Source organism: Lentzea fradiae (assembly GCF_900100955.1).
Classification (GTDB): domain Bacteria; phylum Actinomycetota; class Actinomycetes; order Mycobacteriales; family Pseudonocardiaceae; genus Lentzea; species Lentzea fradiae.
Window position 1 is genome coordinate 1 of sequence record NZ_FNCC01000010.1, and the last position, 56824, is coordinate 56824.

55 protein-coding genes (1 of these 55 cut by a window edge) are annotated in these 56824 nt (G+C 70.4%); 33 read left to right on the top strand and 22 right to left on the bottom strand.

Going from position 1 to position 56824, the window contains the following annotated elements; translation table 11 throughout:
* Positions 1-332, top strand: a 332-nt coding sequence (locus BLT23_RS23450; RefSeq protein WP_143036011.1) for a transposase, incomplete at its 5' end; no start/stop codon positions are given.
* A 19-nt stretch (positions 333-351) separates the two neighbouring features.
* On the opposite strand, the gene BLT23_RS23455 is transcribed toward BLT23_RS23450, so the two are convergent.
* Genes BLT23_RS23455 through BLT23_RS23480 form a run of 6 tightly spaced genes read right to left on the bottom strand, consistent with a single transcriptional unit; the run spans position 352 to position 6115 of the window.
* A complete protein-coding gene (locus BLT23_RS23455; RefSeq protein ID WP_090052855.1) occupies positions 352-942 on the bottom strand; it encodes a hypothetical protein in 591 nt (196 codons plus the stop codon).
* A gap of 26 nt (positions 943-968) precedes the next feature.
* A complete protein-coding gene (locus BLT23_RS23460; protein ID WP_090052184.1) occupies positions 969-1913 on the bottom strand; it encodes an acyl-CoA dehydrogenase family protein in 945 nt (314 codons plus the stop codon).
* A complete protein-coding gene (locus BLT23_RS23465; protein ID WP_090052186.1) occupies positions 1910-2713 on the bottom strand; it encodes an acyl-CoA dehydrogenase family protein in 804 nt (267 codons plus the stop codon). Before BLT23_RS23465 ends, BLT23_RS23460 begins: the two co-directional genes overlap by 4 nt.
* Positions 2710-3801, bottom strand: coding sequence for an acyl-CoA dehydrogenase family protein (locus BLT23_RS23470; protein WP_090052188.1), 1092 nt, complete (start codon positions 3799-3801; stop codon positions 2710-2712). Before BLT23_RS23470 ends, BLT23_RS23465 begins: the two co-directional genes overlap by 4 nt.
* Complete coding sequence (locus BLT23_RS23475; RefSeq protein ID WP_090052190.1) at positions 3801-4631, bottom strand: enoyl-CoA hydratase; 831 nt, start codon at positions 4629-4631, stop codon at positions 3801-3803. Before BLT23_RS23475 ends, BLT23_RS23470 begins: the two co-directional genes overlap by 1 nt.
* Entirely contained in the window at positions 4628-6115 is a 1488-nt protein-coding gene (locus BLT23_RS23480; RefSeq protein ID WP_281248882.1) for a FadD3 family acyl-CoA ligase, read from the bottom strand. Before BLT23_RS23480 ends, BLT23_RS23475 begins: the two co-directional genes overlap by 4 nt.
* A gap of 43 nt (positions 6116-6158) precedes the next feature.
* Here BLT23_RS23480 and BLT23_RS23485 point away from each other — a divergent pair, with 43 nt between their 5' ends.
* The 4 genes from BLT23_RS23485 to BLT23_RS23500 are packed head-to-tail and all read left to right on the top strand — an operon-like array spanning position 6159 to position 9736.
* Positions 6159-7232: an acyl-CoA dehydrogenase family protein gene (locus BLT23_RS23485; RefSeq protein WP_090052194.1), complete on the top strand. Its 1074-nt coding sequence runs from the start codon at positions 6159-6161 to the stop codon at positions 7230-7232.
* A complete protein-coding gene (locus tag BLT23_RS23490) occupies positions 7229-7972 on the top strand; it encodes an SDR family oxidoreductase (protein ID WP_090052196.1) in 744 nt (247 codons plus the stop codon). The genes BLT23_RS23485 and BLT23_RS23490 overlap by 4 nt, the downstream gene beginning before the upstream one ends.
* A 14-nt stretch (positions 7973-7986) precedes the next feature.
* Positions 7987-8583 (top strand): TetR/AcrR family transcriptional regulator, encoded by a 597-nt coding sequence (locus tag BLT23_RS23495; protein ID WP_090052199.1) that lies wholly within the window; start codon positions 7987-7989, stop codon positions 8581-8583.
* A gap of 13 nt (positions 8584-8596) precedes the next feature.
* A complete protein-coding gene (locus BLT23_RS23500; RefSeq protein WP_090052201.1) occupies positions 8597-9736 on the top strand; it encodes an acetyl-CoA C-acetyltransferase in 1140 nt (379 codons plus the stop codon).
* On the opposite strand, the gene BLT23_RS23505 is transcribed toward BLT23_RS23500, so the two are convergent.
* From BLT23_RS23505 to BLT23_RS23520, 4 genes are read right to left on the bottom strand one after another with little or no spacing between them, the layout of a single operon-like run.
* Positions 9720-10769 carry an NAD(P)H-dependent flavin oxidoreductase gene (locus BLT23_RS23505; protein ID WP_090052203.1) on the bottom strand — a complete coding sequence of 350 codons (1050 nt, stop codon included), beginning with the start codon at positions 10767-10769 and terminating at the stop codon, positions 9720-9722. The genes BLT23_RS23500 and BLT23_RS23505 overlap by 17 nt on opposite strands.
* A complete protein-coding gene (locus BLT23_RS23510) occupies positions 10766-11479 on the bottom strand; it encodes a CoA-transferase subunit beta (RefSeq protein WP_090052205.1) in 714 nt (237 codons plus the stop codon). Before BLT23_RS23510 ends, BLT23_RS23505 begins: the two co-directional genes overlap by 4 nt.
* Positions 11476-12273, bottom strand: a complete 798-nt coding sequence (locus BLT23_RS23515) for a CoA transferase subunit A (protein WP_090052207.1) — start codon at positions 12271-12273, stop codon at positions 11476-11478. Before BLT23_RS23515 ends, BLT23_RS23510 begins: the two co-directional genes overlap by 4 nt.
* Complete coding sequence (locus tag BLT23_RS23520; RefSeq protein WP_090052209.1) at positions 12248-13015, bottom strand: enoyl-CoA hydratase family protein; 768 nt, start codon at positions 13013-13015, stop codon at positions 12248-12250. Before BLT23_RS23520 ends, BLT23_RS23515 begins: the two co-directional genes overlap by 26 nt.
* A 63-nt stretch (positions 13016-13078) precedes the next feature.
* Between BLT23_RS23520 and BLT23_RS23525 the strand changes: the two genes are divergently transcribed.
* Positions 13079-13840, top strand: coding sequence for an SDR family oxidoreductase (locus tag BLT23_RS23525; RefSeq protein WP_218133860.1), 762 nt, complete (start codon positions 13079-13081; stop codon positions 13838-13840).
* Positions 13837-14703, top strand: a complete 867-nt coding sequence (locus BLT23_RS23530; protein WP_090052211.1) for an SDR family oxidoreductase — start codon at positions 13837-13839, stop codon at positions 14701-14703. Before BLT23_RS23525 ends, BLT23_RS23530 begins: the two co-directional genes overlap by 4 nt.
* A 50-nt stretch (positions 14704-14753) precedes the next feature.
* Here the strand turns inward: BLT23_RS23530 and BLT23_RS23535 are convergent, their stop codons facing one another.
* Both BLT23_RS23535 and BLT23_RS23540 read right to left on the bottom strand, forming a co-directional pair.
* Complete coding sequence (locus BLT23_RS23535; protein ID WP_090052213.1) at positions 14754-15359, bottom strand: GNAT family N-acetyltransferase; 606 nt, start codon at positions 15357-15359, stop codon at positions 14754-14756.
* A 57-nt stretch (positions 15360-15416) separates the two neighbouring features.
* Positions 15417-16643 carry a cytochrome P450 gene (locus tag BLT23_RS23540; protein WP_090052215.1) on the bottom strand — a complete coding sequence of 409 codons (1227 nt, stop codon included), beginning with the start codon at positions 16641-16643 and terminating at the stop codon, positions 15417-15419.
* A 126-nt stretch (positions 16644-16769) separates the two neighbouring features.
* Between BLT23_RS23540 and BLT23_RS23545 the strand changes: the two genes are divergently transcribed.
* Positions 16770-17897, top strand: coding sequence for a steroid 3-ketoacyl-CoA thiolase (locus BLT23_RS23545; RefSeq protein WP_090052217.1), 1128 nt, complete (start codon positions 16770-16772; stop codon positions 17895-17897).
* Between the two features lie 144 nt (positions 17898-18041).
* Here BLT23_RS23545 and BLT23_RS23550 read toward each other — a convergent pair whose 3' ends face one another.
* From BLT23_RS23550 to BLT23_RS23570, 5 genes are read right to left on the bottom strand one after another with little or no spacing between them, the layout of a single operon-like run.
* Complete coding sequence (locus BLT23_RS23550; RefSeq protein WP_245744118.1) at positions 18042-18479, bottom strand: nuclear transport factor 2 family protein; 438 nt, start codon at positions 18477-18479, stop codon at positions 18042-18044.
* On the bottom strand, positions 18476-19336 hold the full coding sequence (locus BLT23_RS23555) for a TIGR03619 family F420-dependent LLM class oxidoreductase (protein WP_090052218.1): 861 nt from the start codon (positions 19334-19336) through the stop codon (positions 18476-18478). The genes BLT23_RS23550 and BLT23_RS23555 overlap by 4 nt, the downstream gene beginning before the upstream one ends.
* On the bottom strand, positions 19333-20475 hold the full coding sequence (locus BLT23_RS23560) for a thiolase domain-containing protein (RefSeq protein ID WP_090052219.1): 1143 nt from the start codon (positions 20473-20475) through the stop codon (positions 19333-19335). Before BLT23_RS23560 ends, BLT23_RS23555 begins: the two co-directional genes overlap by 4 nt.
* On the bottom strand, positions 20476-21531 hold the full coding sequence (locus BLT23_RS23565; RefSeq protein ID WP_090052221.1) for a thiolase domain-containing protein: 1056 nt from the start codon (positions 21529-21531) through the stop codon (positions 20476-20478).
* A 7-nt stretch (positions 21532-21538) separates the two neighbouring features.
* Complete coding sequence (locus BLT23_RS23570; RefSeq protein ID WP_090052223.1) at positions 21539-22492, bottom strand: OB-fold nucleic acid binding domain-containing protein; 954 nt, start codon at positions 22490-22492, stop codon at positions 21539-21541.
* Positions 22493-22537: 45 nt separating this feature from the next.
* Here BLT23_RS23570 and BLT23_RS23575 point away from each other — a divergent pair, with 45 nt between their 5' ends.
* The 12 genes from BLT23_RS23575 (at position 22538) to BLT23_RS23630 (ending at position 35179) form a co-directional block, all read left to right on the top strand.
* Positions 22538-23566: an LLM class F420-dependent oxidoreductase gene (locus tag BLT23_RS23575; RefSeq protein WP_090052224.1), complete on the top strand. Its 1029-nt coding sequence runs from the start codon at positions 22538-22540 to the stop codon at positions 23564-23566.
* 25 nt (positions 23567-23591) lie between these two features.
* Complete coding sequence (locus tag BLT23_RS23580; RefSeq protein WP_090052226.1) at positions 23592-25106, top strand: acyl-CoA synthetase; 1515 nt, start codon at positions 23592-23594, stop codon at positions 25104-25106.
* Complete coding sequence (locus tag BLT23_RS23585) at positions 25099-25542, top strand: pyridoxamine 5'-phosphate oxidase family protein (protein ID WP_090052229.1); 444 nt, start codon at positions 25099-25101, stop codon at positions 25540-25542. The genes BLT23_RS23580 and BLT23_RS23585 overlap by 8 nt, the downstream gene beginning before the upstream one ends.
* Entirely contained in the window at positions 25539-27242 is a 1704-nt protein-coding gene (kstD, locus tag BLT23_RS23590; RefSeq protein ID WP_090052231.1) for a 3-oxosteroid 1-dehydrogenase, read from the top strand. Before BLT23_RS23585 ends, kstD begins: the two co-directional genes overlap by 4 nt.
* Positions 27243-27571: 329 nt before the next feature.
* On the top strand, positions 27572-28279 hold the full coding sequence (locus tag BLT23_RS23595; protein WP_090052863.1) for a ThuA domain-containing protein: 708 nt from the start codon (positions 27572-27574) through the stop codon (positions 28277-28279).
* Positions 28252-29346 carry a Gfo/Idh/MocA family protein gene (locus BLT23_RS23600; RefSeq protein WP_090052233.1) on the top strand — a complete coding sequence of 365 codons (1095 nt, stop codon included), beginning with the start codon at positions 28252-28254 and terminating at the stop codon, positions 29344-29346. The genes BLT23_RS23595 and BLT23_RS23600 overlap by 28 nt, the downstream gene beginning before the upstream one ends.
* 366 nt (positions 29347-29712) lie before the next feature.
* Positions 29713-30966: an urea ABC transporter substrate-binding protein gene (gene urtA / locus BLT23_RS23605; RefSeq protein ID WP_090052865.1), complete on the top strand. Its 1254-nt coding sequence runs from the start codon at positions 29713-29715 to the stop codon at positions 30964-30966.
* Positions 30967-31038: 72 nt separating this feature from the next.
* Positions 31039-31923: an urea ABC transporter permease subunit UrtB gene (gene urtB, locus BLT23_RS23610; RefSeq protein WP_090052235.1), complete on the top strand. Its 885-nt coding sequence runs from the start codon at positions 31039-31041 to the stop codon at positions 31921-31923.
* A complete protein-coding gene (urtC, locus tag BLT23_RS23615) occupies positions 31920-33029 on the top strand; it encodes an urea ABC transporter permease subunit UrtC (protein WP_090052237.1) in 1110 nt (369 codons plus the stop codon). Before urtB ends, urtC begins: the two co-directional genes overlap by 4 nt.
* Positions 33029-33811 carry an urea ABC transporter ATP-binding protein UrtD gene (gene urtD, locus BLT23_RS23620; RefSeq protein ID WP_090052868.1) on the top strand — a complete coding sequence of 261 codons (783 nt, stop codon included), beginning with the start codon at positions 33029-33031 and terminating at the stop codon, positions 33809-33811. The genes urtC and urtD overlap by 1 nt, the downstream gene beginning before the upstream one ends.
* Positions 33812-34504: an urea ABC transporter ATP-binding subunit UrtE gene (gene urtE / locus BLT23_RS23625; RefSeq protein ID WP_090052238.1), complete on the top strand. Its 693-nt coding sequence runs from the start codon at positions 33812-33814 to the stop codon at positions 34502-34504.
* A 12-nt stretch (positions 34505-34516) separates the two neighbouring features.
* Entirely contained in the window at positions 34517-35179 is a 663-nt protein-coding gene (locus BLT23_RS23630; protein ID WP_090052241.1) for a GntR family transcriptional regulator, read from the top strand.
* Positions 35180-35200: 21 nt separating this feature from the next.
* Here BLT23_RS23630 and BLT23_RS23635 read toward each other — a convergent pair whose 3' ends face one another.
* Positions 35201-35992 carry a crotonase/enoyl-CoA hydratase family protein gene (locus BLT23_RS23635; protein WP_090052243.1) on the bottom strand — a complete coding sequence of 264 codons (792 nt, stop codon included), beginning with the start codon at positions 35990-35992 and terminating at the stop codon, positions 35201-35203.
* A 74-nt stretch (positions 35993-36066) separates the two neighbouring features.
* Between BLT23_RS23635 and BLT23_RS23640 the strand changes: the two genes are divergently transcribed.
* The 3 genes from BLT23_RS23640 to BLT23_RS23650 all read left to right on the top strand — a co-directional run bounded on the left by BLT23_RS23640 (position 36067) and on the right by BLT23_RS23650 (position 39940).
* Positions 36067-37653, top strand: a complete 1587-nt coding sequence (locus BLT23_RS23640; RefSeq protein WP_090052245.1) for an acyl-CoA synthetase — start codon at positions 36067-36069, stop codon at positions 37651-37653.
* The gene (locus BLT23_RS23645) at positions 37634-38722 is read left to right on the top strand and encodes an NAD(P)H-dependent flavin oxidoreductase (RefSeq protein ID WP_090052247.1); all 1089 of its coding nucleotides are present in this window, start codon (positions 37634-37636) and stop codon (positions 38720-38722) included. The genes BLT23_RS23640 and BLT23_RS23645 overlap by 20 nt, the downstream gene beginning before the upstream one ends.
* Before the next feature lie 261 nt (positions 38723-38983).
* A complete protein-coding gene (locus BLT23_RS23650) occupies positions 38984-39940 on the top strand; it encodes a hypothetical protein (RefSeq protein WP_176946893.1) in 957 nt (318 codons plus the stop codon).
* Here BLT23_RS23650 and BLT23_RS23655 read toward each other — a convergent pair whose 3' ends face one another.
* Together BLT23_RS23655 and BLT23_RS23660 are read right to left on the bottom strand one after the other, a co-directional pair.
* Positions 39941-40852, bottom strand: coding sequence for an acyl-CoA dehydrogenase family protein (locus BLT23_RS23655; RefSeq protein ID WP_090052871.1), 912 nt, complete (start codon positions 40850-40852; stop codon positions 39941-39943).
* 14 nt (positions 40853-40866) lie between these two features.
* Positions 40867-42027: an acyl-CoA dehydrogenase family protein gene (locus BLT23_RS23660; RefSeq protein ID WP_090052252.1), complete on the bottom strand. Its 1161-nt coding sequence runs from the start codon at positions 42025-42027 to the stop codon at positions 40867-40869.
* 45 nt (positions 42028-42072) lie between these two features.
* Here BLT23_RS23660 and BLT23_RS23665 point away from each other — a divergent pair, with 45 nt between their 5' ends.
* The 5 genes from BLT23_RS23665 (at position 42073) to BLT23_RS23685 (ending at position 46566) form a co-directional block, all read left to right on the top strand.
* Positions 42073-42264: a ferredoxin gene (locus BLT23_RS23665; protein WP_090052255.1), complete on the top strand. Its 192-nt coding sequence runs from the start codon at positions 42073-42075 to the stop codon at positions 42262-42264.
* 78 nt (positions 42265-42342) lie between these two features.
* Complete coding sequence (locus tag BLT23_RS23670; protein ID WP_090052257.1) at positions 42343-43428, top strand: Zn-dependent alcohol dehydrogenase; 1086 nt, start codon at positions 42343-42345, stop codon at positions 43426-43428.
* Positions 43429-43445: 17 nt separating this feature from the next.
* Positions 43446-44288, top strand: a complete 843-nt coding sequence (locus BLT23_RS23675; RefSeq protein WP_090052260.1) for a 3-oxoacyl-ACP reductase — start codon at positions 43446-43448, stop codon at positions 44286-44288.
* 22 nt (positions 44289-44310) lie between these two features.
* Complete coding sequence (locus tag BLT23_RS23680; RefSeq protein ID WP_090052262.1) at positions 44311-45816, top strand: aldehyde dehydrogenase family protein; 1506 nt, start codon at positions 44311-44313, stop codon at positions 45814-45816.
* Positions 45817-46566, top strand: coding sequence for a glucose 1-dehydrogenase (locus tag BLT23_RS23685; protein WP_090052263.1), 750 nt, complete (start codon positions 45817-45819; stop codon positions 46564-46566).
* 43 nt (positions 46567-46609) lie between these two features.
* Here BLT23_RS23685 and BLT23_RS23690 read toward each other — a convergent pair whose 3' ends face one another.
* The gene (locus tag BLT23_RS23690) at positions 46610-48868 is read right to left on the bottom strand and encodes an NHL repeat-containing protein (RefSeq protein ID WP_218133862.1); all 2259 of its coding nucleotides are present in this window, start codon (positions 48866-48868) and stop codon (positions 46610-46612) included.
* A 377-nt stretch (positions 48869-49245) separates the two neighbouring features.
* Here BLT23_RS23690 and BLT23_RS23695 point away from each other — a divergent pair, with 377 nt between their 5' ends.
* From BLT23_RS23695 to BLT23_RS23715, 5 genes are all read left to right on the top strand, one after another.
* Complete coding sequence (locus tag BLT23_RS23695) at positions 49246-50730, top strand: alpha/beta hydrolase (RefSeq protein ID WP_090052265.1); 1485 nt, start codon at positions 49246-49248, stop codon at positions 50728-50730.
* A gap of 108 nt (positions 50731-50838) precedes the next feature.
* A complete protein-coding gene (locus tag BLT23_RS23700; protein WP_090052267.1) occupies positions 50839-51933 on the top strand; it encodes an acyl-CoA dehydrogenase family protein in 1095 nt (364 codons plus the stop codon).
* The gene (locus BLT23_RS23705; RefSeq protein ID WP_090052269.1) at positions 51930-52841 is read left to right on the top strand and encodes an LLM class F420-dependent oxidoreductase; all 912 of its coding nucleotides are present in this window, start codon (positions 51930-51932) and stop codon (positions 52839-52841) included. The genes BLT23_RS23700 and BLT23_RS23705 overlap by 4 nt, the downstream gene beginning before the upstream one ends.
* 141 nt (positions 52842-52982) lie before the next feature.
* Positions 52983-53951, top strand: a complete 969-nt coding sequence (locus BLT23_RS23710) for an ATP-binding cassette domain-containing protein (RefSeq protein WP_090052270.1) — start codon at positions 52983-52985, stop codon at positions 53949-53951.
* Entirely contained in the window at positions 53948-54721 is a 774-nt protein-coding gene (locus tag BLT23_RS23715; RefSeq protein ID WP_090052272.1) for an ABC transporter permease, read from the top strand. The genes BLT23_RS23710 and BLT23_RS23715 overlap by 4 nt, the downstream gene beginning before the upstream one ends.
* Positions 54722-54749: 28 nt before the next feature.
* Here the strand turns inward: BLT23_RS23715 and BLT23_RS23720 are convergent, their stop codons facing one another.
* Positions 54750-56824, bottom strand: partial view of an AfsR/SARP family transcriptional regulator gene (locus tag BLT23_RS23720; protein WP_090052275.1) — the 3' portion only. It continues 958 nt past the right edge of the window; the window shows 2075 of its 3033 coding nt (coding positions 959-3033); the start codon falls outside the window, past its right edge; it ends in the stop codon at positions 54750-54752.

The window sequence follows — 56824 nt, forward strand, 5'->3', positions numbered from 1 at the left end:
CCTTTCCCGCCGGGGTGGTGGTGATCGGCGACAAGGGCTTCGCCGGACGCGAGTTCGAACGCGACATGACCGAGCTGGGCATCACGTTCGTGCGACCCGACCGCCGCGACGAGAAACGCCGCCACGGCAACCTGTCGATGATCCGGCAACGCATCGAATCGATCATCAACACCGCCAAACGACAACTCTCCCTCGAACAACACGGCGCACGCACCCCGCACGGCGTGCTCGCCCGCGTCGCCCAGCGCATGCTCGCCCTCGCCGCCGCGATCTGGCACAACTGGATCATCGACGCACCCGTCAAGCGCTCACTGATCGCCTACGACCACTGAAGATCCAGGAATCAATCATCTAGGGCCAGATCTGCGGGGCGACGGTGACGGCCGCGGCCTGGTAGGGCGGCAGCCGCTTGCCCTCGACCACGACCTCCAGCGGCCACTTCTCCTTCAACACGACCCACAAGCGCCCGGACAACCCGGCGAAGGCGCCCAGCAGATTGGCGTTCTCGGACGTCTGCAGCACGTAGACCCACTTCGCCCCGTCGGGAGCGCCGTCCAGCGGCTCACGCCAGGCACGGCGCAGCCGGCGGCCTCCGTGGCGCGCGGCGTCGGCGGACAGCACCACGTCCGCCTTGGACGGGTCGGGCGCGTTCGCCGGGGCGTCGGCGCTGAAGCGGTACGCCACCGGGGGAACCTCGGCGATGCTCGGCACCGCGGCCAGATCAGGACTGTCCGGGTCGTCCAGAGTGGACGCGATGAGGGCGCGCTCCTCCTCCGTGATGCCGATGTTCTCGTAGGCCATGGACAGCAGCAGAGTCGCCTCGGCCTGCGCGGGTTCGCCACCGAAGTAGTCCTCGCGCACCAAGCGCAGCGTGTCGTCCTCCAGCCGGCCCGCGAGCCGCGCACACAGGTCGGTGACCGCGGCGTAGGTCTTCACATCCATCGGGTTCAGCATAGGTGCCACGCCGATCACCTGGGGATGAGCCGCCCGAGCCGGTCCAGGTGCTCGCGCGGGCTGCCGAACAGCTGGCCGCTGCCGTGCGCCCGCTTGAGGTAGAGGTGCGCGTCGTGCTCCCAGGTGATCGCGATCCCGCCGTGCAACTGGACCATCTCCGCCGCGACCTTGAAGAACGCCTCCGAGCAGTACACCTTCGCCACGGCAGCGGACACCTCGTCCACCACAGCCCCAGCGGCGGACCGAGCGGTCTCCACGAGCACGTGCAGGTCGGCCATGCGGTGCTTCAGCGCCTGGAACGACCCGATGGGCTTCCCGAACTGCACCCGAGTCTTCGTGTACTCAACGGTCAGTTCCAGCGCTCGCGCCGCAGCCCCCACCTGTTCGGCGCACAGTGCGGCGATGGCGACGTCACGCACCCCCGCGGACCACGGCCCCAAGTACGTCCGAGAGGCATCCTCCAGGCGAACAGCCGCGAGGCGACGGGTCGGGTCCATCGTCGGCACGTGCTCCCGAGTCACCTCAGCCGGATCGACCTCGTACAACCCGTCCCCATCGGCAACCAGGAGGATCTCGGCCTGGTCCCCGTCCACGACGAAACGAGCGGCGTCCTCGTGCCACGGCCAGATGACCGTGGCCACGGCGCCGGAAGCGATTCGAGGCAACAGCCGCTCACAAGCCGACACGTTGCCGCTCGCCAGCAGAGCCTCGACCGCGATGACCCCGGACAGCAACGGCGACGGCGTGAGGCCCAGTTCGCCCAGCACCACACGGGTGTCGGCCTGGGTGGCGCCGGACCCGCCATACCGTTCGGGGATCGGGAGGACGCCCATCTCGCACAGCCGCGCCCACAGGTCCTTGTCGTACCCGTGCGGCGTCTCGATGGCCGCACGGACGTCGGAGTGCTTGTCGAGCAGAGCCCGCACGGCGTCCCGCAGGGCGAGCTGTTCCGGTGTCACAACGCCTCCAACACGCGCGAGCGGTGCATCGACGGGCTGCCCCACGCCGTGCGCAGGGCTCTGGTCTGCAACAGGAAGCGGCCGAGCCCGTGTTCGGCGGTGTAGCCGATCGCGCCGTGGACCTGTAACGCCGTGCGGGCGGCCTGCCAGGCGGCGTCGGAGGCGGCTACCTTCGCGGCCGAGACGTCCCGTGACGACAGGGTCACCGCCGCGCCGAACACGAGCGGGCGGGCGAGCTCCAGTCCAATGAGGACGTTCGCCAGGTGGTGCTTGACCGCCTGGAAGCCGCCGATCGGCCTGCCGAACTGGGTACGGGACCGCGCGTGGGCTGTGGTCAGTTCCAGCATCGCCCTGCCCAAGCCGAGTAACTGGGCCGAGCAGGTCAGGACGCCGAGGTCGAACGCGCGTGCGGCCGGGACGCCGGTGGCGACGACCGGTCCGGCGGCGAGCTTCACCAGGCGTCGAGCGGGGTCGACGGACTCGATCGACGCGACAGGAGCGGCCTCGCGGAGGGTGTCGTCCTCGACCAGGTAGTACCGGTCGGCCTCGACAGCGTGCGGGACGTGCGGCGGGAAGGCGACCGAACCCGGACCGGCCCCGAGGACGGGCAGCACCGCCAGCGACTCGGCCAGCGGGCCGGGGACGGCGTGGTGGCCCAGTTCCTCGAACAGCACGACGAGGTCCACCGGGTCGGTGACCTCGTCCACGCCGAGCGCGGTCAGGTCGGTCCTCCCCGCCGCGAGGAACTCGTGCAGGACGGCGGCGAGGTCGGTCTGCTCCGGCGAGAGCGTGAACATCATCGTGGCAGCCCCAGGATCCGCTCGGCGATCACGTTGCGCTGGATCTCGTTGGTGCCGGCGTAGATCGGTCCGGACAGGGAGAACAGCCATCCGTCCCGCCAGCCCGGCGCGGCCTCGCCGAGCAGGTCGAGCGCGGTCTCGTGGATCGCCACGTCCAGCTCCGACCAGAACACCTTGGTGATGCTGGCGGCGGGGCCCGAGGGAGGCTGGGACAGCGCCGCGAACGTGTGCAGCCGGTACGCCTGCGCGCCGATCCACGCGTCCACGACCCGGTCGCGCAACGCCGGGTCGGGGTTCTTGCGGTACAGCTCCACCAGCCGTGCCGCGGCGGCGGTGAAGCGGCCGGGGCTGCGCAGCGTCAGGCCGCGTTCGTTGCCCGCCGTGCTCATCGCCACCCGCCAGCCGTCGCCGGACTCGCCCACGACGTCCTCGTCCGGCACGAACACGTCGTCCAGGAAGATCTCGGCGAACCCCGGTTCGCCGTCGAGCTGGGCGATCGGGCGCACGGTCACGCCGGGTGCCCGCAGGTCGAAGAGCAGGTAGGTCAGGCCGCGGTGCCGTTCGCCGGGGCCGGTGCGGAACAGGCCGAACGCCCGGTCCGCGAACGCGGCCCGCGAGCTCCAGGTCTTCTGGCCCCGCAGCAGCCAGCCGCCGTCGCACCGGGTGGCGGTGCTGCGCACCGAGGCGAGGTCGGACCCTGCCTCCGGTTCCGACCAGGCTTGCGCCCACACCACGTTCGCACGAGCCATCGACGGCAGGATGCGGTCGCGTTGCTCGTCCGTGCCGTGCGCGAACAACGTCGGTGCCAGCAGGAAGATGCCGTTCTGCGAGACACGGCCGGGTGCACTCGCTGCGTGGTACTCCTCCTCGAACACCAGCCACTGCAACAGCGACGCCTCGCGTCCACCGAACTCGGCGGGCCACGAGACCACCGAGAGCCGCGCGGAGGCGAGCAGGCGTTCCCATTCGCGGTGTTCCTCGAACCCGGCGGCGGTGTCCATAGAGGACAGTGGCCGCACGTGTGCGGCGAGCCACTCGCGCACCTCGGCCTGGAACGCGAGCGTCTCCGCGTCCAACGAGAGGTCCATCAGCCGGACGCCTTCTTCATCGACCGGGCGTCCATGCCTGCCAGCGCGTCGGTGCCCACCTCGGCGTTGTGCGCGTGCGCGAAGTGGTGCAGCCCGAACACCGAGTCCATCCCAGCCCGCATCCCCATCAGGTCCTCCGACTGGTTGACCGCCTTCTTCGCGAGGGCGAGCCCGAACCGCGGCATCCCGCTGATCCGCGCGGCCAGTGCGAACGTGGCCTCCTCCAGCTCCGGCCGCGGCACGACCCGCGAGACCATTCCCCACTCGTAGGCGCGCTGCGCGGAGAACCGGTCGCCGGTGAACAGCACCTCCTTGGCGGCACGGGGACCGAGCACCCACGGGTGCGCGAAGTACTCGACCCCCGGAATCCCCATGCGCACCACGGGATCGGCGAAGAACGCGTCGTCGGACGCCACGACCAGGTCGCACACCCACGCCAGCATCAGCCCGCCCGCGACGCACGCGCCCTGCACCATCGCGATGGTCGGCTTCGGGATCTCCCGCCACCGCCGGCACATGCCGAGGTAGACCTCCATCTCACGGGCGAACCGCAGGTCACCGCCGTCGCGGCCGACGTGGTCCCACCACATCACCGCCTTGCGCTCGAACGAGGTGTCCACGTCACGGCCCGGCGAGCCGATGTCGTGCCCGGCGGAGAAGTGGTCGCCCGCCCCGGCCAGCACGATCACCTTGACCTCGTCGTCGTCGACGGCACGGGTGAAAGCCTCGTCCAACGCGTAGGTCATCGCCGAGTTCTGCGCGTTGCGGTACTCGGGCCGGTTCATGGTGACGACGGCGACCGCGTCCCGCCGCTCGTACGAGACAGTCACGCGTTCTCCTTGCGCAGTTGGGTTTTCAGGACTTTGCCCATCGCGTTGCGGGGGAGTGCGGGGTGGAACTCGACCGCGCGCGGCACCTTGTAGTTCGCGAGCCGTTCCCGGCAGAACGCGATCACGTCGTCGGCGGACAGCGTCGAACCCGGTGACGTCACGACGTGCGCCACGCCGACCTCGCCGAGCCGTGCGTCCGCCATCCCGACGACGGCCGCCTCCGCGACTCCCGGCAGCCGGGCCAGTGCCTGCTCGACCTCGGCCGGGTAGACGTTGAACCCGCCGCAGATGTACATGTCCTTGAGCCGGTCGGTGATCGAGAGGTAGCCGCGCTCGTCCACGGTGCCGACGTCGCCGGTGTGCAGCCAGCCGGCGGAGTCGATGGCCGCGGCGGTCGCCTCCTGGTCGTCGAGGTAGCCGAGCATGACGTTGGGACCGCGCAACAACACCTCGCCTCGTTCGCCCAGCCGCAGCTCGAACCCGGCCAACGGCCGCCCGCACGTGTGCGCGACCGTTTCCGGGGAGTCGCCTGGACGGCACATGGTGGCCACGACGGCCTCGGTCAGCCCGTAGGCCGTGAGCACGGTCAGCGACAGCTCCGCTTGCAGCCGTTCGACCAGCACGACCGGCACGACCGCGGCCCCGGTGACCACCAGCCGCAGACTCGACAGGTCGAACGAGTCTCGATCGGGATGGTCCAGCAACGCCTGGAAGATCGTCGGCGGCCCGGGTAGCACGGTGATCCGCTCGCGTTCGATCATCCGCATCATCTCGACTACGTCGAACACCGGCTGCGGCACGATCGTCGCCCCGGTCAGCAGGCAGGCCAGAATCCCGGCCTTGTAACCAAAGGTGTGGAAGAAGGGGTTGACGATCAGGTAGCGGTCCGCGGACGTCAGCCCGGCGCAGGAAGCCCACGCCTCGGCCACCCCGAGCGACTGCCGGTGGGCGCTCATCGCCCCCTTGCTGCGCCCGGTCGTGCCCGACGTGTACATGACGTCGCAGAGCTGTTCTTCTTCCAGCACAGGAAGATCGGCTTCGGCGGCATCCCACTCGACGGGTAATCGCACCACGGCGGGCAGTTCGGGCGACAACGCGCGCAGCTCCGCCTCCCGGTCCCGTCCGAGGAACTCGCCCTCCACGACCAGGACCCGTGCGGCACTGCGTCTCAGCACGTCGAGCGTTTCCGTCGCGGTGAACCGGGTGTTGATCGGCACGAGCGCGGCCCCGGCGTGCAGGGCCCCGAGCGCCGCGACCACCCAACGCGCGGAGTTCGGCGCGCACAATGCCACCCGGTCGCCCGGTCGCACGCCCATCCCGGTGAGAGCGCGTGCCGCCACGTGCACGGCCTGCCGGAGTTCGGTCCAGCCGAGCCGGACCTGTCCGTCCACCACCGCTTCGGCGTCGATGTACGAAGCAGCCGCGCGGTCGAGCGCGGCGGAAACCGTTTGCCTGCTTGGAACCTCGGCTGCAGAACCCTCCACGGAGCCCTCCAAAGCAAGTGCTTGGTAGGTTAGAGTATGGCGCATGGAGTCCTTCCGGCGCGAGGTGCGGGAATGGTTGTCCGCCAACCTCGTCGGCGAGTTCGCGGAGCTGCGCGGCAAGGGTGGTCCCGGCCGCGAGCACGAGGCGTTCGAGGGACGGCTGCGCTGGCACCGGCACCTCGCGCGGAGCGGGTGGACGTGCCTGGGCTGGCCCGGTGAGCGCAGCGTGGAGGAGCAGGTGGTCTTCCACGAGGAGTACGCGGAGGCTGACGCCCCGGCGAAGGTGGACATCGTGGGGGAGGGGCTGCTCGGCCCCACGCTCATCGCGTTCGGCACGCCGGAGCAGAAGGAACGGTTCCTGCCGAAGATCCGCACGCTCGACGAGCTGTGGTGCCAGGGCTACTCGGAACCGGGCGCGGGATCGGACCTCGCCTCCGTGCAGACGAAGGCACGCCTGGAGGACGGCCGGTGGGTGATCGACGGCCAGAAGATCTGGACGTCGAACGCGCACTACTCGGACTGGATCTTCGTGCTCTGCCGCACCGAGCCCGGTTCCCGGCGCCACCACGGCCTGTCCTACCTGCTCGTGCCGCTGCGCCAGCCCGGGATCGAGGTGCGGCCGATCCGCCAGCTCACCGGCACGTCCGAGTTCAACGAGGTGTTCTTCGACGGCGCCGTCACGGCGGAGGAGAACGTGGTCGGCAAGCCCGGCGAGGGCTGGAAGATCGCGATGGCCACGCTCGGCTTCGAACGCGGCACCGCCATGCTGGGCCACCAGGTCGGCTTCCGCCGCCAGCTCGACGCGGTCATGGCCCGCGCCCCGCACGACGAACGGCTCACCAGGGCGTGGCTCGAACTGCACGTCATGCGTTCACACACGCTGCGCACCCTCGGCGACGAACCGGGCCCGGAGGCGTCCGTGCTGAAGCTGTTCTGGGCGGGCTGGCACCGCAGGCTCGGCGAGCTCGCGCTCGACTCGCTCGGACCGGCGTCGATGGCCGACGAGAACCAGTGGCAGCGCCTGTTCCTGTTCAGCCGCGCCGAGACGATCTACGGCGGCTCCGACGAGATCCAGCGCGAGATCATCGCCCACCGCGTCCTCGGGCTGCCCCGATGACCGGCCACGACCTGCTCAGGGACAAGGTCGTCGTCGTGACGGCCGCGGCGGGCACCGGCATCGGGTCCGCGACAGCGAAGCGGTGCCTCGAGGAGGGCGCGACGGTCGTCATCAGCGACTGGCACGAACGCCGTCTCAAGGAGACCCACGAGTCGCTCGGCACCGCCTACGCCGTCCCGTGCGACGTCACGAACGAACAGCAGGTGCAGGCCCTCGTCGACGAGACGGTGGAGCGGTTCGGCCGGATCGACGTGATGGTCAACAACGCGGGCCTCGGCGGCGAGAAGTCGGTCCTCGACATGGGCGACGACGAGTGGTCCCGCGTCCTGGACGTCACGCTGAACGGCACCTTCCGCTGCACCCGCGCCGCGTTACGCCGAATGGTCGTCCAACGAAGCGGTGTCGTCGTTAACAACTCCAGTGTGATCGGCTGGCGTGCGCAGAAGGGTCAAGCTCATTACGCCGCAGCGAAAGCGGGCGTCATGGCGCTCACCCGCTGCGCGGCGATGGACGTCGCGGAGCACGGCATCCGGGTGAACGCGGTCGCGCCGAGCTTGGCCGCGCACCCGTTCCTGGCCAAGGTCACCAGTGAGGAGTTGCTGACCGAGCTGGCGTCCCGCGAGGCTTTCGGGCGCGCCGCCGAGCCGTGGGAGGTCGCGAATGTGATCGTGTTCCTCGCCAGCGACTACTCGTCCTACCTGACGGGCGAGGTCGTCTCGGTGAGCAGTCAGCACCCGTGAGGAAGGAACGACCGATGAGCACCCGGAGGGCCGAGCTGCTGGAGCTGGCCGCGACGATGTTCGCCGAACGCGGCTACGGCCAGACCACGGTCAGGGACATCGCGGACGCGGCGGGCATCCTGTCCGGCAGCCTCTACCACCACTTCGACTCGAAGGAGTCGATGGTGGACGAGATCCTGCGGACGTTCCTGGACGAGCTGTTCGCGAGGTACCGGGAGATCGTGGACGCAGGGCTCGGGCCTAGGCAGACGCTGAAGGCGCTGGTCGTGGCGTCGTTCGAGGCGATCGACACCCGGCACGCCGCGGTCGCGATCTACCAGAACGAGGCGAAGCACCTGACCGGCCTGCCGCGGTTCTCCTACATCGACGACCGCAGCGTGGAGTTCCGCAAGCTGTGGACGGTGCTGCTGGAGGAGGGCATGAGCGCGGGCGTGTTCCGCGCCGACCTCGACGTGGACGTGGCGTACCGGTTCATCCGCGACACGGTGTGGGTGGCGGTGCGCTGGTACCGCCCGGACGGCGGCCTGTCCGCGGAAGAGGTCGCCGGCCAGTACCTCGCCATCCTGCTCGACGGCATCGCCACGGGCCGCCGGAAGAGCTCCAAGACGTAGAAGGAGGGCACACGTGGCCGAGGCGTACATCATCGAGGCTGTGCGGACCCCGGCGGGCAGGCGCGGTGGCGGGCTCAGCCACGTGCACCCCGCCGATCTCGGCGCGCACGTGATCACCGCGCTGCTCAACCGGGTCGACGTCGACCCGACCGACGTGGACGACGTGATCTTCGGGTGCGTGGACACCGTCGGCCCGCAGGCGGGAGACATCGCGAGGACGTCGTGGCTCGCTGCCGGGTTCCCCGAGCAGGTGCCGGGCGTGACGGTCGACCGCCAGTGCGGGTCGAGCCAGCAGGCGCTGCACTTCGCGGCGCAGGCGGTGATGAGCGGCACGGCCGACGTGGTCGTGGCGGGTGGCGTGCAGAACATGTCCCGGGTGCCGATCGGGTCGGCGATGACAGCGGGGCCGGGTGGTCCGTTCGAGGGCTGCGAGGGCTGGCAGCACCGCTACGGCGCCGAGGAGGTCTCGCAGTTCCGCGCGGCCGACCTGATCGCCGTGCGGTGGGACCTGTCGCGCCGCGACATGGAGGAGTTCGCGCTCCAGAGCCACCTGCGGGCGATCACCGCGATCAAGGAGGGCCGGTTCGACCGCGAGATCGCGCCGGTCGACGGCGTCGCGGCCGACGAGTGTCCCCGCACGGACACCAGCGCCGAGAAGATGGCGAAGCTGCCGCCGTTGCGGCCGGGCGGCAGGACGACCGCCGCGTTGTCCTCGCAGATCTCCGACGGCGCCTCGGCGGTGCTGGTCGTGTCGGAACGGGTCGTGCGCGAGCACCGGCTGACCCCGCGGGCGCGCGTGCACCACCTGTCTGCCCGCGGTTCGGACCCGATCTACATGCTGACCGCGCCGATCCGTGCCACCCGCTACGCGCTCGACCGCGCGGGAATGTCCATCTCGAACATCGACCTGTTCGAGATCAACGAGGCGTTCGCGTCGGTGGCGCTGGCGTGGGCCAAGGAGCTGGACGTCGACCTGGGCCGGGTGAACGTCAACGGGGGAGCGCTCGCCCTCGGGCACCCGATCGGCGCGACCGGCACCAAGCTGCTCACCACGTTGCTGCACGAGCTGGAGCGGACGGGCGGCCGGTACGGGTTGCAGACGATGTGCGAGGGCGGCGGCCAGGCGAACGTGACGATCATCGAACGTCTCTGAGACGGTCGATCGCGGCCTCGGCGTCCTCGACGATCCCGCCGATCAGGTCCGCGCACGACGGCAGGTCGCCGAGCAGCCCGGCGACCTGCCCGGACGCGAGCACGCCCGCGTCGGTCCTGCCCTCGACCAGCCCGGCCCGCAGCAGCATCGGCGTGTTGGCGGCCATGACGACCTGCGCCCAGGTGAGGTCCCTGCCGTGCTTCATGGCCAGGCCGTCGCGGACCATCGTGCGCCAGCTCAGGCCGGTGTGCCGCTGGAACCTGGCCGCGTTCACGACCGCCCTGACCAGCCCGCTGACCCGTCCCGACCGCTCCAGGCGCTCGACGAGATCGGACCGCAGCACCCGGTGCGGCAGGCCGTCCACGCGCGTGGTGACGACCGTGCCGTTCAGGTCTCGTCGCAGGTAAGCCTGCTTCACCGCGTCCGGGACCGTGCTCTCCCGCGTGAGCAGGAACCGCGTGCCCATCGCGATCCCGGCCGCCCCGTACGCCAGCGCGGCGGCGAGACCCCGTCCGTCGAAGAAGCCGCCGGCCGCGACCACCGGGATGTCGACGGCGTCCAGCACGCTCGGCAGCAACAACGTCGTGGCGACACCGCCCGTGTGGCCGCCGCCCTCGCCGCCCTGGACGATCACCGCGTGGGCGCCCCACTTCGCGACCTTCTCCGCGTGCCGGGCCGCTCCGACCGACGGGATCACGACGACACCCGCATCGCTCAGCTTGGCGATCATGTCCGGTTTCGGGGCCAGCGCGAACGACGCCACCTTCACCCGTTCCCGGATCAGCAGGTCGATCCGCTCCGGGGCGTCGTGCGCGTCGGCCCGCAGGTTCACGCCGAACGGCGCGGACGTGCGGTTCTTCGTCTCCTTGATGGCCGCTTCGAGCTCGGCGTAGGACATCGTGGCCGACGCCAGCACGCCGAGCCCGCCCGCCTCGGCCGTCGCGGACACCAGCCGCGGCCCGGCGACCCAGCCCATCCCGGTCTGCACGACCGGGTGCCGGACGCCCACCAGGTCGGTCAGCGCCGTCCTCACCGCGGGACTTCCCCGTCCCGCTTGGCGTCCGGGTCGAGCCTGGTCCGGATCAGCTCCAGCTCCTCGTCCGTCGGCAGCCGGGTCTCGCCGACGTCCGTGGCCACCAGCGGGAACGACGTCTGCTTCCGCACCTCGTCGACCGAGACGCCGGGGTGCACGGACACGATCCGCATGGAGTGGTCGGGTGTGGCGAAGTCGAGCACGGCGAGGTTCGTGACGACGCGGTGGACGTCGTGGAACGGCCCGGTCGCGCGGTCGTAGCCGACACCGGAGACCACGTCGACCGCCTCGACCAGCACGCGCGGGCTGTGCCGCGGCACCCAGTAGCTGGTGCGGTGGTTGATGGTGTTGCCGGGGGCGCCGCGGAACCCGAGCAGCTGCCGGGTGGGCCGGGCGTGGTCGCCGATCGCGGAGATGTTCTGGTTGCCGAACCGGTCGACCTGGTTCGCGCCCATCACGACGTGCCGGCGGCCGTGCGCGACGACGTCGAACACCTTCCGGTACGGCAGCCATCCCTCCACAGTGGACTCCGGGGTGAGCAGGAACGCCTCGCCGTCGCTGAGCAGCAGGCCGGGTTCGGTGGTGAGCCTGGCCAGCTTCGCGCCGAGCGACGGGATGAGCCCCATCGGGCTGGCGAGGGTCTCCCCGGCCCCGGCGAACAGGTCGGCGCAGGCGGTCACGCACACCTCGGCCCGCGTGATGTCGCTCATCCCAGCAACCTCTCGTAGAACTCCGGCCACTTCTCCAGGTCGGTGGCCGCCGCGGCGTACTCGCGTTGCAGGGCCTCGTCGCGGCCGTAGTCGGGCACGCAGCTCGTGAACCCGGCCCCACCCGGCGCCTCCACCACGCCGTCGACCATCATCCGGTTGAGCAGCAACGTCTGCGGCGGTCCCTCGAACGTCTCCACGACGCGCTCGCACGACACGTACCGCCGGTCCGCCGCCAGGCAGAACAGGTCGTCGAAGTACGGGTCGGGGCCGAGGTACTGGGCGTTGCCGTGCTTGTCCGCCCGGTTGAGGTGGACCAGCGCGACGTCGAGCTTCAGGGCCGGCATGGCGACCAGCTCCTCGCCGTCGTCATACGGCGACCGCACGGTCCTGATCTCCGGCGCGTACGTCAGCACGTCCGACCCGAGCCCCGCCCTGATCGGCAGGAACGGCAACCGGTGCCCGGCCGCGCGCAGCCCCGTCTGGAACATGCCCTCGTCCAGCTCCAGCACCTCGACGGCGCCGGTCTCGCGGGCTCGCCTGAACCACGGGTCGTACGGGATCGAGTCGAGCGAGACGAACCCGTAGACGAGCTTGCGCACCTTGCCCGCCGCGCACAGCAACCCGACGTCCGGCCCGCCGTACGTGACGACGGTGAGGTCCTCGACCCGGGTCTTGAGCAGTGCCTTGACCAGCGCCATCGGCTTGCGCCGCGACCCCCAGCCGCCGATGCCGACGGTCATGCCGTCCTTGATCCCGCCGACGGCCTCGTCAGCCGTCATTCGCTTGTCGCGCATGGTCTCCGTCCAGGAATGCCTGCCGGGCGTGGTCGGACACCCCGGTGAGGTTCAGCTCGAAGGTGAAGCCCTGCTCGAAGCGGTAGCTCCGGTGCACGCGCTGCGGGTCGATGCCGTTGATGGCCTCCTTGGCCGCGCGGATCACCGCCGGGTCTTTCGTCGCGATCTCCTTCGCGATGACCCGCGCCGCGTCGTCGAGCCGCGCTCGCGGCACCACCTCGATGACGCTGCCGTGGTGGTGCAACGTCTGCGCGCTGACGTTGCGGGCCGTGTAGTACAGCGTCCGCATCAGGTGCTGCGGCACGAGCCGCGCCAAGTGCGTGGCCGCCCCGAGCGCCCCGCGGTCCACCTCCGGCAGCCCGAACGTGGCGTCGTCGGAGGCGACGATGATGTCCGCGTTGCCGACCAGCCCGACCCCGCCGCCCAGGCAGAACCCGTGCACCGCCACGATCACCGGCACCGCGCAGTCGTACACGGCCGCGAAAGCCCTGGCGCATCCCCGGTTCGCGGCGATCAGCGCGTCGTACCCGGTGGAGCGCTGGATCTCCTTGAGGTCGACCCCCGCGCAGAACCCGCGGTTCTCGGCCCGCAGGACCACCACCCGCGAGCGCGGGTCCTCACCCGCGCCCGTCGTCGCCTCGGCCAGCTCGAACCAGCCGCGCGACGGGATCGCGTTGACCGGCGGGTAGTCGACGGTGATCTCGACGATGCCGTTTTCGGTGTGGCTGCTGGAGATTCCCATCGCGCCGCCTTCCGAACCAAGCGATTGCTTGGTAATTTAGCAGCGCCGGAGCGACCGGGGTAGGTGCTGGTGGAACTGGACCTCGACGGAGCAGTGGTCCTGGTGACGGGCGGCGTGCGGGGTGTCGGTCTGGGCATCACCCGCGCGTTCCTCGCCGCCGGGGCGGTGGTGGTGACGTGCGCCCGGCGCCCGGCCGAGGTGCCCGGCGCCACCTTCTTGCCTTGCGACGTCCGCGAAGCGGACCAGGTCTCCGCTGTGATGTCCGACGTCGTCTCCCGGTTCGGCCGCCTCGACGTCGTCGTGAACAACGCGGGCGGAGCCCCGTTCGCGCTGGCCGACCGGGCTTCGCCGCGGTTTCACTCGAAGATCGTGGAGCTCAACCTGCTGGCACCGTTGCTGGTGGCGCAGGCGGCGTTCGAGGTGATGCGCGACTCCGGCGGGTCGATCGTGAACGTGAGCAGCGTGTCCGGCCGCCGCCCCTCACCGGGCACCGCCGCCTATGGTGCCGCCAAGGCCGGGCTGGAGAGCCTGACCTCGTCCCTGGCCGTGGAATGGGCGCCCTCCGTGCGGGTCAACGCCCTGGCCGTGGGGATGGTGCGGACCGAGCAGTCGCACCTGCACTACGGGTCCGAGGCCGGGATCGAGGCCGTCGCACGCACCGTTCCCCTGGGGCGGCTCGCCACTCCGGACGAAGTCGGTGCCTGTGCCGTGTTTCTCGCCTCCCCGCTGGCGTCTTATGTCACCGGCGCGACGTTGCTCGTGCATGGCGGGGGAGAGGTGCCCGCGTTCCTGGCCGCTTCCGATGCCGATGGGGGATCGTCGTGACGTTGTTGTGCGAGGACCGGGTTGTCGTCATCACCGGTGCCGGCCGCGGCATCGGCCGAGCACACGCCCTGGCGTTCGCCGCCGCCGGTGCTCGGGTGGTGGTGAACGACGTGTCTTCCGAGGCCGCTGCCGAGGTTGCCGCTCTGATCGGGTCCCGTGCCGTGGTTTCCGATGACGACGTTTCGACTTGGGCTGGTGCTTCGGCGGTCGTGTCGGCCGCGGTTGACTCTTTCGGGCGGCTCGACGTCTTGGTCAACAACGCTGGGATCGTGCGGGACCGGATGATCGTCAGCGGTGGCGAGGAGGAGTGGGACGAGGTGGTGCGGGTGCACCTCAAGGGCCACTTCGCTCCGCTCCACCATGCTGCTGCTTATTGGCGTGGGGTGGTCAAGGCCGGCGGCCGTGTTTCCGGACGGGTCATCAACACTTCTTCCGGGGCTGGGTTGTTCGGGAGTGTCGGGCAGGCTTCCTACTCGGCTGCCAAGGCCGGGATCGCGTCGTTGACGTTGGTGGCGGCGGCTGAGCTGGGGAGGTACGGGGTGACTGTCAACGCCATCGCGCCTGCCGCTCGGACTCGGATGACCTCGTCCGCTTTCGCTTCGATGATGGCGTTGCCGGAGTCCGGTTTCGACGCCATGGCGCCGGAGAACGTGTCGCCGTTGGTGGTGTGGTTGGGGAGTGCGGAGGCTTCGGACGTCACTGGGCGGATGTTCGAGGTTGATGGGGGGAGGGTTTGTGTTGTGCATGGGTGGCGGCGAGGGGATGAGGTGGACAAGGGGGAACGGTGGGAAGTGGGGGAGTTGGGGGAGGTGGTTCGGCGGTTGGTGGCTACTGATCGGGGGGTGCCGGTGTACGGGGCTTAGGTGAAGGGCTTGCCGGGGTCGGACGAGCCCAGACCGACCGGGTCTGCGGTTCAACCACGGCCGGGCCTGGGGCGCCCCGGGAAATCCCCGCGTGCTTTCGGCGCCTGCGAGTGGTGCCAGTCTCGCTTCAGGAGGCCGAAGACCCAGGAGTCGGACACCTCGCCGTTCACGATGCAGTCCTCTCGCAGGGTGCCTTCCCTCACGAAGCCGAGCTTCTGCAGGACGTTGGCCGATGCCAGGTTGCGGGTGTCGGTCTCTGCCTGCACCCGGTTGAGATCCAGGGTGTCGAACGCCCACTGCAGCAGGGCGTGTGCTGCCTCCGTCGCGTAGCCGTGGCCCCACATCGGCTCGTCCAGGACGTAGCCCAGTGACGCGCTGCGGTAGTCCGGGTTCCACCTGGTCACGCCCAGCCAGCCGGCGAAGGTGCCGTCTGCTGCTCGCTCGATCACCACTCGTGCCCCGGTGCCGTCGTCCTCGATCATCTTGGACGTGGTTATGAGGCGCTCGGCCAGAGAACGGTCGGTCCACGGCGGGGAGTCCCAGTAGCGCATCACGGTGATGTCGCTGTGCAGGGCGAAGAGAGCGTCCGCGTCCTCGTCGGTGAAGGGACGCAGACGCAGGCGGGCGGTGTGGAGCAGCGGGGTGGTCAAGGACATGTGCCGATCCTGCGTCCTCGCCGCCGGGACGGCACCCGAATATTTTGGTGTGCCCGATCAGGTGTACTGGACGCGGAACTCCTTGATGCCGTTCAGCCAGCCTGAGCGGAGGCGGCGGGGCTCGGCTGTCTGTCTGATGTTCGGCATGGTGTCGGCGATCGCGTTGAAGATCAGGTCGATCTCCAGGCGGGCCAGGTTCGCGCCGATGCAGAAGTGGGCGCCGCTGCCGCCGAAGCCCAGGTGCGGGTTGGGGTCTCTGGTGATGTCGAAGACTTCCGGGGCGGTGAAGACCTCCTCGTCGAAGTTCGCCGACGAGTAGAACATGCCCACTCGCTGGCCCTTCTTGATCTCCACGCCGCTCAGTTCCGTGTCGGCCATCGCCGTGCGCTGGAAGGAGACGACCGGGGTGGCCCAGCGGACGATCTCGTCCGCTGTCGTGGGTGGGCGGTCGGACTTGAAGAGGTCCCACTGGTCCGGGTGGTCGAAGAACGCCTTCATGCCGTGGGTGATGGCGTTGCGGGTGGTCTCGTTGCCGGCGACGGCCAGGAGGAGGACGAAGAAGCCGAACTCCTCCGACGCCAGGCCCGCGCCGTCCACATCGGCCTGGACCAGTTTGGTGACGATGTCGTGGCGGGGGCACTTGCGGCGGTCTTCCGCCATCGTCCAGGAGTAGCCCAGCAGTTCGGTGGCGGCGACGAGGGGTTCGATCTCGAACTCCGGGTCGTCGTAGGCGATCATCTGGTTGGACCAGTCGAAGATCTTGCGGCGGTCGTCCTGGGGGATGCCGATCAGTTCGGCGATCGCCTGCAGCGGGAGCTCGCAGGCCACGTCGGACACGAAGTCGCCGCTGCCCTTGGCCAGTGCCTCGGTCACGATCTTCTCGGCTCGGGCGGTCAGGGCCTCGCGCAGGGCGTTGACCGCTCTCGGGGTGAAGCCGCGGGAGACGATGCCGCGTTGCTTCGTGTGGGTGGGCGGGTCCATGTTGAGCAGGAGGAGGCGCTGCATGTCGATGTTGTCGCGCGGCATGTCGTCCTTGAAGCGGATGATCGCCGTGTTCTCGCGACTGGAGAACAGCTCGCTGTTGCGCGAGACCTCCTTGACGTCGTGGTGCCTGGTCACGACCCAGTAGCCCTCGTCGTCGAAGCCGCCCTGGCCCGGTGGTTTGGGGTTCCACCAGATCGGCGCGGTCCTGCGCAGCTCCGCGAACTCCTCGTGCGGCAGGCGGCTCGCGTACATGTCGGGGTCGGTGAAGTCGAAGCCTTCCGGGATGCGCGGCTTGCCCACAGGCACCTCCTAGGTGGAACGCGTTCTATCTGATTCAAACACGCTTGCGCCTTGTGCTGAAGCCCTGGTGCGGACAATCTGGTCAGACGCAGGAACATGTTCTACCTTCGAGTGAAGGAGGCTCGCGTGGGCAGTCCGGTGATCGTGGGAGCGGTGCGCACGCCCATCGGCAAGCGCGGGGGCCGGCTGTCCGGCCTGCACGCGGCCGAACTCCTCGGCGCGGCGCAGCGGGGCCTGCTCGACCGCACGGGCGTGGACCCGGCGGCCGTCGAGCAGGCCATCGGCGGCACCGTCACCCAGGCGGGTGAACAGTCGAACAACATCACCAGGACCTCCTGGCTGCACGCCGGTCTGCCGCAGACCACCGGCTGCACAACCGTCGACGCCCAGTGTGGCTCAGCCCAGCAGTCGGCGCACCTGATCGCGGGCCTGATCGCGACCGGCGCGATCACCTGCGGCGTCGCGTGCGGCGTGGAGGCGATGAGCCGAGTCCCGCTGCGCAGCAACATCGGCGACACGGGCACCCCTCGCCCCGACTCGTGGACGATCGACCTGCCCAACCAGTTCGTCGCGGCCGAACGGGTAGCGGCACGCCGAGGCATCGGCCGCGAGGAGGTGGACCGCTTCGGCGTCCAGTCGCAGAACCGCGCCCGCGCCGCCTGGGCAGCAGGCCACTTCGCCGGCGAGGTCGTACCGGTCAAGGTGGGCGAGGACCTGGTGGACACCGACCAGGGCCTGCGCGAAACCTCCCTGGAGGCCCTGGCCTCCCTCAAGCCGGTCGTCCCGGACGGCGTGCACACCGCGGGAACGTCGTCCCAGATCTCCGACGGCGCCTCGGCGGTCCTCATCGTCGACGAGGACTTCGCCCGAGCCCACGGCCTCCGCCCACGAGCCAGGATCGTGACGCAGTGCCTGGTCGGCTCAGACCCGTACTACCACCTGGACGGCCCGGTGGACGCCACCACCCGCCTGCTGGACCGCAGCGGCATGAAAATGGCCGACATCGACCTCTTCGAGGTCAACGAGGCGTTCGCCTCGGTCGTCCTGTCCTGGGCAACGGTCCACCGCCCGAACTGGGACCGCGTCAACGTGAACGGCGGCGCCATCGCCCTGGGCCACCCGGTGGGCAGCACCGGAACCCGCCTGCTCACCACCGCCCTGCACGAACTGGAACGCCGAGACGGCACCACAGCCCTGATCACGATGTGCGCGGGCGGCGCGATGGCCACCGGCACCATCATCGAACGCCTCTGAGCGCCGCGTCGAGGTAGGGCGGTCGCTGCCGGGTACGCGCCAGATCCGGCGAAGCGAGCCGTCCTCCCTTGCGCGGCTGCTGTGCGGCAAAACCCCAATCGCGATCGTCACGCAGCGGCGATGCGGTCAGCCCTGAGCTACCCATCAAGGCGTGCGCAACGTCCCCAACGCCCTCTCCGTCTCCCAGAACGCCCGGACGGACCGGACAAGCCCGTCCTCCCCGACGTTGTAAACAAACACCCCCTCGGTGTCGACCTGAGCCCCACCAGGCAAAACAGCAGTGATAACCCCAACGTTCGCACACTCGGACCCGGCGGCGAACGAGTCGTGGATGACGAACGAGAACCGCTCGACAGGCCCGATGGCCATGTCCCAAAAAGCAGAAATGGCCTCGACCCCCCGATGCCCCTTCCCCTCGGCATCGAACATCGAGGGCCCGACAGGGTCCTCCACCACGGCATCAGGCGAGAACAGAGCCAGCCACTCGGCCTTGGCCCCCCGGCACACGGCGTCCATCGACTTCCACGACGCCACCCTGGCAGGCGTCTCCGTCCGGGAAGCCTTCCACTCCACAGCCGTCACGAGAACTCTCCGATCACCTCGTCGGCGAAGCGCCGAAGCGCGTCCTTCTTGGCTTCCAGCCCACCGTCGAACCCGACCCCGTAGAACAGCCAAGGCACCACGATCGTGTCGGTGACCCCGATCTCGGCCAGCTGCCGGTACCCGTCCACCCCGAACCGGTCGATGCACACAGCCTGGATCTCGAACGGCCGCTCGAAGGCCCCCAGGTCCTTCAACGTCGAGATGACCGACCGGAGATCGGCGAACTTGATCATGGCCGAGGTCCACCCGTCCCCGACCCTGGCGGCACGCTTCAAAGCTGCGGGCGAGTGCCCGCCGACGTAGAACGGCACGGGAGCGGTGGGTGCCGGCGACATCTGCAACCGGTCGAAAGAAAAGTAGTCGCCGTGGTACTCGACCATCCCGCCGCCGAGCACGAGCTTCAACACGTCGATCATCTCGTCCACGCGAGGCCCGCGGTTCTTGAACGGCACGCCGCACCACTCGAACTCCTCGGGCGACCAGCCGAGGCCGACGCCGAAGCCGAAGCGGTTGCCGGTCATGTGTGCGACGGAGCCGACCTGGCGGGCCAGCAGCAGAGGGTTGCGGGAGCCCAGTTTCAGGACCTGCGTGTAGAAGCGGATGCGAGACGTGACGGCGCCCATCGCGGCGGCGGCGACGAACGGGTCCACCCACGGGGTTTCGGCGTTCCACATGCGGGAGCCGTCCGGGGTGTAGGGGTAGTCCGCCGACACCTTCTCCGAGAAGAAGAGAGAGTCCGGCAGCGCGATCGAGGAGTAGCCGCACTCCTCGGCGCACCGGGCCAGTTCGGTCAGCTGGTCGAGAGGGCTCATGGCGATGCCCACGGTGAACTTCACGGCTTCTCCGATCCGACGACCCACATGGCGAAGAACTGCGAGCCACCGCCGTAGGCGTGGCCCAGCGCGACCCGCGCACCGTCGACCTGGTGGTCTCCGGCGGTGCCCATGACCTGCATGGCGGCCTCCGCGAACCGCAGCAGGCCGGAGGCGCCGATCGGGTTGGACGACAGGACGCCGCCGCTCGGGTTGACCGGCAGGCGACCGCCGATCTCGGTCTCGCCCGCCTCGGTGAGCTTCCAGCCCTGGCCCGTCTCCGCGAACCCCAGGTTCTCCAGCCACATCGGTTCGAACCACGAGAACGGCACGTAGATCTCCGCGGTGTCCACTTCGGACAACGGGTCGGTGATGCCGGCCTGCCGCCACAACGCCCGTGCGGCGTCGCGGCCCGCCTGCGGGTTGACCTGGTCGCGTCCGGCGAACGTGGTGGGCTCGGTGCGCATCGCGGTGGCGCGGATCCAGGCTGCCTGGCCCGAGGTCGGCTCCGCCGAGATGACGACCGCGCAGGCGCCGTCCGAGGACGGGCACGTCTCGTCGTAGCGGATGGGGTCCCACAGCATCGTGGACGCCCGCACCGACTCGACGGTGATGTCCGGTTGTTTGAGGTGTGCGTACGGGTTCAAAGAGCCGTTGCGGCGGTCCTTGGCGGCCACCATCGCGCCGATGTGCTCTGGTGCGCCCGCGCGGCGGATGTAGGCGCGGACGTGCGGGGCGAAGTAGCCACCGGCACCGGCGTGTACCGGCATGGTGAACGGCGTCGGCACGGACAGCGCCCACATCGCGTTCGACTCCGACTGCTTCTCGAACGCCACGGCCAGCACGCGGTCGTGCACGCCGGACTGGACGAGCGACGCGGCCACGTTGCCGGTGCTGCCGCCGACCGAACCGGCGGTGTGCACGCGCAGCAACGGTTTTCCGGTGGCGCCCAACGCGTCCGCCAGGAACAGCTCGGGCATCATCACGCCCTCGAACAGGTCCGGTGCCTTGCCGACCACCACGGCGTCGATGTCCGGCCAGTCGACGCCCGCGTCCGCCATCGCGCGGTCGATCGCCTCACGGCACAGGCCCGCCATCGACACGTCGAGGCGCTTCGCGGCGTGGTGCGTCTGGCCGGTGCCGACCACTGCTGCCGGTCGCATCTACTCCCGCCCTTCCATCACGCAGACGAGGTTCTGTTGGAGCAGCGGCCCGCTGGTGGCGTGGCCGAGCACGCGGGAGGCCGACCCGTCGTGGATCCGGCGCGCCGCCTCGCCGATCCGGGCGAGGCCCGCCGAGAACATCGGGTTGCCCGCCAGGACGCCGCCGGACGGGTTCACCGCCACGTCGTCGCCGAGCCCGAGCGCCTGGCGCAGCAGGATCTCCTGGTGAGTGAACGGCGCGTGCAGCTCCGCCACCTCGACATCTTCCGCTCCGGCCGCCTTGCCCGCGGCGACGGCCGAGGGGGACGTGGTCAGGTCGCGGCCTCCCAGCGACGGCGAGTCGACCCGGTGCTCGAACCCGGTGATCCACGCGGGACGTTCGCACAGCTCCCGCGCCCGGTCTCCGGCCGCCAGCACGATCGTGGCCGCGCCGTCGGTGATCGGCGCGCAGTCGTGGCGGCGCAACGGGTTCACGAAGTACTCGTCCGCGAGAAGCTCGTCGACCTCGGGAGAACCCGACAGCTGCGCCAGCGGGTTCGACAGTGCCGCCGCACGGCTGCGCGCGGCCACGGATGCCATCGCGCGCTCGTCCCACAGCCCGGCCTCGATGCCCATCCGGGCCTGGATGCCCGCGAGACCGACCGAGTCCGGCCACAACGGCGTCACGACGTACGGGTCGAGCTGCATCGCCAGCACCCGGCGCAGCTGACCGGCCGACGACTTGCCGAAGCCGTAGACCAAGGCGGTGTCGGCCTCGCCGCACAGCAGCTTCACCCACGCCTCGTACAGCGCCCACGCGGCGTCCATCTCGACGTGCGACTCCGCGATGGGCGGGAACGCGCCGATCGCGTCCACCGCGGAGACGAACGAGAACGCGCGCCCGGCCAGGTAGTCCGAGGAGCCCGAGCACCAGAACCCGATGTCGGACTTGGTGAGCCCGAGCCCGCCGAGCACCTCGTGGAAGATCGGCACCAGCATCTCGACGCCGTTGGTGGTGCCGTCTGTCTCGCGCACGCAGGGCGTCTGCGCGAAACCGACTACCGCAACCTCACGCATGCCCGCCTCACAGGTGCCGGGAGTAGGAGTCGAACGGCGCGTCCGGCTCGCCGGAGGGCCGGAAGTGGTCGATGTTCTGCATCGTCGGACCCCACTCCTCGCGCGGCTTCCACACCGCCTCGACGCGCATGCCCATCCGCACGTCCTCGGGCGCTATGCCGAGCAGCAGGTGCAGGAACGGGATGTCCGCGCCGTCGAGCAGCACGTAGGCCGAGACGTACGGCGGCGGGATGCGCTGGCCGAGGAACGGCACGTTCACGATGCAGAACGTCGTCACCGTGCCGCGGTCGGACAGCTCGACCTGGTCGGTCGTCGGCACGCCATCGGTGGGGCAGGCCGGCCGCGGTGGGAAGTAGACCTTCTCGCACGCCGGGCAGCGTTGGGCGATGAGGCGGCCTTCCATCAGTCCGCGCAGGAACGGGTCCTCCGTCGGTGACGCGGAGTGCGTGTAGTGCAGGTTCACCGGGGTGACGACCATCGTGACGTCGTTGTCCGGGGAGGCGTCGGTGGGAGGGTCGGCCGGTTCGTCGGAGAGCTCGAAGTACTCGATGTCGGTGATCGCTCCGACGCGTGCGGCACGCCAGCGTGCTCGCACGCGTGCGCCCGTCGTGATGGCGTCCGGCGAGCCCGCGTCGACGGCGTGCAGCAGCGCAGTGTCGGCGCCGTCGAGCTGGATCAGCGCCCATGCGAACGGCCGGTCGAGCGGCTGCCCTTCCAACGGGTCGGGGATCCAGGACCAGCCGCGCACGACGCCCGTCGAGGCCACGCCGACGAACTCGGAGAGCGGTTCCGCCGTCACGGGGTCGTACTCGAGCGGCGGCACGTGCACCCGGCCGTCGGCACCTCGGATCCCGGTCACCCGGCGGTGGCGGAGATCGGTGAGGAACCGGCCCAGCGTCGGGCCGGTCGAGCGCGTGTAGTCGAAGCCGACGTCCAGCGGAGCACTCAGCGGCCTGGTCACAGATCAAAGTGAAACAGGTTCTCGAAATGGTGGCAAGATGAGTGCATGAAGCTCGGTCTGCAGCTCGGTTACTGGGGCGCCCGGCCGCCCTCGGACGCCGCCGGACTCGTGGCGGCGGCGGAGGAGTGCGGCTTCGACGCGGTGTTCGCGGCGGAGGCGTGGGGGTCGGACGCCTTCACCCCGTTGGCGTGGTGGGGATCCGGCACCGAACGGGTGCGGCTCGGCACGTCGGTCGTGCAGATGTCGGCCCGCACGCCGGCGGCCTGCGCGATGCACGCGCTGACGCTGGACCACCTGTCCGGCGGCCGGTTCGTGCTGGGGCTGGGCGTCTCCGGCCCGCAGGTCGTGGAGGGCTGGTACGGCCGCCCGTTCGCCAAACCTCTGGCCAGGACCAGGGAGTACGTGTCGATCCTGCGGCAGGTGCTGGCCCGTGAGGCGCCGGTGCGCAACGACGGCCCGCACTATCCGTTGCCCTACCGGGGACCCGGTGCGCTGGGGCTGGGCAAGCCGCTCAAGCCGATCACCCACCCGCTGCGCGCCGACCTGCCCATCTGGCTGGGCGCGGAGGGCCCGAAGAACGTCGCGCTGACGTCGGAGATCGCCGACGGGTGGCTCGCGATCTACTACGCGCCGCGCCTCGCCGGGATGTACGAGGAGTGGCTCGGCGAAGGCTTCGCCAAGTCGGGCCGGAGCAGGGAGAACTTCGAGGTCGCCGCCACCTGCCAGGTTGTCGTGACGGACGATCCGGTGGCGGTCAGGGCGATGCTGAAGCCGTTCGTCGCGCTGTACATCGGCGGGATGGGCGCGCCGGGGATGAACTTCCACGCCGAGGTGTTCACGCGCATGGGGTACGGCGAGGCGGTCGAGGACATCGGCGCGCTGTTCCGGGCGGGGCGCAAGGACGAGGCCGCACAGGTGGTTCCGGACGAGCTGGTCGCCGAGATCAGCATCGTCGGCACGGCGGAGCACGTGCGCGAGGAGGTCCGCCGGTGGGAACAGGCAGGCGTCACGATGCTGCTCGTCGGCTGCCGGGACGTTGCCTCGATCAAGGCGGTCTCCGAGGCTTGTCTCTAGGTGAAACGCGTTCTACTTTGAGGGTGTGGTCACCGGACTTTGGAACATCGCGGCCGACCGGCCCGGCACCGTCGCGCTCGTCGGCCCGAACGGTCGTGAGGTCTCCTACGGCGAGCTGGCGGAGGCCGCCGACCGGTACGGGCGCGGGTTCCAGGAACTGGGGCTGACACCCGGCGACAGCATCGTGCTGATGCTGCCCAACAGCTTCGAGCTGGTGGCCGTGTACTTCGCCGCGTACCAGACCGGGCTCTACGTCGTGATGGCCAACTGGCACCTGACCGGCGCCGAGGTCGGCTACCTCGTGCAGGACAGCGGCGCGAAGGCGTTCGTGGCGCACGAACGGTTCGCCGAGGCGGCGGTCGAGGCGTCCGCGGGCCTTCCGGAGAGCGCGCGGTTCGCGGTCGGCGAAATCGACGGGTTCGTCCCGCTCGCGCAGCTCGGCGAGGGGCAGCGAGGCAGGCCCGACGTGCGCACGACCGGGTCACCGATGCTCTACACGTCCGGCACCACCGGCCGGCCCAAGGGCGTGCGCAGGCCGTTGACCGGCGCCGATCCCGACGTCGTGCCCGGCTCGGCGCCGTGGTTCTTCGGCATCTTCGGGCTCCGGCCGCACGACGGGCACGTGCACCTGTGCGGCTCGCCGCTCTACCACACGGCGGTGCTGAACTTCGTGGTGATCTCCATCCAGCTCGGGCACACCGCCGTGCTGATGGACCACTGGGCGCCCGAGGAGATGTTGAGGCTGATCGAGCGGTACAAGGTCACCCACAGCCACATGGTGCCGACCCAGTTCCACCGCCTGCTCGCGCTGCCCGACGACGTGAAAGCCAAGTACGACATGGGTTCGCTGCGCGCGATGATCCACGGCGCCGCGCCTTGCCCGATCGAGGTCAAGCGCCGGATGCTCGACTGGTGGGGGCCGGTCGTGATCGAGTACTACGCGGCGACGGAGGGCGGCGGCACCGCGATCACCGCGCAGGAGTGGTTGCGCAAACCGGGCTCCGTCGGGCTGCCGTGGCCGACGTCCGAGATCAAGGTCCTGGGAGAGGACGGCACCGAGCTCCCGGCGGGGGAACGGGGCCTCGTCTACATGCGGATGGGCGACGCGACCTTCGAGTACCACAAGGACGCCGAGAAGACCCGCGCCGCACGGGTGGGCAAGCTCTTCACGTTGCAGGACATCGGGTACCTCGACGAGGACGGCTACCTGTTCCTGTGCGACCGCAAGAACGACATGATCATCTCCGGTGGGGTGAACATCTACCCGGCGGAGATCGAGGGTGAGCTGGTGTGCCACCCCAAGGTGGCGGACGTGGCGGTGTTCGGCGTCCCGCACCCGGACTGGGGCGAGGAGATCAAGGCCGTCGTGCAGCCGGCGGACGGCGTCGAGCCGGACGACGCGCTGACCGAGGAGCTGCTGGAGTTCGCCCGCACGCGCCTCGCGAAGTTCAAGCTGCCGCGCACGATCTCGTACCTGCCCGAGCTGCCGCGCGACCCGAACGGCAAGCTGTACAAGCGGAAGCTCCGCGACCATGCGTGATCTCATCCGGATGACCGGCACCGAGGTCGAGGCGTTCCTGAACGAGCAGAAGACGTTGGTCGTCGCGACCATCGGGCGCGCCGGACTCCCGCACCTCGCGCCGATGTGGTTCGCGTTCCTGCACGGCGACATCGTGTTCTGCACCGACCGCAAGTCGCAGAAAGTCGTGAACCTGCGCCGCGACCCGCGTTGCAGCGTGCTGGCGGAAGCGGGGGAGACCTACGGCGAGCTGCGCGGCGTGCACATGGAGGGCGTCGGCGAGTTCACCGACCTGGGGCCGGTCGTGGACGCCGTGGTGGCCCGCAACTTCGGCGAGGTGGGCGACGACGAGACCGCCCGCGAGGCGTTGCGCAAAGCCATGTCGCGGCGCGTCGCGGTGCTCTTCCGTCCGACGAGAACGGCCAGCTGGGACCACCGCAAGGGAGCGATCTCATGACGTTGAACCGCCGCCAGGTGCTGGCCGGAGCCGGTCTGGCGCTGGCCTCCGGACTCGTCAAGCCCGGTGCCGCGACCGCCGCGGAAGAGTTCGACGTCGTCGTGGTCGGCTCGGGCGCGGCCGGCATGACCGCGGCACTGACGGCGGCGAGCCGCGGCCTGAGCTGCGTGGTCATCGAGAAGGCGCCGACGTACGGCGGTTCCACCGCCCGGTCGGGAGCGGGCATCTGGATCCCCAACAACGAGGTCATCCTCGCCGCGGGCGTGCCGGACACCCCCGCCAAGGCCGCGCAGTACCTCGCGGCCGTCGTCGGCGACGTCCCGATCGCGCGGCAGCAGGCGTACCTGACGCACGGCCCGCGGATGATCTCGTTCGTCGTGCGCGCCAGCCCGCTGCGGTTCCGGCACATGGACGGCTACAGCGACTACTACCCGGAGCTGCCCGGTGGCATCGCGCGGGGCCGGTCGATCGAGCCGGACGTGCTCGACGGACGGGTGCTCGGCGACGAGCTCGCCCACCTGAACGCGCCGTACCTGGCCGTGCCGCCGGGGATGGTCATCTTCGGCGCGGACTACAAGTGGCTCAACCTGGCCCTGGTCAACGTGAAGGGCGCCGCCACCGCGGCGGCGGCACTGGCCCGCGGCACGGCGGCGGCGCTGGCCGGGCAGAAACCCCTCACGATGGGCCAGGCGCTCGCGGGAGGACTGCGGGCGGGGCTGATGCGGGCGGGGGTGCCGGTCCGGCTGAACACCGCGCTCGAGGACCTGGTCGTGGAGAACGGCGCCGTGCGCGGAGTCGTGACGTCACGTGGTGTCCTCTACGCCCGGCGCGGCGTGATCATGGGCTCCGGCGGCTTCGAGCACAACGCGGCCATGCGCGCCCAGTACCAACGGCAGCCTATCGGTACACAGTGGACGGTCGGCGCGAAGGAGAACACCGGCGACGGCCACCGCGCGGGCGAACGGGCCGGAGCGGCGTTCGACCTGATGGACGACGCCTGGTGGGGCCCGGTGATCCCCACGCCCGGATCGCCGTACTTCTGCCTCGCCGAACGCACCCTCCCAGGTGGACTGATCGTGAACGCGGCCGGCCGCCGTTTCGTCAACGAGGCCGCACCGTACAGCGACGTCGTGCACGTGATGTACGACAAGAACCCGGCCGACCCGTGCATCCCCGCGTGGCTCATCGTCGACCAGAACTACCGCAACCGCTACCTGTTCGCGGACATCGCCCCGGCACTGCCGCTGCCCGACGGCTGGTACCAGTCCGGTGCGGTGGTGCGGAACTGGTCGCTCGACGGCCTGGCGTCCGCGATCGGCGTGCCCGCCGCCGCGCTGAAGGCGACCGTCAGCCGGTTCAACGGGCAGGCGATCACGGGCAGCGACGCGGACTTCCGCCGCGGTGACTCCGCGTACGACCACTACTACACCGACCCGGCCGTCATTCCGAACTCGTGCCTGGCACCGTTGTGGTTGCCGCCGTTCTACGCGTTCAAGATCATGCCGGGTGACCTGGGCACCAAGGGCGGCCTGGTGACCGACGCCCGTGCGCGCGTGCTGCGGCCGGACGGTTCGGTGATCCCGGGGCTGTACGCGGCGGGCAACGTCAGCTCGGCCGTGATGGGCCGCAGCTACGCCGGGGCGGGGTCGACGATCGGTCCCGCCATGACGTTCGGGTACATCGCGGGCAACGACGTCTGAGCCCTGCGCCGGGCGCGCCCGACCGGCCACCTCCACCCGCCAGCGTGTCACCCGACCGGCGCCCTCAACGCCTCCACGTGACATTGCTTTGGTACGCGGGGGCCCCGCGTACCGTACGCGGAAACGTGGGGCCCCCGCGTACCCGGCGGGAAACACGAAAGAGAGTCGTGTGTTGGTGGGGTGTTTACGGAGAGCAGTCGGGACGCTGTGCGTCAGCGTGACCCGCGGACGCCCGTGCCGGGACCGTCGTTCCCGCACTTGACCGGCGGCGAACCGCGCGGCAGTGTGCTGATCAGTTGTGCCGGGACCAAAGGCGGTCGGGGGTGGGCGTGGAACGGCGGAGGGCGCTGGTGGTCCGCGGTGGCTGGGAAGGCCACCGGCCGGTGGAGGCCACCGAGATGTTCCTCCCCTTCCTGGAGGACAGCGGCTACGCCGTACGGGTCGAGGAGTCGACCGAGGTGTACGCCGACGCCGACGAGATGGCACGGACCGACCTGGTAGTGCAGTGCGTGACGATGTCTGAGATCACCGCCGAGGAACTGGCCGGGCTGATCGCGGCGGTCGAGGCCGGTACCGGTTTCACCGGCTGGCACGGCGGCATCGCCGACTCGTTCCGCGCGTCGTCGGACTACCTGCACCTGGTGGGCGGCCAGTTCGCCACGCATCCCGGCAAGGAACCGTGCGAGCGCCAGGGCGGGCAGGAGGACAACTACCTGCCCTACACGGTGAACATCACCGCGCTGGGCCGGGAGCATCCGATCACCGCAGGCGTCGAGGACTTCGACCTCGTCACCGAGCAGTACTGGGTGCTGCACGACGACCTGGTCGACGTGCTGGCCACCACCACGCATCCGGTCAGGCCGTGGCATCCGTGGCACCGGCCGGTGACCTCCCCGGCGATCTGGACCCGCCAGTGGGGCGCGGGAAGGATCGTGGTGACGACGCCGGGACACGGTCTCGACGTGCTGGAGCACCCCAGTGTCCGCACGATCATCACGAGGGGGATGACGTGGGCGACCCGCACCGTGTCGGAGTAGTGGGCGTCGGGTTCATCTCCCGCGCCTACCTGGACACGCTTTCCGGTCAGACCGCTGTGCGCGTCACGGCGGTCGCCGACCTCGATGCGAACCGAGCGGCGGAGGCGGCCGCACGGATACCGGGTGCCGCCGCGGTGAGCGTCGAGAGCCTGCTCGGCGGGGCGGACGTCGACACGGTGCTGAACCTGACCGTCCCCGCGGCCCACGCCGAGATCACGCGCCGCGCGCTCGACGCGGGCAAGAACGTCTACGTCGAGAAGCCGCTCGCCGTCACGTTCCCGGAAGGGCGGGAGGTCCTCGACCGGGCCGCCGCTGCCGGTGTCGTGGTCGGGTGCGCACCGGACACCGTTCTGGGCACCGGCACGCAGACCGCGCGGGCGGCGATCGACGGCGGGCTCATCGGACGCCCGTTGTCGGCGATCGCGACGATGATCACGCCGGGGCACGAGCGCTGGCACCCCCACCCCGACTTCTACTACGTCGCGGGCGGTGGCCCGCTGTTCGACATGGGGCCGTACTACCTCACCGCGCTGATCCACCTCCTCGGCCCGGTGCGCGCGGTGGTCGGCACGGCCAGCCGCCTGCGCTCCGAACGCGTCATCGGATCCGGACCGCGTTCGGGCGAACGGATTCCGGTCGAGGTCGACACGCACGTCTCCGGCGTGCTCGAACACGCCAACGGCGCGCTTTCGACCATCACGACCAGTTTCGACGGGGTGACCACCACCGCGGCGCCGATCGAGGTGCACGGCGAGACGGGCACGCTCGCCGTCCCCGACCCGAACCACTTCGACGGCGAGACACGCATCTTCCCGCTCGACGGCGACGAATGGCGCACCCTTCCCACCAGCGCGGGGTACACGGGCGCGGGCCGCGGGGTCGGCCTCCTCGACCTCGTCACGGCGGAAGGGCGGTCCCCGCGCGCCAGTGGCGAACTGGCGCTGCACGTCCTGGAAACGATGACCGCGGTGCTCCGTTCGGTGGACGAGGGCCGGCGGATCGAACTGACGACGACCGTGGAGCGGCCGGTGCCGGTACCCCTGTCTCCGTGGACGAGTGCTACCTGAACCGTTCAGGCGTATCCGTTCTCGGGCAACAAGAGCATCGATGACCAAGACTGTCTGAAGTGGACTGAAGTGGTGCGCGCGCCGTGACCTGGTGTTCCGATCGCGGAGTCCGGCGAACCGGGTGCTTCCGTCCGGGGGAACCGCCGCGGGACCTCGCCCGCCACCGCCGCGAAGCCATGTTTCCCTGACATCACAAGAACTTGAGCCTACCGGCGGGTTCGGCTACGGCGCCGTAACCGCGCGCCGGAACCGCCGCAACATCGCGAACCTAGCGTGGCGACCCTGGATACAGACCTGTATCCAGCAGCTCAGAGGCGGCTTCGACGAGCTCCGCGCTGCCTCGGCCTTCGCGAAAGGCTCATGCGGATGAACATCTCATCAGCACGGCGGCTGGTCGCCGTGGCGACGGCGTCGGCGATGGTGTTACTCAGTGGCTGCGGTGCTCGTGTGTCCGACGACACCGCGACCGCCGGGGAGGGGACGTCCTGTGTCGACACCTCGGGATCGTCGGTCAAGATCGGTTTCCTCAACTCCCGCTCCGGCACCATGGCCATCAGCGAGAACACCGTCTACAACTCGTTGAAGCTGGCCGCGGACCAGATCAACGCCGCGGGAGGCGTCGAGGGCAAGCAGCTCACCATCGTCGCCGAGGACGGCGCGTCGGAACCCACGGTGTTCGCGGAGAAGGCCGAGAAGCTGATCCGCGGTGACTGCGTGGCGGCGGTGTTCGGCGGCTGGACCTCCTCGTCGCGCAAGGCGATGCTGCCGGTCTTCGAGTCCAACAACGCCCTGCTGTTCTACCCGGTGCAGTACGAGGGCCTGGAGTCGTCGAAGAACATCTTCTACACCGGTGCCACGACCAACCAGCAGATCGTCCCGGCGCTCGACTACCTGAAGGAGAAGGGCGCGAAGAGCCTGTTCCTGGTGGGCAGCGACTACGTGTTCCCGCAGACCGCCAACAAGATCATCAAGGCGTACGCGAAGGCGAACGGGATCGAGGTCAAGGGCGAGGAGTACGCCCCGCTGGGCCACACCGACTTCTCCACGATCGTCTCGAAGGTCAAGGCCGCCGGTGCCGACGCCGTGTTCAACACCCTGAACGGCGACTCGAACGTGGCGTTCTTCAAGGAGTACAAGAACGCGGGCCTCACGGCCGAGGCGATGCCGGTGCTGTCGGTGTCGATCGCCGAGGAGGAGGTCGGCGGCATCGGCATCGGCAACATCGTGGGCCAGCCGGTGGCCTGGAACTACTACCAGACCATCGACAGCCCGCAGAACAAGAAGTTCGTCGCCGACTTCAAGACGGCCTACGGGGACGCGAAGGTCACCTCCGACCCGATGGAGGCCGCCTACACCTCGCTGTACCTGTGGAAGGGCATGGTCGAGAAGGCGAAGTCGTTCGCGGTGGCGGACATCCAGAAGGCCGCGGGCGGGGTCAGCTTCGAGGCCCCGGAGGGCACGGTCACGGTCAACGGCGACAACCACCACATCGCCAAGACCGCGCTGATCGGCAAGATCGCCCAGGACGGGCTGATCTACACCGACTGGACCTCCGGCAAGCCGATCGAGCCGGACCCGTTCCTCAAGTCCTACCCCTGGGCCGCCGGGCTGTCCGGCTGAGCATCCGCGCGGAACCGCCGGCCGGGCGCCACCCGGCCGGCGGCCTGCCGCTCCGACTCACGGAGGCGTGTCGTGGAAATCCTGCTGAGCCAGCTGTTCAACGGTCTGTCGGGCGGGTCGATCCTCCTGCTGGCCGCACTCGGTCTCGCTTTGACGTTCGGCCAGATGGGCGTCATCAACATGGCGCACGGCGAGTTCATCATGGCCGGTGCCTACACCGCGTACGTCGTGCAGAACCTGCTCGGTGACGCCGGACTCTCGCTGCTCGTGTCGCTCCCGGCTGCCTTCGTGGTGGGCGGGCTGCTCGGGATCGCCCTGGAGGCGTTGCTCCTGAGGAGGATGTACCACCGTCCGCTCGACACACTGCTCGTCACCTTCGGCGTCTCCCTTGTACTGCAACAGCTCGCGCGTGACGTGTTCGGAACGGCCGGGGTCGACGTCGCCGCGCCCGCCTGGCTGTCCGGTCCCGTGGTGGTCTTCGGGACGGCCTTCCCGAAGACCCGGTTGTTCATCCTCGCGCTCGCCCTCGTGGCGGTGGCCGTACTCGCCTCGCTGCTCGCGTTCACTCCGCTGGGCCGCCGGATTCGCGCGACGGTGCAGAACCGGTCCCTGGCGGAGAGCTCGGGCATCTCCAGCAGGAGGACCGACCGCGTCACGTTCTTCGTCGGCTCCGGCCTCGCCGGTGTCGCCGGGGTGGCGCTCACGCTGATGGGGTCGATCTCGTCGAACCTGGGCACCGCCTACATCGTGGACGCGTTCCTCGTGGTCGTGGTCGGCGGGATCGGGCAGATCAAGGGCGCGGTGATCGCGGCGTTCGTGCTCGGCGTGGCCCAGTCGTGGATCGAGTACTCCACCACCGCCTCGATCGCCAAGGTCGTCGTGCTGGCGATCGTCGTCGCGTTCCTCCAGCTCCGCCCCCAGGGCATCTTCGTCGTACGGACCCGGAGTCTCGTATGAACCTGAAGTCGTTTCTCACCGGTAGATGGGCGGTCGTGGGCGGGTTCGTCCTCGCCGCGGTCCTGTTGCTCGTCGTGGCCCCCGCGCTGCTCACGCCGTTCCGGCTCGGGCTGCTGGGCAAGTACCTCTGCTTCGCGATGGTCGCCGTCGGCATCGGCCTGGCCTGGGGCCGCGGCGGGATGCTCGTGCTCGGCCAGGGCGTGTTCTTCGGGCTGGGCGCCTACATCATGGCGATGCACCTCAAGCTCGCCGACGCCCCGGCGAGCACCGGGGTGCCCGACTTCATGGCGTTGATCTCCTCGGACGGCGTGCCGTTCTGGTGGGAGCCGTTCCGCTCCGGCGCGGTCACCCTCGTCGCGATCGTGGTGGTCCCCGCCCTGGCGGCCGTGCTGCTGGGCCTCGCCACGTTCCGGCGGCGGGTCCGCGGCGCGTACTTCGCCATCCTGTCGCAGGCGCTCGCCGCCGCGTTCGCGATCCTGCTGATCGGCAACCCGCGCAGCACGGGAGGGTCCACCGGTCTCAACAACTTCAAGGGGTTCTTCGGCTTCTCGCTGCGCGATCCGGCGAACCGGCTGACCCTGTACGTCATCGCGGTCGTCGCTCTCCTCGCGATGGTCGCCGTCGCCCGCCAGCTGATGGTGAGCAGGTACGGCGAACTGCTCGTGGCGTGCCGTGACGCAGAGGAACGCGTGCGGTTCCTCGGCTACGACCCGGCGGCGATCAAGACCTTCGCCTACGCCGTCGCCGCCGTGATGGCGGGGGTGGCCGGGGCGTTGTTCGTGCCGATCGTGGGCATCATCTCGCCGAACGACGTCGGCATCGTGCCGTCGATCGGGCTGCTGATCGGCGTCGCGATCGGCGGGCGCACGACGTTGCTCGGGCCGGTGCTCGGCGCGATCGCCGTCGCGTGGGCGGAGACGTCGCTGTCGGAGCGGTTCCCGTCCGGCTGGACCTACGCCCAGGGGCTGCTGTTCATGCTCGTCGTCGCGTTCCTGCCGGGCGGCCTCGCGTCGCTGGGCCCGGTGCTGCGCGGCTGGCGCGACCGGCTCCGCCCCGCCGTGCCCGCCGAGAAGACCTCGGTCCCGTCGCTCTCGGGGGGTTCGTGATGAACGCCGACTACCTGGAACTGACCAACCTGACGGTGAGCTTCGACGGGTTCGTGGCCGTGGACCGGGTGAACATGTCGGTCCTGCCGGGCGACCTGCGGTTCCTCATCGGGCCCAACGGCGCGGGCAAGACCACGCTGATCGACGCGGTGTCCGGGCTCGTGCCCGCGACCGGCTCGGCGCGGTGGGCGGGGGAGGACCTCGTCGGGCGCAAGGTGCACCGCATCGCCCGCCTCGGGGTGGGACGCACCTTCCAGACCGCCACGGTGTTCGAGGAGCTCACCGTCACGCAGAACCTCGACATCGCGGCCGGTGCGCGCCGCGGCGTGCTCACCCTCGCCCGCCGCCGCACGCGGGTGCCCGAGGTCGTCGTGAAGGCGATGGAGACGATCGGGCTCACCGACCTCGCCGAGGTCCCCGCCGGCACGTTGTCGCACGGCCAGAAGCAGTGGCTGGAGATCGGGATGCTGCTGGTGCAGGACGCCCGTCTGCTCATGCTCGACGAGCCGGTGGCGGGCATGAGCGCCGAGGAGAAGGACGAGACGGGGCGGCTGTTGCGGCGCATCGCCGCCGATGCCGATCTGACCGTGGTGGTGGTCGAGCACGACATGGACTTCATGCGGGCGTTCGCCACGTCCGTCACGGTGCTGCACGCCGGGAAGGTGCTCGCCGAGGGCTCCGTGGAGCAGGTGCAGGCGGATCCGCGGGTGCAGGAGGTCTACCTCGGACCGGGGGAGCATTCGAAGGCCGTGACCGAGGCAGTGCTGGGGGAAGGGGTCTAGATGTTGCAGCTCGACGACGTGGAGGTCGCCTACGGACGCACGTCCGTGGTGCACGGAGTCACCATCGAGGTGCCCAAGGGTGGTGTCACGGCGATCATGGGGCACAACGGCGCGGGCAAGACCACGCTGTTACGTGCGGCCGTCGGAACTCTGCCTGCCCGCAAGGGACGGGTACTGCTCGACGGGGAGGACGTCACCGCGCTCGCGCCGCACCAACGCGTGGCGCGCGGCCTCGGCTACGTGCCGCAGGGACAGCAGTCCTTCGGTCAGATGACGACCATGGAGAACCTGCGCGTGGTCGCGGACGGACGTCCACGCGGTGCGGCGCTGATCGACGAGGCCCTCGACCTGTTCCCGGCCCTGCGAGGGCTGCTCGGCAGGCGTGCCGGTCTGCTGTCCGGGGGTCAGCGGCAGCAGCTCGCGATCGCCCGCGCCCTCGTCACCCAGCCGAGGGTGCTGATCCTCGACGAGCCCACCGAGGGCATCCAGCCGTCGGTGGTCGCCGAGATCGAGGAGATCATCCTCGGCCTGACCAGGCGCGGCGACCTGTCGGTGTTGCTGGTGGAACAGCACGTGGGCTTCGCGTTGTCGGCCGCGCACTCCTACTACGTCCTCGCCTCCGGCAGAGTCACGTCGTCCGGCTCTGGTGGTGAGTCCGCTCTCGCCGACGTTCGCGCTGCGATGGCCATCTGAGGCCGTCGCACCATGTCCACGAACGAGAGTCATGCCGATACCCCGCCCTCACTGCGTGAGCGGGTCTACGCGGAACTGCGCGACGAGCTGCTGGGCGGGCGGATCGGGCCCACCGAGCGGCTCACCGAACCGCGGCTGTCGAAGCGGTTCGGGGTGTCGCGCACCCCGGTGCGGGACGCACTCACCCGGCTCGTCGCGGACGGGCTCCTCGCGCGCGAGGAGTGGGGCTACTCGGTCGTCGTCCCGAGCCCGGCCCGCGTCCGCGACCTGCACGAGGTGCGGATCGCGGTGGAACTGCGCGGCATCAGCCGCAGCATCGAGAACCCGACGCTGCGGCACGACGCCGAGGCGCTCGGTGAGGAGGTGCGGCACTGGTACGGGCTCCGGGCCGCGCCACCGGGACCGTCACCGGACTTCGTGCTGGAGGACGAGCGGTTCCACACGGCCCTGCTCGCGTCGTCCGGCAACGCCGAGCTCGTCGCGGTGCTGGCGGGGGCGTCCCGTTGGACCAGGAGCGTCCGCATGCGCGGCTTCCTGGTCCCCGGCCGCGTCGAGGCCGCGATCGACGAGCACATCGAGATCGCCGAACTGGTGCTCGGTGGCAGCCTGGAGCTCGCGCACCGCCTGCTGCACGAGCACATCGGGGCCTCACCGGAGATCGCCGAGCCGACCTGACGACGAACTTCGGCACAGACCTCAGCGGCCCCGGAACTCGGGCTTGCGCTTCTCGGCGAACGCGCGCGGGCCCTCCTTCGCGTCCTCGCTGGAGAAGACCTCCACGCCCAGGCGGGCGTCCACCGCGAACGCGTCGTTCTCGTGCAGGGCCTCGGTCTCGCGCATCGTGCGCAGGATCGCCTGGACGGCCAGCGGGCCGTTCGCGGTGATCAGCGCGGCCAGTTCGAGAGCCTTGGTGAGTGCCTGGCCGTCCGGCACGACGTGGCCGATCAGTCCGATCTCCTTGGCTTCGGCCGCGCGGATGTGGCGTCCGGTCAGCAGGAGGTCGGCGGCGACGGTGTACGGGATCTGGCGGGGTAGCCGGACCGCGGAGCCACCGAGCGGGAACAGGCCCCAGCGCGCCTCGGACACACCGAACCGCGCGCTCTCGCCCGCCACGCGGATGTCCGTCGCCTGAAGGATTTCCGTTCCACCCGCGACCGCGGGGCCTTCGACCGCCGCGATCAACGGTTTCGTCAACCGGCGACCCTTCAGCAGCGGCTCGATGACGGAGAAGTCGAACTTCCCCGCGTTCTCACCGGGATGGTCGCGCGTCATGGCCTTCAGGTCGGCGCCCGCGCAGAACGAGCCCCCGGCGCCGGTCAGGACGCACACGCGCACGTCGGGGTCGGAGTCCACCCGGTCCCACGCCTCTTTCATGATCGCGAGCATCGGGCCGGACAGCGCGTTGCGGACCTCCGGGCGGTTCATCGTCACGACCAGAACGTTGTCGACCAGCTCCACCAACGCGTGGGGTTCCGTCGTGGTCGTCATTCGCGCGCCTCCTGGATCGAGTCTGACCGCACGGGGGATTGTCGAGAACAGTAACACGTTCTACTTTGCTGGCTATGGCCCTCAACGTCGCAGACCTCGTTGAACACGCCGCCGACACCGTCCCCGACCGGACTGCCCTCGTGTGCGGGACCAAGCGGGTCACCTACGCCGAGCTGGAGTCGCGGGCCAACAAACTGGCTCACCACCTGGCAAAGAACGGCGTGAAGCAGGGTGCGCACGTGGGGCTGTACGCGCGCAACTCCATCGAGCTGGTCGAGGCCATGCTCGCGGTGTACAAGCTGCGTGCCGTGGCCATCAACGTGAACTACCGCTACACCAAGAACGAGTTGCAATATCTGTTCGGCGAGTCGGACATGACGGCGCTGGTGCACGAGCGCCAGTACGCGCCGCTGGTCGCGGAGGCCGGCTCGCCGGGCCACACCGTGGTGATCGACGACGGGACCGGTGGACCGTACGAGGGCGTGGACTACGAGTCGGCGCTGAGCGAGGAGTCCGGCGAGCGCGACTTCGGGCCACGCAGCCCCGACGACCTCTACATCCTGTTCACCGGCGGCACCACGGGCATGCCCAAGGGCGTGATGTGGCGGCACGAGGACGTGTGGCGCACGCTCGGCGGCGGCATCGACTTCGTGACGGGGGAACGGCTCACCGACGAGTGGCACCAGGCCAGGGCCGGCAAGGACTACGGGCTGGTGCGGCTGTGCCTGCCGCCGTTGATCCACGGCGCCGCGCAGTGGGCGGTGCTCGGCGCGTTGTTCGGCGGCAGCACCGTGGTGCTGGTGCCCAAGTTCGACCCGCCCGAGATCTGGCGGGTGATCGAGCGGGAGAAGGTGCAGGTCGCCGTCATCACCGGCGACGCGATGGGGCGCCCGCTGATCGAGGAGTTCGAACGCGGGCAGTACGACGGGTCGTCGCTCTACATCGTCAACAGCAGCGCCGCCCTGTTCTCCTACACCGTCAAGCGGAAGTACCAGGAGCTGTTGCCGCACACGACGTTGCTGGAGTCCATCGGCTCCAGCGAGACCGGCTCCACCGGCATCGGCGCGGTGCCCAAGGAGATCGTGAAGACCGACGGCACCAAGGTGAAGCTCAACGAGGACACCATCGTCATCGACGAGGACGGCGCCAAGCTCGACCCGGTGCCCGGCGTCATCGGCAAGCTGGCGCGCGGCGGCCACATCCCGCTCGGCTACTACAAGGACCCCGAGAAGACCGCGCGGATGTTCGTGCAGGTCGACGGCAAGCGCTACACGGTGCCCGGCGACTACGCGCGGTTCGAGGAGGACGGCGACATCACGTTGCTGGGACGCGGCAACACGTGCGTCAACACCGGCGGCGAGAAGGTGTTCCCCGAAGAGGTCGAGGCGGCGCTGAAGTCACACCCGGACGTGTTCGACGCGCTCGTCATCGGCGTCCAGGACGACCTGCTGGGCCAACGGGTCGGCGCCCTCGTCCAGCCGCGTGACGGCGCCAGGCCGACACTGTCCCAACTGGACGCCCACGTCCGCGAGACCTTGGCTGGCTACAAGGTGCCGCGGTCATTGTGGCTCGTCGACGAGATCGGCCGCACCCCCAGCGGCAAACCCGACTACCAGTGGGCACGGCGCCACGTGGAGGACCATGCGCACCAGCCTGTGTGACGAGCTCGGCATCGAGCACCCGGTCTTCGGCTTCACGCCGTCCGAACACGTGGCGGCGGCGATCAGCAGAGCGGGCGGCCTCGGCGTGCTGGGGTGCGTGCGGTTCAACGACGCGGAAGACCTCGACCGCGCACTGACGTGGATGGACGAGAACTGCGACGGCAAGCCGTACGGCGTCGACGTCGTCATGCCCGCCACCGTGCCGAAGGAAGGCACGCAGATCGACCTCGCGTCACTCATCCCGCAGGAGCACAAGGACTTCGTGCGCCAGACTCTGCTGAAGCTCGGCGTGCCACCACTGCCCGATGGCGAGGACGGCGAGGGCGTGCTCGGCTGGCTGCACTCGGTGGCACGGTCCCATGTGGACGTTGCCCTCGAACACCCGATCCGGCTCATCGCCAACGCCCTCGGCTCACCACCCGCCGACGTCATCGCCCGCGCCCACGCCGCCGGAGTCCCCGTGGCGGCACTGGCGGGCAAGGCAGAACACGCCCGCCGGCACGTCGCCAACGGCGTCGACATCGTGGTGGCGCAGGGCTACGAGGCCGGCGGCCACACCGGCGAGATCGCGTCGATGGTCCTCGTGCCCGAGATCGTGGACGCCGTGGACGTGCCGGTGCTCGCGGCCGGTGGCATCGGATCGGGCCGCCAGGCCGCCGCGGCGATGGCGCTGGGCGCGTCCGGGGTGTGGATGGGGTCGTACTGGCTCACCACGGCCGAGTACACGCAGAGCCCGTTGACGCAGAAGGCGTTGCTGGCCGCCGGGTCGAGCGACACCGTGCGGACGCGGATCTACACCGGCAAACCCGCACGGCTGCTGAAGACCCGCTGGACCGAGGCGTGGGCCGAACCCGGTGCGCCCGAGCCGTTGCCGATGCCGTTGCAGAACATCCTGGTGAGCGAGGCGCACCTGCGGATCGCGCGTTCCGACGACCCGTCGGTGGTGTCGATGCCGGTCGGGCAGGTCGTCGGGCGGATGAACGAGGTGCGGCCGGTGGCGGAGGTGATGGCCGACCTGCTGCGGGAGTACGGGGAGACGGTCGAGAGGTTGACCAAGTCGGCCCGCTGAGCATGCTTCCAGAAGTACTGTCCGTAACCCCCCGCCTCGCTCGCGACTCTCTTTCGCGTTTCCCGTGTCGCACGCGGGGCCCTTTCGTTCGCGTGGATCGCACGCGGGGGCCCCGCGTACTAAAGCCACGTCACGCAGAGGAGGCGGGGAGCGCTGAGTGGTGACACACGGGTGGGGTGTGGCGGGAGAAGGGGCAGGGCCTCTGGTGTAGCGCTCAGGACGTATCGTGATGCCCGCTTGGGGATGATCTTTGGGGGCGACATGATGCGTGGACGTGTGTTCGGCGTGCTCTCGGGCGTGCTCGTGGCGAGCCTGACCGTGGCGGCCCCGCAGGCCGCGGCAGCCGATCCGTGCCGGTGGATCCCGCACGAGCTGCCGCTGCCGGCCGCCACCACCGCGGCCAAGACTTCGGGCGGCAGCGAGGACAACAGGTTCATCGTGGGCCATGGCCGTGTCGGAGGCAGCGCTGAGAGAGGGCTGATGTGGGACCACGGCGCGCTGATGGAGATGGCCGCGACGTCGTCCAGCATCGCGATCGAGCCACAGGACGTGAACAACCACGGCGTCGTGGTCGGCGGACGCTCCGACCGGGCTCAGGGTGGCCAGCAAGCTTTCCGCTACGAGAACGGTGTCTACGAGCTTCTCGAGACGCCATCCGGCCACGACTCGCGGGCGCGGTCGATCAACAACAACGGTGACGTCTTCGGTGAGGTGTGGGACAAGGGCGGAGGAGGGCGTCACTGGGCCGTCCTGTGGTCGCGCGATGGCCGGCTCCTCGATCTGGTCGGGCGAGCCGTCGGTGTCAGCGACGACCGGAGGCTCGTGCTGACGTCGGGCACCACCGTGTACGTGGCCGAAGCGGACAGGGCCCGAGTGGTCCAGCTCGCCGGTGGGAACCCTCCGGCAGTGCTCGACAACGACCGGGTGCTGCTCTTCACCTCGTCCGGCTTGGGGGAGTGGACCCTCACGGGTGAGCACGTGGCGACCTGGCAGGGTGGCACGGTGCCGTTCGGCAGGACGTCCGACGGGCAAGCCGTGTTCGGTGCCGTCATGGGGACGCCCACGCTGTGGCAGTGGGGCATCTCGTACCCGGTGGACTCCGCGAAGCTGCCGGACGCGCGCTACTACGGCGACGTCACAGACGGGGGCGCGTTGATCGGCACGTATGTGGACCCCGGTGGCAGCACGCACCCGGCGCGCTGGTTCTGGTGCGCCTGATCAGAGCACCGCGCTGAGCTTGAGGAGCTGGGCGGTCGCCCCGCCCAGCTCGAACTCGTTGCGCTTGGCCGCGGTGAAGTACCGGTGCACGTTGTGGCTCATGTCGATGCCGGTGCCACCGTGGACGTGCACGGCCGTGTGGGCAACGCGATGCCCTGCGTCCGCGGCCCAGAACTTCGCCGTCGCCACCTCGGCCGCGCAGTCCAGCCCTTCCGACAGCCGCCAGGCGGCCTGCCACAAGGTCAGGCGGATCGCGGCCACGTCGATGTAGGCGTCCGCCAGGCGTTGGGCCACGGCTTGGAAGCTGCCGATCGGCCGGTCGAACTGCACGCGGGTGCGGGCGTACTCCGCCGTCAGCTCCAGGGCTCGTTCGGTCACGCCGAGCTGGAGGGCGCACAGGCCGAGCGTGTACCGCAGGGTCAGCCAGTCCGCGGTGAGGCCGGGTACGACTGAACCGCCGAAGAACGTGAAGCAGCCCGTGTCCGAGCCGTCGACCACCTCCTGCGGGGTGATCTCCAGCGACTCCGCGTCGACCACGAACACCTCGGAGCCGTGCGGCACCAGGAAAGCCGCCGCCGTCGAGGCGAACGGCACGACGGTCCGGACGCCGGAAGCCTCCGACAGGGCCACGGACAGCACGGTTCCGGGAGTCAGCCAGCGTGACCGTTGCTCGGCTGTGCCGAACGTGGCCAGGGCGGAGGCGGCGACGGTGGTGGGCAGGTACGGCACGGGGGCGACCGCGCGGCCGATCTCGACCAGTACCGCGCACTGCTCCAGCACGCCGAGCTCGTCCGGGTTCTCCGGCACCACGCCGGACCTGACCAGGTCGGCCCACGGGGTGTCGGACGAGTCGAGGATCTTGCGGGTCAGCGCCGCCAGCTCGCGCTGCGTCTCGGTCGGCGTGAAGTCCATGGCCACCCTCCGGGTCATCGGGGCACGGCGGGCAGCCCGAGGCCGGCCCTCGCGATGATGTCGCGCTGGATCTCGTTGGTGCCGCCGCCGAACGTGAGGATCAGCGACGAGCGGTGCATGCGTTCCACCCGGCCGTGCAGGAGCGCTCCGGGTGAGCCCGCGCGCACGACGCCGTTGGCGCCCAGGACCTCCATGAGCAGGCGGTAGCCCTCGGTGGCGAACTCGGTGCCGAACACCTTGGTGGCCGAGGCTTCCGCGGGGGAGGGGGCCTCGTCGCCGCAGGCCGCTATCCGCCAGTTGACCAGCTTCAGGAACTCCGTCTTGGCGTGCACGCGGGCCAGGTGCAGGCGCACCCACTCGTGCCGCAAGGCGCCGGTCTCCGTGGCCCACTCGCGGACCTCGCGCAGTGCGGTCTGCAGTGGTGCGGCCGAGCACAGGGCGACGCGTTCGTGGTTGAGCTGGTTGGTGATGAGCTTCCAGCCCTTGTGCTCCTCACCGATGAGGTTGCCGGCCGGTACGCGCACGTCGTCGTAGAACGTGGCGCTGGTGGTGGGGCCGGACATCGTCGGCACCGGTGTCCAGGAGAAGCCGGGGTCGGTGGTGGGCACGATCAGGATGCTCAGGCCCCGGTGCCGCCTCGACTCCTGGTCGGTGCGGCACGCCAGCCAGACGTAGTCGGCGTACTGGACCAGGCTCGTCCACATCTTCTGGCCGTTGACCACGTACTCGTCGCCGTCGCGGACAGCCCTGGTGCGCAGACCGGCGAGGTCGGTGCCCGCTTCGGGCTCGGAGTAGCCGATGGCGAAGTGGATCTCGCCGGACGCGATCCTCGGCAGGTAGAACGCCTTCTGCTCGGGCGTGCCATAGGTCATGATCGTCGGGCCGATCGAGTTCAGCGTCAGGAACGGCACGGGCGCACCGGCCGCCGACGCCTCGTCGAGGAAGATCAGCTGCTCGACCATGGGCCGGTCACGGCCGCCGTACTCCTCCGGCCAGCCGATCGTGAGCCAGCCGTCGAGACCCATCCGGCGGACGGTGTCCTTGTACACCTCGGCGTCACCGTAGTCGCCGCCCCCGGACAGGGCGGCCCTGCGTTCCGGCGTCATGAGCGCGGCGAAGTACGCCCGCAGCTCCTGGCGCAGCCGTTCCTGTTCGGGCGTGAAACCGATGCGCATGCCCGCTACTCTAGAACAAGTTCTAGTTGATGTCAGGAGGCCGCGATGAAGGTCGGCGTCGACCCGTCGCTGTGTGAGGCGCACGGTGAGTGCACGTCCATCCTGCCCGCCGTCTTCGCTCTCGACGACGACGAGCTGCTGCAGATCCGGCCCGGTGAGCTGGCCGGGGACGAAGAGGAGCCCGCCGCCCGCGCCGTGGGGGCCTGCCCCAAGGGCGCGCTGCGGCTCTCACGCTGATGGGCCTTGTCATGAACAGGAACAGATTCTAGTGTGCGACGGGTACCTCGGCCGTGAGCTCAGCGAGGAGTGATACCGGTGAAGGCAGCCGTGCTGAACCAGGTGGGCGACGACAAGCTCGAGCTCCGCGACGACGTGACGACAACCCCGGTGGGACCGCAGGAGGTCCGCATCAGGATCAAGGCGTGCGGCGTCTGCCACAGCGACCTGTCCGCAATGGACGGAACGCTGCCCGCGCTCGCACCCGGCGTCGTCGGGCACGAGGGCGCGGGTGAGATCGCCGAGATCGGCAGCGCCGTGACCCAGCTCGCGGTCGGCGACCACGTGGCGATCACGTTCGTGCCGCCCTGTGGCAAGTGCGCCCAATGCGTTACCGGACAGGCACATCTGTGCCTGGTCCACACGCTCTCGGCCTTCACGTCACCGCGGTTCCTCGTCGGCGGCAACCCGGCCTTCGGGTACGCGGGACTGGGTGCGTTCGCGGAGGAGATGGTCGTCCCCGCCGACGCCGCCGTGAAGATCGACGACGACGTGCCGTGGGACGTCGCCGCGTTGCTGTCCTGCGGCATCCTGACCGGCGTCGGCGCCGTGCTCAACACCGCGAAGGTCGAACCCGGCTCCAGCGTCGCGGTGATCGGCTGCGGCGGTGTCGGCGTCGCGGTGATCCAGGGAGCGCGGCTCGCCGCGGCGGCCCGGATCGTCGCCGTGGACCCGGTGACCGAGAAACACGAGGTGGCGCAACGGTTCGGCGCGACGCACGCGACGGCGCCCGACGGTGTCGCCGACCTCAACAACCAGCTAAACGGCGGCATGGGCTTCGACTACGTGTTCGACGTCGTCGGTCTCCCCGCCACGATCCGCCAGGCGTGGGACCTCACCCGCCGCGGCGGCCACACCGTCGTCGTCGGCGCCGGACGGGCGGACGCGATGGTCTCGTTCAGCGCCCAGGAGCTGTTCCTGCACGACAAGACCCTGCACGGGTCCTTCTACGGCACGGCGAACTTCCGGCGGGACGTGCCGCGGATGATCGCGCTGTGGCGGCAGGGCAGGCTCGACCTCGAAGGCATGATCAGCAAGCGGATCCGGCTGGAGGACGTCAACGAGGGCCTCCAGGCGCTGCGCGGCGGCGGGTCGCTCATCCGCCAGGTCATCCTCTTCGACTGAGACACCGGGAGTCTCCTGTGGACCTTGCGGGGAAGGTCGCCGTCGTCACCGGCGCGGGTGCCGGGCTCGGCCGCGCGGAGGCGCTCGCGCTGGCCCGTGCCGGTGCGAGCCTCGTCCTCAACGACCTGCCGGGCACGATCGACACCACCGAGATCGACGGGCTCGGCGCGAAGTGTGTTGTCGTCGAGGGCGACGTGGGCGAGCGGAGCACGGCCGACGCGCTGGTCACCGCGGCCGTCGAGCAGTTCGGCGGGCTGCACGTCGTGGTGAACAACGCCGGGGTGCTGCGCGACCGGATGCTGTTCAACATGACCGACGACGAGTGGGACCTGGTCGTCCGGGTGCACCTGCGCGGCCACTTCCTGTTGTCCCGCAACGCTGTCGCGTTCTGGAAGCAGCAGTCGAAGGAGGCGGGCGCGCCGGTCTACGGCCGGATCGTCAACACCTCGTCGGAGGCGTTCCTGCTCGGTTCGGAGGGACAGGCCAACTACGCGGCGGCCAAGGCGGGCATCACGGCGCTGACGGTCGCGACGGCACGCGGCACGAGCCGGTACGGCGTCCGCGCCAACGCGATCTGTCCCCGCGCCCGCACGGGGATGACCGCGCACGTCTTCGGCGAGGCCCCGGAGGGCGACGACTCGCTGGCACCCGAGCACGTCGCCCGGTTCGTCGCACACCTCGCGGGACCGTCCGGCGAGAAGATCAACGGCCAGGTCTTCGTCGTGCACGGCGGCATGGTCGCCCTGATGGCCCCGCCGACCGTCGAGCGGCGGTTCGACGACCTCCGCGATCTCGACGGCCACTTCGCCGACCGCGATCCACAACGGACCTTCGCCTGTACGGACACGATGAGCCTCTGACCGGGGCCCTGTAGGAGGAGCTGTGACGCTCACCGTCCAACCGCACCGCGAGACCCTGGGCCTGAAGGACGGCCGGCTCCTCATCGGGGGCGAGCTCCGCGAGGCGGACGAGACCTGGACGCACCACCACCCCGCGACGGGGGAGGAGATCGGCAGCTTCGCCGTCGCCTCCGACAAGGACGTCGACGCCGCCGTCCGCGCCGCCCGCAAGGCGTTCGACGAGGGACCGTGGCCGCGGGCGAGGGCGGGCGAACGGGTCAAGGTCCTGCGCCGGTACGCAGACCTGCTGCGCGAGCACGCCGACGAGCTGAAGGGCCTGCAGGCGCTGGACAACGGCGTGCCGCTGTCGTTCGGCCAGATCTACGCCACCTCGGTCGGCATCGCGGCCGACATCTTCGACCACCACGCCGGCTGGATCGACAAGGTGGGCGGTCAGACGCTGCCGCCGTACCAGGGCGGCGACCACCTGGCGATGACGTTCCGCGAACCGGTCGGCGTCGTCGCGGCGATCCTGCCGTGGAACGCGCCGTTCGTGCTCTTCGCCCAGAAGCTCGCACCCGCGCTGGCCGCGGGCTGCACGGTCGTGGTGAAGCCGTCGGAGTTCGCGAGCTTCTGCGTGATCCGCATGGTCGAGCTGCTGCTCGAGGCCGGTCTGCCCGAGGGCGCCGTCAACCTCGTCACGGGCCCCGGCAACCCCACCGGGGAAGCGCTGATCACGCACCCGCTGGTCGACAAGATCAGCTTCACCGGCAGCCGCGGCGTCGGCCGCCGCATCATCGGGGCCTCCGCCGGGACGATGAAGCGCGTGTCGCTGGAGCTGGGCGGGAAGTCGCCCGCCATCGTGTTCGCGGATGCCCCCAACGTCGGGCTGGCCGCGATGACCTGCATGGGCATGGTGACGATGGGCCTGTCCGGGCAGGCGTGCGTCGCGCACACGCGGGCGCTCGTCGCACGGGAGGTGCAGGACGAGTTCGTGGCCACCGCCCAGATGCTCGCGGGCGCGGTGACGTTCGGCGACCCGTTCGACCCCGGCGTGCTCGCCAGCCCGCTGATCAACCAGCGGCAGCTCGACCGCGTGCTCGGCTACATCGAACGCGGCCAGGAGGACGGCGCCCGGCTCGTGACCGGCGGCACCCGGCTCGACGGCGACCTCGCGTCCGGCAACTTCGTCGCACCGACGATCTTCGCCGACGCCACCAACGACATGACGATCGCCCGCGAGGAGATCTTCGGCCCGGTGCTCACCGTCGTCCCGTTCGACAGCGAGGAGGAGGCGGTCCGTCTCGCCAACGACACCGAGTACGGCCTGGGAGCGGGCGTCTACACCAACGACGTCCGCCGCGCGTTCCGCGTCTCCAAGGCGCTGCGCGTCGGCATGGTCGGCGTCAACGGGTTCCAGCTCGAGCCGCACGTGCCGTTCGGCGGCTACAAGCAGTCGGGACTGGGCCGCGAGGGCGGGCAGAGCGCCTACGAGGCGTACACCGAGCTGAAGACCGTGATGATGCCGCTCACCGACGAGATGATGTAGATGCGGCTCGCCGGGAAGGTCGCCCTGATCACCGGGGCGGCGCGAGGACAGGGCGCGGCAGCGGCACGCCGGTTCGCCGCCGAGGGCGCACGGGTCATGATCACCGACGTGCTCGACGAGCAGGGCAAGGAGCTGGCGGCCGAGCTCGGGGCCGAGTTCTTCCACCTCGACGTCTCGTCGGAGGACGGCTGGGCGGAAGCGGTCGCGCACACCGTGGAGACACTGGGTGACGTCAACGTCCTCGTGAACAACGCGGGCATCCTGCACTTCTCGGCGCTGGCGGAGACGACGCTCGCCGACTACCAGCGGGTGATCGGCATCAACCAGGTCGGCACGTTCCTGGGCATGCGCGCGGTGGTCGAGCCGATGACACGGGCGGGCGGCGGCTCGATCGTCAACGTGTCGTCCGTCGAGGGCCTGGGCGGGATGCCGTACCTGGTGGCGTACACGGCGTCCAAATTCGCGATCCGCGGCATGACGAAGGTCGCCGCGATGGAGCTGGGCAAGCACGGCATCCGGGTCAACTCGGTGCACCCCGGCGCGATCGACACGCAGATGGTCAGCGAGGCGCTCGGCAGGCCGATCGACGTCTCACCGATCGGCAAGAAGCTGGCGCTGCGCCGGATCGGCCAGCCGGAGGACGTCGCGAACGTCGTGCTCTTCCTCGCCAGCGACGACTCCGCCTACTGCACGGGCGGCGAGTTCGCGGTCGACGGAGGAGCGACGGCGACCCACGCGTTGAGCGGCTGAGAGCGCGGGTGGCCGCGAACGACCACCCGCGCCCCCTTCGAGGTCACACGCGGCAGGGTGAACCGCCGGGGTACCCCGGCTTGGCCTCCACGTTGGCCTTCGCCTCACCGATCACCACGTCGGTCAGCAGCGTGTCGAGCACGACCGCCTGCTGCACGACGCTCGATCCCGTCGTCGTCGTGGCGTTGAGCTTCAACGATCCGATGAGCAACGGGATGGTCAGCGGCGCGCTGCCGACCGTCACGTTCAGGCCGTTGATCTTCAGCCCGGCGATGCTGGACGAGCCGGAGAACTGAGGCACGAGACCACCGGGTCCCGGCACGCAGGTGACGGACGCGTTCGACTGGATCACGCCGATCTCGATCGTCAGCAGACCGCTCGTGATGCGGGTCTGCTCGATCCGCGCCTGCGAGACCGCCGAGTCCGACGTGCTCGGCGGCGTGCCGGTCAGGTCGTCCGGCGTCTGGTCGGTCGACGCGTCGAGCGCCGTGGCCTTCACCGTCAGGATGCCCGCGTTCAGCTGGACGTTCGCGAGCGTCTCGTGGTCGTCCACGCACGGCACGTCCTGCGGGTTCGCGCGCGTGGAGACGATGCCCGCGAGAGTGAGCGCGGTGGCCTGGCAGGAGAAGACGCCGGTCCGTTCGGACGTCTTGATCCGCAGGTCGGACAGCACCGGGCTGTCGCCTGCCGCGTTGGCGGTCAGGGTGGCCCGCACCTCGATGTAGCGACCGGACTTCGCGAACGTGACGCCGTTGCCCACGGGGGTGAACGACTCGCCCGCGAGGCCCGCCTCGGTGTCGGAGGTGCGCGCCTCGACGGTGATGGACGTGCCCGCCGGGACGCTGCCCTGCGCCTCGGTGTTCCAGGTGACCGTGCCCCACGTCTGGCCGGCCTGCCCGCCGTCCTGCACGACGCTCCACGTGCCCTGCGGCGCGGTGATCTCGCCCAGCACCGACCCGGTCATGTCGCTGTAGTTGTACGGGCCCGCGCCCTCGCCGAGGTCCACGGTCAGGTCGACCGCGCCCACCGGGTGCCCGCCGCCACCGATCGGACCGGCGTCCGGGTCGATGCGCTGGGCGTTGTTGGTGTTGATGTTGGTGACCCAGACCTTGCCGTTGCTGTCGATCGCGACACCGGTGGGCCCGACGCCGCCGGGCAGCGTGACGTTGCCGACGTAGGTGCCGTCGGTGCGCAGGTGACCGACCGTGGTGGCCGGGCCGAGGAGCGAGTGGGCGACCCACACGTTGCCGTCACCGTCGACCGCGACGCCCTGCGCGTTCTGGCTGCCGTGGCTGAACGCGCCGAGCACCGTGCCGTCCGGTGCCATCTTCGCGACGCGGTTGCCGTTGACGTTGGTGTGCCAGATCTCGCCGGTGACCGGGTCCATGCCGAGGCCGTAGTCGCCGTGCGTCCCGTCGAGGCACGCCCCGGTGGCGGCGGCGGGGTCGTAGCGCAGCGTGCCGTTGTTGCGGGCGGACCACAGGGTTCCCGCCTTGTCGACCAGGCCGCCGTAGCCGCCGCAGCCGAGGTTGAACTGGGTGCCCGTCGGCTGGCCGTCCGCGTCGAGCAGCTCGTGGTCGAGGTCGTTGCCGCCGGTCCACAGGCGGTTCTCCGCGTCGACGGCGACAGTGCGGGTGAGGGCGCCGGTGACCCTCGTGTAGTTGATGACGCACTCGTCGGCCGCGGTGGTGACGCCGCCGTTGTTGTCGGCTCCGCCCGCGTTGGTCCACGGCCGGACGTCGCCGAGGCCGCGGCTGGTGGCGATCAGCCCGTCCTGGTCGCGGTCGACGCACCTGTTGTAGGCGAAGGGGCCCTTGAGGTAGTCGCCCGCCGGGTTGGGTGAGCCGTCGGAGTTCACCCTGGTGCCGCCCTGGATCACGGCGATGCGGGTGACGGAGCCCCGGCCGCCTTCGTTCTCGTCGCGGTTCGACAGCCACGTGCTGCCGAACTTGTCGACGGTGGTGCGGGACGGGTTCTTGCCGCGACCAGCCGGGGCGGAGGCCCACTCACCGACGATCTGGCCGGTGTTGACGTCGATGCGGACCATCGTGCCGCGCGCGGAGGCGGCCACGTTGACGTACGGGAAGAAGACGGTCGAACGGTTCAGCTGGAGCTGGTCGTCGTTCGGGGAATCGTGGTTGACGTCCTGCAGCGTGCCGCGGTCGAAATCCGCGTCGAGCGTGTAGAGGACGTCGGTGCCGGGCGTCGGGACGGCCAGGGCGGGGACGGAAAGCCCTGCCAGCAGGGTCAGTGACGCGGTCAGTGCGAGCCCGGGTCTGGATCGGTGCCATGTGTGGTGCATGTGGTGGCTCCCATTCGGGAAACGGTCGATCCGGACAACAGACCGGATCACCCCGAAGAGTCTGAAATCACCGGAATGCGTTACGAGAATTCCACGATTCCAGTTCAGTTGTAATCGAGGAAAAATGATCCGGTTTCACCTGGTTCTTCATTCCGGTTCGCACGGCCGGGTTGTTTTCCGCCTGCGTCCTGTGGCTCGGCGGGGGCGGCCGATGGGCCGGACGGTCTAACGGATGGGCTGACCAGGTCTTTCCGGATTGCTCTCGGTGTGACGGTGTTCCCCGCTCGTCCGGGTGGTGTTTCGGGCGCGAACGTGATGCAACCTCACCGGCCCGTCACGGCGTGTGTAGATCGACAAGCACACACCTGGGGAGCTTCATGAGATCTCTGTTGTTGACGGCCGCGCTGGTGGTCGGCCTGGCCCCGGCCGCCCTCGCCGCCGGGGAGGCGCGGACGCCCGCGCTGTCGTGGCAGGACTGCCAGGACGGCTTCGAGTGCTCGACCGCGCAGGTCCCGCTCGACCACGACCAGCCGCACGGCGCGAAGATCGACCTCGCGCTGATCCGGCTGCCCGCGACCGACCCCGCGAAGCGGATCGGCTCGCTGTTCGTGAACTTCGGCGGGCCCGGTGCGTCCGGGGTCGACCGGCTGCGGGCGCGCGGCAAGTGGGAGTGGCTGTTCTCGCCGGAGCTGCGGGCGCGGTTCGACGTGGTGTCGTGGGACCAGCGCGGCATCGGCCGTTCCGCCGCCGTGCGCTGCTTCGACAGCCTGGAGGAGCAGGAGGAGTTCCTGGGCTCCATCCCGGTCTACCCGGACACGGCGGCGCAGGAGCCCGCGTTCTACGACAGCTACCGCGAGTTCGTGAGGCGGTGCGAGGAGAAGTCCGGCGACCTGCTGGACCACGTCTCGTCCGCGAACACGGCGCGGGACCTGGACCTGCTGCGCAAGGCGGTCGGTGACCAGAAGCTGACCTACCACGGCATCTCGTACGGCACGCACCTCGGCGCGATCTACGCGAACCTGTTCCCGGACAAGGTCCGCGCGCTCGCGTTCGACGGCGCCCTCGACTTCGTCGGCAACGCGACCGGGCACGGCGACCAGGGCACGACGGTGCCGCTGGACACGCGCCAGGACGTGCCGCGCGGCGTGGCCGAGACGTTCGACCAGTTCCTGCGGCTGTGCGCCGCGCCGGGGGCGAACTGCGCGTTCGCGGGCGGCGACCTGAAGCAGAAGTGGGCCGACCTGGTCGCGAAGGTCACGGCCGCGCCGGTCACCACGCCGGACGGCCGGTTCGACCGCGTCACGTTGGTCAGCACCGTCTGGGACGCGCTCGCGCAGCCGGACACGTGGCAGGACACCGCCCGGATCTTGCAGGGGGTCTGGGAGGCACCGGCCTCGCTGACGGCCTCGTCGACCGGCTACACCGCGAACCGGTTCGAGGCGTTCAACGCGATCCAGTGCTCGGACAGCGACTTCCCGCGCGACCCGGCCGTGTACTCGGCGTTCGGGGCGAGCGAGGACCAGCGCGTCCCGTACTGGGGCCGTGCCGTGGTGTTCGACATGATGGCCTGCGCGTTCTGGCAGGGGCGCGACGACGACCGCTACACCGGTCCGTGGAACCGCTGGACGTCGGCACCGATCCTGTTCGTGAACAGCAGGTTCGACCCGTCGACCCCGTTGCACGGCGCCCGTGACGGCGCCGCGGAGATGGCCCGCACCGGTTTCCTGACAGTGGAGGGCTACGGTCACACGACGATGTACGTGCGCAGCGCCTGCGCCGAGAAGGTGAAGCGGGACTACCTGTTCACCGGTGTCCTGCCCACGCGCAAGACCTGCGGCGTCGACAGCTTGCCGTTCGCCTGACCTGTTCATACCGGTGGAGGCCCTGTCGCGTCCCGGCAGGGCCTCCACCTTGTCCGTCCACCAGCGCTGCGATAAGAAAACCGAACCAGTGCGACACCAGGAGGAACCGTGCTGACTGCCGTGGCCGACCTGGCCGAGGAGGTGGCTCCGGCGACGGAGGCCGGTCGTGCGCTCGCGCCGGAGCTGGTGGCGGCGATCCGCGACGCGGGCCTGTTCCGGCTGGGTGTGCCGGCGGCGCTCGGCGGTCCGCAACGTGCTCCCGGCGAGACGCTGGCCGCCGCCGAGACGATCGCCCGTGCCGACGCCTCCGCCGGGTGGTGCGTCTCGATCGCCGCCACCAGCAGCCTGCTCGGCGCCTACCTGCCCGCCGAGGGCGGCACGGAGGTCTTCGGCGACCCGCGGTCGGTCGCGGTGGGGGTGTGGGCGCCGCGCGGTCGTGGCACCGAGGCCGACGGCGGTGTGGTGCTGTCCGGGCAGTGGCCGTTCTGCTCGGGGATCGGGCACGCGGACTGGCTGTTCGCCGGGTTCGTGGTGTCCGGCGTGATGAAGGTGGCGGCGTTGCCGCGGGCGTCGCTGGAGGTGCTGGACACCTGGCACACCACGGGCCTGCGCGGCACCGGCAGCCACGACGCGGTGGCGCGCGAGGTGTTCGTGCCGTCGCATCGCATCCTGTCCGTGATGGACGGTCCGCTGGACGGCGGTGCCCTGTACCGCTTCCCGATCTTCGGGTTCTTCGCGCTCTCGGTCGCCGCGGCCGCGATGGGCAACGCGTTCGGCGCGCTCGGCGACTTCGTCGAGCTGGCCGGGCGCCGCACCCCGCTCGGCTCACGCCGCACGATGGCGGAACGGACCTCGACGCAGGCGGCGGTCGCCGAGTCGACGGCCTCGTTGCGGGCGGCACGGGCGTACTTCCACGGCGCGGTCGAGGAGGCGTGGGAGGCCGCGCAGGGCGGCGAACCGGTGCCGGTGCAGACGCGGGCGTCGTTGCGGCTGGCCGCGACGCATGCGACCCGCACGGCGCGGGAGGTCGTCTCGAAGCTCTACGACCTGGCCGGCAGCGCCGCGATCTACGACGGCGCCCCGTTGCAGCGCCGGTTCCGCGACGCCCACACGGCGTCCGCGCACTTCCAGATCAACGCGGCGTCGTACGAGCTGGCGGGCAAGGTCCTGCTGGGCGTCGAGGCGCAGACGGGCCAGCTGTGAGCACGGTCGGCGTCGTCACGCCGTTCTGGCTCGACCGCCCGCCGCTGGAGGCGGTCGACATCGCCGTGGCGGCCGACGAAGCCGGGTTCGGCACCCTGTGGATCGGCGAGATGGCGACCTTCGACGCGTTCGCCCTGGCGACCGCGGTGGGCCTGCGGACCTCGCGGATCTCGTTGCGGATCGGGCCGCTCGCGGCAGGCGTCCGCAGCCCGGTCGCACTCGCGCTGGGACTGTCCACAGTGGTCGCGACGACCGGACGGCCCGCGAGCCTCGCGCTCGGCGCGGCCAACCCGCGGATCGTGTCCGGGTGGCACGGGCGCGAGTGGGCACCCGTGCGCAGGACGAGGGAGACGGTCGGGGACACGCGGGCGCTGCTGACCGGCAAGCGGGTGGACGGGTTCCGGTTGCCCGGGCCGTTGCCCGGCACGACGATCTCGGTGGCGGCGTTCGGACCCGCGATGACGCGGGTCGCCGAGGAGGTGGGCGACGAGGTGGTGCTGAACCTGGTGAGCCCCGGCCACGTCACCCGCGGGCGGAAGCCCCGTGCCGTCTGGGTGCCGGCCGCGCTCGACCCCGGTCCCGCGACCCTGCGCCAGCTCCGCGGCCAGCTCGCGGTCTACCTCGCCCCACCCGGTTACGGCGAGATGTTCACCGCTCTGGGGTACGGCGACCTGGTCGAACAGGCCCGTGCGGGCACGCCGCGTGCGCGGCTCGCCGAAGCCGTTCCCGTGGAGCTGGTCGAGGCCGTCGGCGCCATCGGGTCGGTGGACGACGTCGTGCGCCGCGTGCACGAGTACCTCGACGCGGGCGCGAGCCACGTCGGGCTCGTGCCCGCCACCGCGGAGGACCCGGCGGCACGGCGGCTGCTGACGACGCTCGCCCCGTTGCTGACCGGCGACCTGTCGTGATCGACTCCGCCACCCGCGAGCGGCGGTTCCGGGGTGAGTACCGCCCGACGTGACGGCCGCCCTGCCAGCCGCTGACAGCGTCCTGTGCGCGTCCTGCCAGCGCCGGAGCGCATCGTTCGTCCACCAAGGGAGGGACGAACGATGTCAGTGGCGATCAGGGCTCATGGCCTGGTCAAGCACTACGGGGAGACGAAAGCCCTGGACGGGGTCGACCTGGAGGTGCCGGAGGGGAAGGTCGTGGGGGTGCTCGGGCCGAACGGCGCGGGCAAGACCACGGCGGTGCGGGTGCTGGCGACGTTGCTGCGGCCGGACGCGGGACACGCGACCGTACACGGCCACGACGTGGTGAAGAACCCGCGGGCGGTCCGCTCGCTCATCGGGCTGACCGGGCAGTACGCGTCGGTGGACGAGGACCTGTCGGGCACGGAGAACCTGGTGCTGCTCGCCCGGTTGCTGGACCACTCCCGGGCGGGGGCACGGGCGCGCGCCGCCGAGCTGCTGGAGCGGTTCGAGCTCACCGACGCCGCGGGGCGCGCGGCCAAGACGTACTCGGGAGGCATGCGCCGCCGCCTCGACCTCGCGGCCAGCCTGGTCGGCAACCCGTCCGTGCTCTACCTGGACGAGCCGACCACCGGGCTGGACCCGCACGCCCGCAACGAGGTGTGGGCGGTGGTCCGCAGGCTCGTCGCGGACGGCGTCACGGTGCTGCTCACCACCCAGTACCTGGAGGAGGCCGACCAGCTCGCGGACACGATCACGGTGTTCGACCACGGCCGGGTGGTCGCCGAGGGACGGCCCGACGAGCTGAAGCGGCGGATCGGCAGCCAGACGTTGCAGGTGCGGCCGACGTCGGCACGCGACCTCGACGCCGTGCAGCGCATCCTCGCCGACCTCACCGGGAACGCGCCGATGCGCAACGACGACACGGGACTGCTGACGGCACCCGTCGACGACCCGGTGCTGCTGTCGACCCTGGTCCGCAAGCTCGACGACGCCGGGATCACCGCGGACGAGCTGGCGTTGCGCCTGCCGTCCCTCGACGAGGTGTTCCTCGCGTTGACGGGCAAGAGGTCCGAGGCGGACAAGCAGACCGAGGGGAGCGTCGCATGAGCACGATCGCGTTGGACAGGGGCGCGCGGCACGGGCTCACGCTGGCGTGGCGCGGCGTCCTCAAGATCCGCAAGAACCCCGAGCAGCTGGCGGACGTGACGATCGCGCCGATCATCCTGCTGGTGATGTTCACCTACCTGTTCGGCGGTGCGCTCGCCGGGAACACCGACGCCTACCTGCAGACGCTGGTGCCGGGAGTGCTGGTGATGAACATCCTGCAGGCCAGCATGACCGCGGGCGTGCAGCTCAACACCGACGTCTCCAAGGGCGTCTTCGACCGGTTCCGGGCGATGCCGATCGCACGGTCGGCGCCTCTGGTCGGCGCGGTGCTGGCGGACGTCGTGCGGTACGTGGTGTGCGTGGCGGTGCTGCTGCTCGTCGCGACCGTCATGGGCTACCGGGTGCAGACGGGGCCGGTGGAGCTGCTCGTCGCGTGCGGTCTCGCGATCCTGTTCGGACTGTGCTTCTGCTGGGCGGCGGTGTTCATCGGCATGCTGCTCAAGACGCCGCAGGCGGTGCAGGGCATCATGATCGTGCTGATCATGCCCTTGACGTTCGGCAGCAACGTGTTCGTCGGCACCGAGACGATGCCCGGCTGGCTGCGGGCGTGGGCGGACGTCAGCCCGGTGAGCCTGCTGTCCGACGCGCTGCGCGGGCTGATGAACGGCGGCGCCATCGCCGGGCCGCTCGCCGGTTCGCTGGTGTGGATGGCCGCGGCGGTCGCGGTGTTCTTCCCGCTCGCGACGTGGGCCTACCGCAAGCGCGTGTGACCTCGCGGGTCCCCGGACGGGGCGGGCGTCAGTCGACGCCCGCCTCGGCCCGCACCTCGCGCAGCGCCTCGGTCTTGGTGATCGTCAGGGGTTCCGGCTCGCCGTGGGTGTCGACCAGCCGCCGCACGTCCGGGTCGCCGAGGTCGAGGCGGCCCCGGATGACCTGCGCCAGGGCGAGCAGGCGTCGTGCGGCGTCCGGGCGGCCCTCGGCGTCGCGGACGACGGCCAGCAGCTCGGTGACGCCCGCCAGGTCGGGCATGTCGGCGCGGTCCGACGTCGTCGTGATGGCGGTCGCGGTGAACGCCGCCGCGTCGCCGAACCGGCCGCCGACGAGGGCGACGCGGGCGTCGAGGGTGGCCGCCCACTCCTCGGCGAACGAGCTGAGCAGCGACGACATGGTGGCCCGCCGCCGGAACGCCTCGCTGAGCGCCCGCGCCTGCTCGACCTTGCCCGCCCGCAGCAGCACCTCGGCCTTCGCGTAGTCGAGCAGCGCGGACAGCTGGTCGTTGCCGCCGCTGCGGGCGAAGTCCTCGGCGCCGGCGATCTCCCGCTCGGCCGCCTCGTGGTCGCCCATCCGGGCGTACTCGACCGCGAGCCGCCACCGCTGCTGCACGACGTCGTCCTGCGAACGCAGCTCCATCGCCACCGCCAGGCCGCGCCGGTACAGCTCGATCGCCGCCTGGTGGTCGCCGGTCTGCGAGACGAACGCGGCCTTCATGCCGAGCGTCATCGCCGACCCCCACCGGTCGCCGACCGCCGTGAACCGGTCGTACGCCCGGTCCCTGGCCCGTTCGGCACCCTCCAGGTCGCCCTCGTCGGCGAGGATGAAGCTCATCGCCCACTCCGCGCCCGCCCGCGCCCACGGGTCGGCGCTCTCCTGCGCCCGCCGGACCTCACGCCGCGCCAGCTCGGTGTTCTGGCCGAGGAACGCGAGCATCGGCAGCGCGATGGACAGCGACGGGTACTTCTCGACGGCGCCGGAGGCGACACAGCTCTCGATGACGGCCGTGACCTCGTCCCCGTCCGTCACGCCCGGCACCGCGGCCATGATCAGCTGCATCGCCCGGAACGTGGCGCGGAAGTCCGCCGGGAGCAGGTCGCCCAGTTCGAGCAGGTCGCGCACCGAGCTCTCGGCGCGCTCGTTGTCGCCCTTCACGAGCCAGTACCAGAACGTGCCGCCGAGCAGGTCCGCCGCCAGCTCCACCTCGCGGTCGTCGATGGCCCCGCGCAACGCGGCCAGCACGTTGTCCTGCTCCGCCTCGTAGACCTCGATCGCCTCCAGCTGCCGGGCGGTGCGGATGAGCGGCTCCCACCGCGCGGTCAGGTCGCGGTAGTAGCGCCGGAACCGGGCCACGACCTCCCGCCGCTCGCCGGACGCCGTCAGCTGCTCGTCCGCGTAGACCCTGATGGTCTCCAGCATCCGGTACCGCGGCTCGCCGTCGATCTCGACCGTGTCCACTATGGACTTCTCGACCAGGGACGTGAGCACGTACAACGGGTCCGGCAGGCACACCGCCTCGACCGCGGCGAGGTCCGCGCCCGCGGGGAACACCGCGAACCGGCGTGCCAGCAGCAGCTCCTCCTCGGTGAGCAGGTCCCAGCTCCACTCCACGACCGCGCGCAGCGTCCGCTGCCGGGGCAGCGCCGTGCGGCTGCCCGAGGTGAGCAGCCGGAACCTGTCGTCGAGGCGCTGGGTGATCTGCCGGACCGTCATCGACCGCAGCCGCGCGGCGGCGAGCTCCAGGGCGAGCGGCATGCCGTCGAGGCGGCGGCAGATCTGCCGCACGTCGTCCGCGGTCGACTCGTCGAGCCGGAACCCCGGCCTCACCGCGCCCGCCCGGTCGAGGAAGAGCCGCACCGAGCCGAACCCCGTCACGTCGGTCTGGCCGTTGGGCACCGCGAGCGGGCCGACCTGGCACAGCGTCTCGCCGTCGACCGCGAGCGGTTCCCTGCTGGTGGCGAGGACGCGCAGGTTCGGGACCCTCCGCAGCAGCTCGGTGGCGAACTCGGCGGCCGCGCCGACCAGGTGCTCGCAGTTGTCCAGCACCAGCAACGACTCCCCGGCGCCGAGCACCTCGGCGATGCGGGCCATGCCCTCGCCCG

Excerpts from the sequence above, each read along its gene's own strand:
- BLT23_RS23575 (WP_090052224.1), top strand. The coding sequence starts at position 22,538 with ATGAAGCTCGGTCTGCAGCTCGGTTACTGGGGCGCCCGGCCGCCCTCG.
- BLT23_RS23495 (WP_090052199.1), top strand. The coding sequence starts at position 7,987 with ATGAGCACCCGGAGGGCCGAGCTGCTGGAGCTGGCCGCGACGATGTTC.
- BLT23_RS23510 (WP_090052205.1), bottom strand. The coding sequence starts at position 11,479 with ATGAGCGACATCACGCGGGCCGAGGTGTGCGTGACCGCCTGCGCCGAC.
- BLT23_RS23640 (WP_090052245.1), top strand. The coding sequence starts at position 36,067 with ATGGCCCTCAACGTCGCAGACCTCGTTGAACACGCCGCCGACACCGTC.
- BLT23_RS23710 (WP_090052270.1), top strand. The coding sequence starts at position 52,983 with ATGTCAGTGGCGATCAGGGCTCATGGCCTGGTCAAGCACTACGGGGAG.
- BLT23_RS23630 (WP_090052241.1), top strand. The coding sequence starts at position 34,517 with ATGTCCACGAACGAGAGTCATGCCGATACCCCGCCCTCACTGCGTGAG.
- BLT23_RS23715 (WP_090052272.1), top strand. The coding sequence starts at position 53,948 with ATGAGCACGATCGCGTTGGACAGGGGCGCGCGGCACGGGCTCACGCTG.
- urtC (WP_090052237.1), top strand. The coding sequence starts at position 31,920 with ATGAACCTGAAGTCGTTTCTCACCGGTAGATGGGCGGTCGTGGGCGGG.
- BLT23_RS23690 (WP_218133862.1), bottom strand. The coding sequence starts at position 48,868 with ATGCACCACACATGGCACCGATCCAGACCCGGGCTCGCACTGACCGCG.
- BLT23_RS23520 (WP_090052209.1), bottom strand. The coding sequence starts at position 13,015 with ATGGGAATCTCCAGCAGCCACACCGAAAACGGCATCGTCGAGATCACC.
- urtD (WP_090052868.1), top strand. The coding sequence starts at position 33,029 with ATGAACGCCGACTACCTGGAACTGACCAACCTGACGGTGAGCTTCGAC.
- BLT23_RS23660 (WP_090052252.1), bottom strand. The coding sequence starts at position 42,027 with ATGCGCATCGGTTTCACGCCCGAACAGGAACGGCTGCGCCAGGAGCTG.
- BLT23_RS23635 (WP_090052243.1), bottom strand. The coding sequence starts at position 35,992 with ATGACGACCACGACGGAACCCCACGCGTTGGTGGAGCTGGTCGACAAC.
- BLT23_RS23535 (WP_090052213.1), bottom strand. The coding sequence starts at position 15,359 with ATGTCCTTGACCACCCCGCTGCTCCACACCGCCCGCCTGCGTCTGCGT.
- BLT23_RS23490 (WP_090052196.1), top strand. The coding sequence starts at position 7,229 with ATGACCGGCCACGACCTGCTCAGGGACAAGGTCGTCGTCGTGACGGCC.
- BLT23_RS23560 (WP_090052219.1), bottom strand. The coding sequence starts at position 20,475 with ATGCGACCGGCAGCAGTGGTCGGCACCGGCCAGACGCACCACGCCGCG.
- kstD (WP_090052231.1), top strand. The coding sequence starts at position 25,539 with ATGACGTTGAACCGCCGCCAGGTGCTGGCCGGAGCCGGTCTGGCGCTG.
- BLT23_RS23470 (WP_090052188.1), bottom strand. The coding sequence starts at position 3,801 with ATGGACCTCTCGTTGGACGCGGAGACGCTCGCGTTCCAGGCCGAGGTG.
- BLT23_RS23455 (WP_090052855.1), bottom strand. The coding sequence starts at position 942 with ATGGATGTGAAGACCTACGCCGCGGTCACCGACCTGTGTGCGCGGCTC.
- BLT23_RS23650 (WP_176946893.1), top strand. The coding sequence starts at position 38,984 with ATGATGCGTGGACGTGTGTTCGGCGTGCTCTCGGGCGTGCTCGTGGCG.
- BLT23_RS23695 (WP_090052265.1), top strand. The coding sequence starts at position 49,246 with ATGAGATCTCTGTTGTTGACGGCCGCGCTGGTGGTCGGCCTGGCCCCG.
- BLT23_RS23565 (WP_090052221.1), bottom strand. The coding sequence starts at position 21,531 with ATGCGTGAGGTTGCGGTAGTCGGTTTCGCGCAGACGCCCTGCGTGCGC.
- BLT23_RS23685 (WP_090052263.1), top strand. The coding sequence starts at position 45,817 with ATGCGGCTCGCCGGGAAGGTCGCCCTGATCACCGGGGCGGCGCGAGGA.
- BLT23_RS23655 (WP_090052871.1), bottom strand. The coding sequence starts at position 40,852 with ATGGACTTCACGCCGACCGAGACGCAGCGCGAGCTGGCGGCGCTGACC.
- urtA (WP_090052865.1), top strand. The coding sequence starts at position 29,713 with ATGAACATCTCATCAGCACGGCGGCTGGTCGCCGTGGCGACGGCGTCG.
- BLT23_RS23665 (WP_090052255.1), top strand. The coding sequence starts at position 42,073 with ATGAAGGTCGGCGTCGACCCGTCGCTGTGTGAGGCGCACGGTGAGTGC.
- BLT23_RS23465 (WP_090052186.1), bottom strand. The coding sequence starts at position 2,713 with ATGATGTTCACGCTCTCGCCGGAGCAGACCGACCTCGCCGCCGTCCTG.
- BLT23_RS23485 (WP_090052194.1), top strand. The coding sequence starts at position 6,159 with ATGGAGTCCTTCCGGCGCGAGGTGCGGGAATGGTTGTCCGCCAACCTC.
- BLT23_RS23645 (WP_090052247.1), top strand. The coding sequence starts at position 37,634 with ATGCGCACCAGCCTGTGTGACGAGCTCGGCATCGAGCACCCGGTCTTC.
- BLT23_RS23585 (WP_090052229.1), top strand. The coding sequence starts at position 25,099 with ATGCGTGATCTCATCCGGATGACCGGCACCGAGGTCGAGGCGTTCCTG.
- BLT23_RS23515 (WP_090052207.1), bottom strand. The coding sequence starts at position 12,273 with ATGCGCGACAAGCGAATGACGGCTGACGAGGCCGTCGGCGGGATCAAG.
- urtE (WP_090052238.1), top strand. The coding sequence starts at position 33,812 with ATGTTGCAGCTCGACGACGTGGAGGTCGCCTACGGACGCACGTCCGTG.